The following is a 57671-nucleotide window of genomic DNA, read 5'->3' as shown; positions in this document are numbered from 1 at the left end:
GCTTTGGACAAACGGAACTTCAGCCGGAAATTATTGGCATCAGACCTAATTATCAAACAGCAAGAGAAGGATAAAGAGAATTCCAAAAAAGGGGCTTTCTACTATCGCCTCAATACCGATATTTACAAAGAGAAAATCATGTCTTTCCTGCGTTATCTGCCCAGCTGGTCTATAGAAAACGAATAAAAAGCGTCCAAAACAGCTTATCGGAAAATCATGAAGACGAAGCAATCTTCCATAATATGGGATTGCTTCGTCCATCTCACCTCTTCGTGACGCGTGCTCAGATGTTCTTTTATTTAGGATATCCCGGATTCTGAGTGATGCCCTCTCCTTCTTTGTTATTCAGCTGTATCTCACTAAAAGGGATAGGCAACAGGGCATTAAAATCCTGAAACCCACTGGTAATTTTATTGGCAGGGCCTGCATCCGTATTCAACGGCATACGCTCTTTCAATTTACCGCTACGCACTAACGTCATGCGTCTGTTCTCTTCCGAAATAAGCTCTCTAGCACGTTCATCCAATATAAAGTCAACGGTTAGCTGTGCGGCGTTCACAGCGCCGAGCAAAGCATTTCCCGTACGTGCACGTTCCTCCTTAAAGGCCCTATCGCGTAGGGTATTGATATCGGTCGCAGCGCCCGACGTATTGTTCTGCCGTAGGCGAGCCTCCGCACGCAACAGGTAGGTTTCGCCTAGTCGCATAACGGGCCAATCTTTCACCAAAGCGTAGCCAAAATCATCGATTGGATCATAACCGCCCCACTTGGTCGGATACGGATACCATACCTCTAAACTATCTGTCTGAAACGGGATGACTTTGTCACCAGTACGAATGACCACATTGCGCACCCCTGCGTCTTTGGCAACGCGAAATCCATTGGCATCAATACCGATCTCTGCACTGAAATTTGGACGGTTGTAATTCGTGGTTCTTCGGATATTGTAATTGCTATTGCGTATGTCACCCTCTAGGCCACGCCAAACCGTATATTTCATAAAGTTACTTAAGCGCAGACGGCCATTGCCGCGTCCGCCAAGTGAATCGGCGTTTACCATGCCATCCCATTTGTGGTAGCCGGGTTGCCATACCCGACGATGTTGTGGGTTATCAATGGTACCACCATTTACCTCCCGATTAAATTCTACTTCAAATGTCCAAATGGCCTCTGTATTTCCCTCTGAACGGCGCATATTGCCTTGACGAAACATATCCCGGTAATAATCCCCTCCCTCTGCCAGGTAATCGCCGTAACGGGCATCGATTAACCGATACTTACCGCCATCAATAATAGCCGATGACATCATTTCAGATTTTGAAAAATAGCTGGCATCGCGCATGCCGATCCGCAAAAATGCTTCAGCGGCAAGTTGTCTGGCCATGTCTTTATTGATGCGACTCTCCGTTGTTGCCATTCCTACTTCCGGCAGGTTTGCCACGGCAAAATCAAGATCCTGTTCGATCACGGCATCAATTGATGCGACTGCCGTCCGCGTATAATTAAATGTCGGCACCGTTATTGACTCCGTCAACAGAGGAACAGGGCCCCATAAGGTGACTAAGGTATTGTAGGCATATGCACGGAAAAATCGTGCTTCCGCAGCAGCCTTGGGGCTTACTTCTTCCGCTGCCTTGATAATGGTATTGGCGTTATTGATCAGCTGGTAACATTTGTTCCACATATAGCTGACGCCTGCGTTTTCGGAATTCAGGTCAGCATACTGATAAAACGGATTTTCGACACCCTGCGTGGACCCTGCGCTCGTGATATCCATTCCGATTTGCCAACAGGATAGGAAACCCTGTTGACCACTGTACCCCCACAGTTCAGCATAAATATAGTGTAAGCCAATCACCTGATTTTCGATGGTCGTGGGGTCATTTGCACCAGCATCATAATTGGAGTATGGCTTTTCATCCAAGAAGCTATCGCTACAGGAGCTTGTTCCAACGGCGAGCAACGCCAATACGGAAAATATTTTTGTATGTTTAAAGTTTATCATGACGGAATATTAAAAAGTAAGATTTAAACCAAGGACATAAGTGCGCACCATTGGATAATTCAATGCATCTCCGACGCCATCTACTGAATTTCCGCGTGGCACGTCTCTAGCCTCTGGATCCCAGCCCAGCCAATTGGTCCAAGTGTACAGGTTACGGCCGCTGGCGTATGCCGTTACCCCACCAATGCCGATTCGGCTGGCAACTGCCTTGGGTAGGTTATAGCTAAACGTCACATCCTTCAGACGCGTAAAACTAGCGTTGGACGGAAAGCGATAACCGTAGATATTCGATCGGTTGCTCAGCGAGCGCCATTCGTTACTTTGATTTTCCGGTGTCCAGTAACCTAGGGCTGCTGGCGTGCTGCGTCGGCCCATTTCATCGGAAGCACCGTTAATCTGTGGATTGTCACGCAAGGCTCCCTGTGTGGTCGTGACAAAGATGTTCAGGCCAAAATCTTTGTAGGTAAAGGTGTTTGTTAGACCAGCTGTCCATTTTGGTGCCGTTTGCCCTAAAACTCTACGATCATCGTTATTAATGATACCATCTCCGCTTAAATCCGCTAATTTTACAGCTCCGGCTTCCGCTTGCTCATCCCATCCTTTATTAACGCCAGCAGCAATTTCTGATTCTTGCCAGATACCCACCTTGGTATAATCGTAGATCACACCCACGGGATGGCCAATAAACCACCGATTTGCAATATCATCTTTTCCATCGCCGTATATCTCCACAATCTTGTTCTTGTTATGCGCGAAAACAACGGTGCTGGACCAGCTGAAATTTCCTTTCGCGATATTTTTGCTGGTAAGCGTCACATCAATACCCGTATTTTCGAGTTTACCAAGGTTGCTCCACACCCAATCAAAGCCGGTCAAACGAGGCAGGTTTTGTCGCAACAACATATCTTGCGTATGTGTTCGGTAAAAATCGATCGTACCGGTTAACCGATTATTCCACAGCCCAAAATCAACCCCCGTATTGAATCCGGCAGTTTTTTCCCATCGAAGATCACCGTTCCCCATTTGAGCTCGATAGCGGATTGCTGCGCTAGATTGCCCACCCATCGTAAGTGGATTGGATACTAACAATGCAAGCGCGTCATTCACCGGGACAGCTTCGTTGCCGGAAACGCCGTAGGATATTCGCCATTTCAGATTATTAACCGTATTCTTGATAGGCTCCATGAACGTCTCGTTATGTACATTCCAGGCCACAGCAGCTGATGGAAACGTCCCAAATTTATAATTTTCACCGAACTGGGAAGCTCCGTCGCGCCGAACGGTAAGGGTTAACATGTAGCGACTGTCATAGCCATAATTGACACGTGCCATTTGCGAAAGTGATCGGTAAAGACTTGCTCGGGATGATACCTTTTGGGTAGATGCTCCTCCTAGATTTCCCCACCCCAAAGCATCATTTGGAAATATTTCTCCTGTGGCAATAGCCTCTTGATAATATTGGCTTTTCGCCGCATATAAACCTGTAAAATCGACATGGTGCAAACCGAAGTCCTTGTTGTAGGTCAGAATATTTTCAATGGTGTATGTTTGCGATTCGTTATTTGTTATTCGGCCAAATCCAGCAAAGTTGTAAACCGATTCGCCTTCATATTCATTCGTCCGCTTAGGTACAAAGCTGAATCCACCGTTAAATCTGTATTTTAATCCCGCCAACGGTGACCATATTTGACCGAAATTTAATTCCGCATAACCGTTTAATGTTACATTAAACTCTCTTCTCTCTGGATTTAATGTTGTTGGTAAGAGGGGATTACTCCAAAGCTGCTCCGAATACATTGGAAACTGGGTCAAGCTTCCGTTGTCGTTGTACATTCGTGCATAAGGACTCATGGCGGCCGCCTGCATTAAGTTAGCGCGTCCTCCATCTCTATTGTGGGCAACGACAAACGTCGATGTCCCTGCAGATAGGTATTTGGTTGCGGTGAAATCCGTGTTTGCCCGGAAAGAGTATCGCTTATAGTTATAGCCTTTCAGGATACCTTTTTGATCCAAGTAGTCCGTTGAAATGAAGTAACGGGCATTTTCACTACCACCCGATATGCCTATGTTGTGATTTTGGATAACGCCGGTTTGCATGACGGCGTCAAACCAATCGGTGGTGGTTCCGTTGACGTAGTTATCGTATTCAAACTCATTACGTACGGGACCTCCATTATATAATGCCGAATTATTGATCCGCGCATATTCTTTATAACGATTCAACAACTCCTCTCCCGACACAGGCGTTAATATATGAGCGGCCTCTTCCACTCCGCCATAGCCGCTATAACGGATTGTAGGCTTGCCGGTTGTCCCTCTTTTGGTTGTGATTAAAATGACGCCATTGGATCCATTAACCCCATAAATCGCCACGGCTGATGGGTCCTTTAAAATTTCCACCGATTCAATATCGTTGGGATTGATGTCATTGATCGAGCCTCCAGTACGTGTTAGGGGGATACCATCCACAACAAAGTAGGGGCCCGTATTGGCACTCATGGAATTTTGCCCTCGAATAAGCGTTGACGGCTCATCGCCTGGTACCGATGATGCCTGCGTAATATTGACATTGGACACCGAGCCTTGGATGGCCTGCATCACGTTGGTAACAGGGAGGCGTGAAAGACGTTCCTTGGGAACTGATGCTACAGATCCCGTGATATCGGATCGCTTTTGCGAGCCATAACCTACCACGACTAGTTCTTCGAGCATATTGTCGCTCGGACTTAGCAATACATCTAAGTTATCCGACTGCTCTACTGTAATCTCCCGTTCGGCATAACCTACATACGTGAATAATAGCACAGCCCCGCGGTTGACGCTTAGCGTGAATGTGCCATCTGCAGCCGTCTGTGTACTGGTGGTGCCACCTTTGACAACAACAGTTACGCCACCAAGTCCTTGTGCATTTGTCGCATCTTTGACCTGTCCCTTAATGGTGGTTTGCTGCGAAAAGCCTGGCAGAGCCGAAAGCATTGCGCAAAAAAGCATTAGAAATGCTTTGAAGGTTGTTTTTGTAATGATTTTTAACATAGTTTTTGGGTTGTTGATTCTTGGTTAACATTTCATCGATCTACAGCTGCCTATATAATGAGGCAGCCGATAGACCTTCTCGTTTTTTCTGTTGTTTAAATGGTGCCCATGATGATTCTGTTTTTTCGTTAAAAAAGGTTGTTAGCGAGGTACTGTAAACCGTACCGTAATCTTGTTCGGCGCAACTTGCATGCAGTAAATGTTCTTATCGTAGCTTTTTGGTTTATACTCTAGCTCGACGCCGTTAGCGCGTCATGATCACAACAGCAAATATAGAGAGCACAGTAGATTTTAATGTCTAATTTAGGTTCAAAATAGTCTAAAATGGCTTCAAAACGGCTTTTCAACAGCATCATCCGTACATTTACAACAAGCAATACCCGCCAAAAAAAATGCCTCTTCTCCTACATATTAAAATAGAAAAAGAGGCACGTTAAATACCCGTATTTATGTACGGCCTTACTTGTCCAATTCGAGCAGCCCCATGATGAAAGGCCCAGTGGCCTTACTGTCATTTTCGCGAACCCTTTCGTTGATATAATAGGCATAGCTACCGTCGCGGTATGGATTCCCGCCCAAGCCGGCCACTGCATTACACTGCGTCAAGGTTAGGCGGCCATCGGGTTCTATTTTAAGTAATTTCTTTTTTATTCCGAGCCAAGTCCTTTCTGCAATAGCTCTATATTTTTCAGCAATGTAACCTTCATTTGCAGCTTTGGCATAGGCATACATAAACATTGCATTCACGGACGCTTCTTGGTAATTTCCGGTTTCGCCAGATCTATCCAAAATCTGCCACCACAGGCCTTCCTCGTCTTGATAGCGGGGTAGGGTCTCCGCCAAGTCTTCGAGCAGCGCAATTAATTTTTCGCGATTGGGATACCGTGACGGTATAAAATCGAGCACGTCAACCAAAGCCATGAACCACCACCCCACGCTGCGGCCCCAAAAGTTAGGTGACTGTCCGGTTTCCTTATCCGCCCACCGCTGCTGCTTGCTCTCATCCCAAGCATGGTAATATAATCCCGTCTTTTTGTCGCGCGTATGTTTTGCCGTCACCAATATTTGGTTGATTACATCGTCAAAATACGTCGAATCGCCGACAAACTCTCCATAGGCGGCGACAAAAGGATCACCCATATAGATTCCGTCTAACCAAATCTGATGGGGATAAATCAGCTTATGCCAATACACCCCCTCCAACGTGCGCGGATGATGCTTCAGTTGACCCATCAAATTATCTATTGCCCGTCTATATTTCATCTTGCCCGTCTTTTCGTAAAGGGTGAATAGGATCTTTCCCGGATTGATATAATCGATGTTGTACGTTTCTATTTTGTAGAGATGGATGTCACCATTTTCGTTAATCATCGTGTCTGCCCAGGCTTCCACGTAATCGAAGTATCGCTGCTCCTTGCTTTTCTCCCAAACCTTTAACATGGCTAGACAACCTAGACCTTGTGCATAACCAAAATAAAGGCGCTTACCATGATCCAGTTGCCAGGCTTCTGGAAAGCGCTGTATTTCAGCATCTGCAAATTGTTGGTAAAACTTGACCGGTTGCGCGCGAACGCACAGTGCCGAAAAAATCATCAGCCATAGTATGTATATTGCATTTTTATTTATTCGCATAGGTAAATTTTATTCACTTGTTCGTTATAGCGAGCTAACCGTTGTTGAACTAGTTTTTAATACAGCGGATGTTGCTGCCCACGCAAGCCAGGATTATTATCAATGGTCGCGGTACTTAAAGGGAATAACTCCACTTTATTTTTCTCCAGCCCTCGGTAGATATTTCTGACCCACACCGAGTTAGCGGCAAAAGTATTGGCAAAAAAAGCAGATGTGGAGCTATACATATCCAAAATCGTGTACCCTTCCGCTTCCAAGCTGGCTCTCTCTGCCATGCTGGGTTCTGCTTTAAATCCGATAAAAGGTAGGGCAACTGTAGGGTCATTAAACACCCTAGCATCCGTCTTTTTGTAGGCTCTGAAACGATCCACATTCGCATACTTACCGCTGCGATTCGCAAGATCCAAAATTTCCTGTTTGGTGGCTGTCAATTTTTCAAAAAGAATGCCCCAACGAATTAAGTCTGTCCGACGCCAGCCTTCAAAACCTAATTCCAGTTTACGCTCTTGGATCAAAGCATTTCGAAAGCCGTTATAGTCTCCCGGCGTACTTCCTATTTTCGACCGGTCGCCTTTAAAAGCGCGTAACCTAACTTCTTCTAAAAGCGTCTTCGCTATGGTTGTGGGACCAGCATTCAGTTCATTTTCAGCTTCCGCATACATCAGCAAGATGTCTGCATATCGGAGTTCTATCCAGTTTATATCCCGACGATTCACGGCAGGTCCCAGTTCTGCTTTCCAATTTACCCGAAACTTGCCAATCGTATTGCTGGCATACGTATTCATTTGGTGTTTGCTATCTGCTGTAATGGCATAACTGGCAATCGTTACATCCCTACGGCTATCATCCGGTTGGAATTCGAAATAATAGGTAGGCAGAGCTGCCATTGCAGGTTGGGCTTTCAGATAAAAAGACTGCGTGTGTGAAAAGATGCCATTCGTGTACCCCACCTGGGCATCATTACGATCGATCCCCTTTTGTCCATACTCCAACATAGATTCCTGGTTGTACCGCCCGTTGATCACATCGCGAAAGATTGTTTCATAATCAATGAGGGCATTCTCTCCCCTATCAACGACGGCCTTGCAAGCGTCGCGAGCTATTTGAAAAAGTTCTTGGATTCTTGCTGCGTCGGGTCTTTTTGCTAGCTGCACGCTAGAAGGCGAGTAGGAATTTAAATCCCAGCGCAGGGAATAACCCGCACCATATAATGCCATCCGGGCTAATAAGCCGTAGGCTGCATTTTTCGAGATGCGTTCGGTTGGCAGTCCGGATTCGCTTTTCCAAGGTAAAAGCTGAATGGCCATTTGCAAGTCCTCCACACAACCGTCGATAATGGTATCTCGATTCACGCGTGAAGAAGAAAAACTCGGCATATCAATAACGGGTACGCGCGGATAAGGAACATCGCCAAAAAAACGCATAACGTTCAGCATGTTTTTAGCACGAATAGCATAAGCTTCGCCAAGCAACATATCTAACTTCGCTTGATCTGCCTCTGAAACACCCGTCATCAAGGGGATGTTCTTAATCAGGACATTTGCCTGTTCGACACCGGCGTACATCGCTGTATAGGTTGACGACGGGCTTGTTGCTGGGTTATAGACATAGTTGGAAACTTGATTTTTCGAATTTGTTTCGCCTTCTGTAGAGAAACATTCATCGGTCCCCATACCAAATTGATAGTATAGTTCTGAATTGAACGTGCTGGTATAGGCACCAAGAACCGCCATTTCTACTTTTCCCACCTCTTCGAAAATGGTCGAGCTATCAAAATCTTTTTCTGACGGTAGCTCTAACCAATCTTTACACGATGACACGATCAAAAGTGACAGTGAACACGTGATACATAACATATATTTTTTCATGGGTTCTCAATTAAAAAGTTAAGTTGACACCAGCTACTACGCTTTTTGTGCGTGGGTATGCCGAGTTATCGACGCCCCGAGTCAAAATCGCGTCGGTGGCCGATACTTCGGGGTCGTAGCCTGTATAGTTGGTAAACGTATGTATATTATTTAAGGTGAAGTACACCCGAAAGCGTTGTACAAATAGCTTTTGGGCCAGGTTAGCAGGTAGCGTGTAGCCGATTGTTATATTGTTCACCCGTAAGAATGATGCGTTCTCCAGGTAGTAATCCAAGGGATCAGAAATGGCAATGTTGTTTGTGGCGTTTAAGCTCCAAATTTGTTTTTTATCCTGCTGGTTTGGATTTAACTCGGCAAGGCGACCCAAATCGGTTGTTTCTGCTCCCGTAGCAGGATCTATCAAGGTGAAGCGATCCGCCATCTGCCCTAACGAATTTTGATTAGGGAGATAGGGGCCCATAAATCGTTGTGTATTCATATTGAAGGCTTTGTTTCCGTACGCGAAATTTAAGAACACGCTTAGATCAAATCCCTTGTAGATAAACTCGTTGTTGAACCCCCCAAAGAATTTCGGCTCAGGACTTCCAATTTCTGTTCGGTCGTTGGTCGACCAAACGGGATTGCCATTCGCATCTGTCTCTCCCGCTACAGCAAGATACTTTACATCTCCCGGCTTAATCGTGGCCCTGTTTTTCCCTTTTAACGAAGCTACACCGTCATTGAGCAAATAGCTTCCGTCGGCTTGTTGTGTGAAGTCGTTGGTCGTGTATACCCCGTCATACTTATATCCATAAAAGGTACTGACGGGACCATCCACTTGCGTGTAAAAGTTAATTCGGGATTCATATGAATTGATCATATAATCGTTGCCACCACTCCCATAAAGGCTTTTTACCTTGGAGCGGTTGAATGTTAAATTGAGTGCTGTTTTCCATTGAAAATTGTTAGTACGGACATTTAGCGTATTCACGGAGAACTCGACACCGCGGTTTCGCAGCTCGGCTATATTCTGAAACTGCTTGCTATATCCGGTGGACGTGGGGATGTTGACCTCCAGCAACAAATTCTTAGATTCATTGTTGTAGAAATCGGTCGTAACATTCACCCGACTGTTGAAGAGAGACAAGTCAAAAGCGATATTCGTGGTTTGCGTTTTCTCCCATACCAAAAGCGGGTTTCCCAGTGTAGAGCTTGGTTTTACACCGACAAGAGTCGTATTCCCCATAGCCGCAACGGTAGACCCATAGAGCGTCGCATAACGTGTGTTGCCAATCTTGTCGTTGCCTGTCGTACCATACCCCACTCGCAATTTGAGTTGATTCACGAATTCTGAATCTTTTAAAAAGGACTCGTTGTGGATATTCCAGGCTGCCGAAGCAGAAGGAAAGGCTCCCCATTTATTCCCTTCCTTAAATGTAGACACACCATCAGCCCGCATCGTAGCGGTAAAAAGATAGCGATCGTCATAATTGTAAATTGCTCGAAAGAATCCAGAGACAAGACCATATCGTACAGCTTCCGAGTCTCCCCTTTCCGTTCGGCCGGCCAAACTAACATCTTTCAAACCGAAATTACTGCTGGGAAATTCATAGTATTGATGTGCCAAAGACTGACTTTCTTCATACCTTACTTCGTGACCGCCCAACAAATTGATGTGATGCTTACCGAAATCCTTCAGCCATGATAACGTATTCGTCCACTGCCATTCAAAGCCCTCTGCATTTTTAATAGATCCAAAAGGGCCTTTGTTATTGCGTGCATTTATGGTTCTTCCGTCGTCCCAAAAGTCGGTACGCGTTTGCCCCCATTGGTAGGATCCCGATGTTCGGAAGGTAAAGTCTTCTAAGAAATTGGCCGTTAGGCCCACATTGATGTTTGCTAACCGAGCCGCTTTGGCCCGATTGAGCGCATCGTTCATAATGATTGGATTGTACACATCATATTGCGAATTGATGAGCTGCAATTCTTCAGCAATATCGGTATACAACAACTGCTCATTAGTAAAGCGCGCCCCACCAGTCACCGGTTGCAGAAGCGACATCTTCAACATCCCATTCAGTGAGCCACCGCCTTGGGTGTTTGCATCTTGAAATAGCGAATTAAAGTCTACATTAACCCCTTTTCGCAACTGGTGATTTACCTTTGCCCGCACACTGTTTCGGCGAAAGCCAGATTTTGCCAAAATTCCGTCTTGGCTTGTGTTATTATACGAAAGGAGCAGTTTGGTTTTTTCACTTCCGCCGGAAATGTTGATATTGTGTGCTTGCAGCATAGTTTGCCCACCAAAGACCTCTTCTTGCCAATCGATCCCTGGCTTTGTGCCATAGTCGCGACGAATACGCTCGAAAGCGCCGGTAGCGAAGTCAGGCTCGTTGACATCTCCACCAAACATATTGGCATAGTCCTGCTGCCGTCCCGCCAATGTTTGGTATTCGTACTGGTATTTTACATAATCTTCCACCTGAAGCATGTCCAACTTTCGACTTAAGCCTTCGAAACTAGCGTAGGCATTGTAGTCGACCGTTGTACGTCCAGATTTCCCGGATTTTGTCGTAATCAACACCACACCATTTGCGCCGCGGGCGCCATAAATTGCCGTGGCCGAAGCATCTTTTAGAATGTCGATGTTCTCTACGTCGTTGATATCGATTTTCATCAATGCATCTTCCATGACAAAACCATCTACAACATACAGCGGCTTTGTAGAACCTGTAATGGAAGTTCCGCCGCGCACCAAAATATTAACACCGGCACCTGGGGCACCACTCTGTGTCACTACATTGACGCCCGCAACCCGACCCGTAATCGCTTGGGCGGCCGTCGTGACGGGTAGGTTTCGGATATCATCGGCCTTGATAGAGCCCACAGCTCCTGTTAGATCCCGCTTTCTCGATGTACCGTAACCAATGACCACAACCTCATCTAGGTCATTATTTGTGCTGGCCAATTTCACGGTAAGTGGTTCGCGACTGCTCACCGTGATATCTTTTGTGGCATATCCCAAAAAGCTGAACTGCAATACAGCGTTGTTATCTACAGTTAAGGTGAATACTCCGGTCGCGTCTGTACGAGTGCTGGCGGACCGTCCCTTTACTTGTACGCTGACACCTTCAATAGGCCGATCCTGCTCATCGGTCACCTTTCCCGATAGGGGAAAGCTTTGCGCGCGGATTAGGGGTAGCGTCCCCATAAAAAACAGCAAGATTAAAAAACCTTTAAGCATACTGTTGTGATGCGATTTTCTCATAAAATATAGTTTTGGTATTATAATTAGCGGAACAAACGTTCCGCCTTGTTAGCATACATCCATAGGTCTAGATCGTAGCGATCCAATTTTTCGGTTCGTGGAGGGAAAGTTTATTTTAGCATTTTATACACCTCTGTTCCCGCAAGCAGCACACAACCCAAGCCATAATCCTCGAAGTCGGGCATCTTCTCGGCCGTTACCGGCTGGCCATCTTTGGGTTCTTTCCCAGTGGATTGCACATAACTTAAAAAGCCTGACGGCTGTATAGTCTCGTTGGCTAACGCCGCCCAACCTTTCTCTACGCTTGGTAAAAACGCTTCTTTATCGAGCATCCCGTTATTGACCCCCCAAGCCATTCCATACACGAATAGTGCTGTTCCCGAAGCTTCCTTTCCCGCGTAGTGCTGGGCATCATGCAAGCTGACGTTCCAAAAGCCGTCCTCCCGTTGGAGCGGCCGTACCGCTGTCGCCAAACGCTTAAAATCTTGCAGGTATTCGCTGTGGTGTGGATCCGACGTTGGCAGCTCTTGTAGTACCAGCGCTAATGCGGCCAGTACCCAACCGTTTCCGCGCGACCAGTAGCAATCCTCGCCATTGGGTTCTTTGTAGGGCGGAATAAAATCTTTATCGCGCCACCACAGCCGGTCTTCCGGATTGTATAGGCCATGCCCTCCTTCAACATATTTGATGTGCTGATACATCTTGTACATATGGTCAAAGTAGGTCGTATCCTTAAAGGTTACGCCGAGCTTGACGAATATCGGCATGGCCATCTGGATAGCATCTATCCAAGTCCAATCATGAATATGGCCACTACGGATCAATGAATCGATATTCATTTTTATCGCCGCTATACGTTCGGGTTGCGGATCGATACGGTATAGATCGATATATGTCATCCCGCAGTTCTGATTGTCCGCATGCCGGGTATACACTTCGCCGCGAACGGGTTTCCAAGCATGCTTTTCACCCCATTCTACAGCATAGTCATAATATTTCTTTTGTTTATCAATCGTGTAAAAAGCCAAGAGACCTTCATAATAAACACCCCGTGTCCAGATGTTGGCAGGGCGTTCCTTGTTCGTCACAATGCGTTTGGCCGGATCGGGCCATTTTTTCATAAAGTAGTCATTCGCGGTACGCAATTGATGCAACACCTCGGCTTTCGTTGTAAGGTGTTGCGCTTGCAGCGTATGCAGCATCACAACGGCACAAATAAATACAGCTATTGTTTTCATCGGGTTAAGGCATTTTTTTGAATCCTTCTTTTTTTATTTTCCAACTTCCATCCTTTGGAAATCCGGGAAGTTCCCCTGTCGATGCATCCCATCCTTCCAGCATCATCGCTACAGCGGTGAGGAGTCCGCCATTGCCGGGCAGATAGATGCGTAACCTCCCATCTTGGTAATTATGTCCATTTTTCAGGTATGTATTTGTTTGAATATCCATAAAAAGGGCATCCAAGGCTTTTTCAGGCATGTTTAACCGTGCTGCATTCATGGCCGTCATAGGAAAATCCCATCCCCAGGTATCTTTCCATGACCATTTTGCCCAAACCGTATCCCAAGTATTTTTCATGATGGCTTTGTCTAGCTTTGGCGACTCCGGCACCATACCGAGGGCACCCAAAACCGACGGGTGATCCGTCATCCACTTGGGAAACGTATACGAATCGGTGGCTGTCTCGGTAGCCAAATAGACATCTCCCTGCACCGGCAGGGGCGCCAATTTATCGATCACATCCTTCCATTTCTGGACAGGAGGTTCGCCGAGTCGTTCTTTCCATGTCTGTGCAATCCGCAAGGCCCAATCCCAATAGGCGACCTCATAGGTAGGGTTTCTTGTCTCCGCAGCTTTAAACACCTCTTGCGCTGGGATGACGCCTAGGCCTAGGTTATAGCGATCTTTTTCTTTATCGTAATATGCATAGTCGGCCATAAAATCAGCTGTTGCAAAAACCAAATCCTTATACTTGTGCAACAAAGCAGTATCCGCTTTGTCTCGATAAGCTAATTCGGTCATATAAATAATGTGTGGCTGCTGCCATATCAAAAATGCAGCGACAGAAGAAGGGCTTTCGTTGCCTTCATTATCCGACATCTTGATCCATCGAACGCCTTTGTATCCTTGGCGCTCGGCCAATAGCTTTGCTTTTTCGAAGGTTTTGAAATAATAGCCTAGGGTTTCCTCCATAATTGCTGGACGCCCCCAAAGTGCATAATGTACACCATGCCACCAATGCATTTCGGTGTGGGGCTTTCCATACCAACTGTTGAACGTGAGCCCAGTTTCTTGCGGCGGGCTGCTACCCCCGCACTGCACTTTAGTTAAATATTGCGATAACACCACACGGCGCTCCAGCTCGTGTGCGCGCGGATCCGTACTGCCTGCAAAGTCTACCGCCGCACCGCTTTCCCAATATGCCTTCCAAGCATCGCTACTTTCCTTTTCGGTATGTTCGAAACCGAGCTTACCTTCATCAAATTCGTTCTTTGCCGCAAAGGAAAATGCCACTTCAAACGTATTCGAACGAGGTGAAGGGGTCAACACAAAATGGTGTTTCTTTCGTTCGGCAAATTGCCCGTCAGAAAACTGCAAGCGTGTAAAATAGTTCGTTCCTGGCAGACGATGTTCCAGCACTGCCGTGGTATTATTTTGCACCAACATTGTGGAGGTATGTTGCGCGTCCTCGTCGTAGTTAGTTGCTTCGTCTAAAAACTCGCCGGTGGGGAAAGGATAACGGACAAATACTTGTAAACGCCCCGCAGTGACTAAGGGCGAAGACACCTTTACAGCAACTTGGTCGCTGGTCTGCGCGGCAGCTGTCCATACCTCCACGGGCTCACCTTCCACCTGAAACATACTGTGTATCAAACCCGACCAAAGATCAATGGTTTGCTTGATTTCCTTGATATCCTGTACGCCGGCTGTTGCGCCATTTTCGAGCTGAATCTCCAAGCCAACGTTCCCTAACTGCAGGCGATGTGGATTAATCCGATAATATGCTGTCGCATCCCGACGCCTCCCCGGTTCCTTATGCTGAATGCTATATTTCGCGTCGCGACCCTCCTGATTGAAATCGTAAGACTTTAGTGTTTCTTCAAAGCCAAATTTTCCTGTATTCGGAAAATTATTCCAGCCCCACTCGGATTGCGTACCCAAAGAAACCCCTTTTTTATAGTATGTCGGAAAAGATTGCATGCCCGTAGCATCTACCGTATACGCAAAAGCACCATTGCCTACTGTCAGGGAAGCTAAGGTGTCCATACTATTGTTGACCACATTGTGCCGCTGTACCACGGCTTTCCGATCTATTTTGCCTGACTGCTGCGCCCCACAGGAGGCAAAAAGCAGCCAAACTATTCCAAAGATGATATTCTTTTGCATCATATTTTTTAGACGTTCGTTTTCAATCTATTTGTTTATGGGTTGCTGCCCATTAGCTTTCAGCAGTGTTGCGGCCATAATGCCGATCACCACGTCATTGGCTTCGCTTACCAAGCTTAGTGATTTAAGTTCCTTCGATGGGTCCAGTGGCAAGTCTAAAATAGTAGCTGACCCTCCATCCACCGCACGCGATGTGTAGCCTTTTATGTCATCATACCGACTTAGGCTTCCCCCTCGATACAATTCCCCTGTTTTGAGTTTCACCCGATAGGGGATTTGGTCATCGGGCAAATCAAAGGCATATTGATCATTGAAATAATCCTGCTCGATCGGCCACCAATTGGATGGATTGTGAAGCTCCAGGATCGATTCGTGTCCATCCTTATACTGTACGCGAATTTTCCCATTGACGATTTGCGACTGCATCGGATTCGTAGAACCTGCCATTAGTACGTAAAGCTTCGCTGCCCTGCCCGATAGCGGGATATCCAGCTGTGTCGGGTAATTGTCCCATTGACTTGCAAAAATGATATTGTGCTGTGCTCCCTTAATCAGAAAAGGAATACCTAGATAAGTTGCGACTTCGTCTTTCCGCGCGTCCATCAATCCTTGGTCATCAATTTGGGCCATTGTTAACGGGTAGCACCAGTTACCTATCCCTTGCCAAGGCAGTTGCAAGGTAGGCCCTACAGGACGCGGCGATAGGTAGTGTTGCTGGAAAATTTGGTTTACACGCGCGTTGTAAAACCCAGAAAGATCCTGTTGAATATAATGCTGCTGATGAGGCAGTTCCCAAATAGTAGTGGAGATTTTCCATTTGATCTCCCCCACGCTAAGGGCAAAATCGTTGGTTCCCTTGCTTAGCATATCGGCTGGGATTTCCAAAAGACCTTCCCCGCCGGGAGGCAATGCTATTTCCCGCTGGAAGGTAGGTGCAGTAAGTAAGACGTTGCAGGCCGCCACTCCGTTGTTTTTCAAGTGCAGTTGTTGCTTTTTGTCCGTTGTTAAAAAATGATGCTGTACAGGCGCTACCAGCGAGATATCGACGGCCCGCCAAAAGCTCATCTGCCCGGCCTTGATGTGCACGAAGAAAGTACCTTTCCTACATTCAGGTTGCATTTGAAATCGATTGCCCCTGTGCGCACGCACTAGTTGCTGCGGATCGTGGATCTCGCCCATATGCTCTCCCTCGCCCAATGGCAATATAAAACCCTCATGGTAAGGGTGCTCGAAAACCACTGTTTCTGCAGGATCCAATGTACCTTCTCCATCAATATCGACCTGAAAATTATATGATGCCGCTGTTTCAAAAAGGATGACAGGGCCATTTACAGCAGTAGACTTTAGCTTCCATAGCACATCTTCGCCATTGACCGTCACCGATTTAACATGTTTAAAGCTGATGGGAAGCTCCATCTTAAGTTTCAACTTTTGTTTAAATTGGGTCCGTATATCGAAGTGCATTCCACGATCTGTCTTCCGATACTTATATTGCCATTGTGGCAAATCGATCTCCGCAAAATTCCAAGAACGCGGAAAACCTGGCCTAACATGTATCTCTTGTTGCATTAAACGTGGTACAACACCAAATAGTCCTTCCACCAGCGTTCGGGATGCTACGCCAATCGGATCCGCAAAATCGCGGTATAGTTCTCCTCGAAAAGCGTCGTAATGTGATAATTGCTGGAAATTCCCCGGACTGACTCCATGGTACATACTCTCGATCAGATTACTTTTCCATAGCAGGTAGGCATCTTCTTGGCGTCCCGATTGCCAAAATGCCAGTGCTGCTTGCAAATTTTCAGCCAGGGCCACATTATTTATCGACCAGGTATAAGGTTGCCAACGGCTGGTTGCCAAGGTATATAAATGAGATTCAGTTTGTTCTTTAACCTGTATGGGGATATGCGGCAAATGGTTATGGATGTATTGCGTGTTTTGGTAACTTTCAAAATCGTCTAACAGAAAGGCGTCTGCGATATGGTAAATCGTCCAAAGCCCCGGACTGTCATGTCGCAATCTATTGCCCAACAGATCCTCAAACTCTGCAAAATGACCTTTATCTGCTATCCACAATCTTGTTTTCAATGCTTTTGCAATCTTGTCGGCTTCTGCGGTAAAGGGCTGGGCATCGATGCCTAAGATACCAGCTAATGCAGCCGCCGCGCGATTCGCTCGATAATTGTAAGCGCTGCTGTGCGCGACTCCTCCTCCGGAATACTGTAAACCATCACTGGCCCAAATCGCACAGTATGCATCATAAAGCCCATCATTGTTGGTATCGAAATTTCTTTTTTCCCACGCCAAATGCCTAAGGATACTGGGCCAAGCCTCCTTTAAATAGGCTTTGTCGCCGGTGTGATCAAAATGGGAAAACAACTGATCGAAGAACACCAGATTCATGTCATAGTGGTGGGGCACCCGATTATTATTTGGATTTCGGGATACATATCCGCTGCTAAATACCGAGGTTCCCATTTCCTCTATGTGCCGCGCTAGATGCAATGTGGTATCCATAACCACCGGGCCGGTGGCTGGCTCCAATACTTGCGACCGCAGGTAGGCGGAAAAATGCTCCCTGGCGCGATCGTGCCATCCTAATGCATCCGCGGAGTAAGCTCCTCGCCAAGCATTGAGGCGCATCCGCCATGCCACAGCGCCATGCAAATAACTGGGACTTTCCCAAATAGCGTCTGCTGCAAGTGCAAGGGTTTCTCCGACATTGTTGATATGTGCATCCGGTGTGCGCAGTTTTATACGGTTGGCCAAGGCCCGCCGGGCATGATCAGCCTCCTTAAACAAGACAGCCAATTCGTCGTTCGTCGCGCGGCTTCCTTGGCCTCGCCCCTTTGCCACTTGGATATATACTGGCTCGGAAAACGCTTCGTATTTTGCACAGATTATCGGGCTAGCGGCCGGTTTATGCCGTTCTAGATCATGAAGCTGTTCCAGCACCTCCGCATCCGTTAATACCACATTGACAGCACCACCGAAATCGCCATGCACAAACTGCTCTTCATTTCGCTTGCCGGTATAACGCAAGGAGAACCCCGTCTTCTTTACATCGAAAATATTGCCTGTTGCATATGCTGGCAAAAGATAGAAATTGGATTCCGGGTCGGCACCGATATCACCATTCCGACTAAAAGTTTTACCACTCGCACCACCGTATATACTATACAAAAGCGTTTTAGGATCTACACGATCACCGGACATCTCCAATACCAGACCCTCTGCGGCATATTGGGCCAGCAACGTTAAATTCAGCGATCCCCCGCCAAGAAGTTCGTCGTGAATACGATACGTCATCTTACCTGCTCGATAACGTGTCTCTATACGATCGGCATCGATTAGCTTTTTGTAGCGACCATTTCGAGCAATCACAAACTGTAGATTGCCTCCCATGCCCGGGAGATAAAGCGCAAACTCGGGTAAGTCGCCTGCTTCGACGCGTGATGCGCGATGATCACCATATAATGCCCGATTAAATCGATATCGGCCATCCACCAGCAGGAAATCCCCTTGATCTGCGGTATAATGTAGGTTACGTAGCTGTTTTTCTCCATGCTTGGATTGCGCATGACAGTGTCCCTGTACCAAAGCGCTCCATGCCAGTGCTGCTATCAGTAATTTATATACCATTAATCAAATGATGAAACCGGCTTGCCGTTAATGACCACATTCTTAAGTGTCACCTGCTTCAGGTGATCCACTTTATAGGGTTCTTGAACACCGTCGATCTTACAGTTGATCATGGTGAAATTCGTTACAGGCGATGATTCGTAAGCGCTGGACAGCACGGCATACTTACCGCCGCCTTTCACTTTCAGATTTTCCACCCATATATTGCGGATCGTCGGAATATGCTTACCTGGCTTTTCGTAAAACATATTGAACCTTACTGCCGCCTCTTTATATTGCCCTACTTGGGTATTATAGAAAAATACATTTTCGATGGTGCCTCCTCGGCTAGAGCTTGTTTTTATCCGTAGCGCGCGGTCTAGATTTGGACTGTCCATCACGTTGTTCAACGCATAGATGTTTCTTGCTCCTCCGGCTATCTCACTACCGATTACGACTCCGCCGTGGCCGTCTTTCATCATGCAATTTTCAATAATGTGGTTTTCCGCCGGACGGCCAATATTACGGCCATCCTCGTCTCGCCCTGATTTGATTGCTATGCAATCGTCTCCTGTATCAAAATAACAATCTCTGATCCATACATTTTTGCAAGCTTCTGGGTCACACCCATCATTATTAGGTCCATGGCTAACAATCTTAACACGCTCAATCAGCACATTCTCGCATAACACCGGATTAAGGTTCCACATCGGCGAGTTGACCATTTTCACATCGGCAATCCACACATTTTTGCATTGATAAGGCTGTACAAAGTTCGGGCGCAGGAAATGTCCGTCACCGTAGATTCTTTTCCGGGGGTTTATCTCTTCGGCCATCTGTTGGTGCAAGATCGCCCGAGCAGGCTTTTGCTCGCCCGGTCTATTTTCATTCCAACCATACTTGCGTGCACCACACCAATACCACCAATGGTCGTTATCAGCATTGCCATCCAAAAGGCCCTTTCCCGTAATAGCAATATTTTCTTCTCCATAGGCATAGATGAAAGGAGAGAAATTCATACATTCCATACCCTCCCAACGCGTGAAGACCATGGGATAGTCTGAACTATCGCGACTAAACAAAATGGTGGCACCTTCCTGAACGTATAAATTCACGTTACTTTTTAAATAGATTGCTCCTGTCAAAAAGATGCCTTTTGGTACGACTACGCGTCCGCCGCCTTCTTTATTACATTGCTCGATAGCCTTCCGGAAGGCTTCCGTATTCTTCGTTATTCCGTCTCCCTTTGCGCCAAAGTTGGTTACAGCATAGTCTTTTTTGCGGAATTTCGGTGCAACGACCTGTTTCTTAAGGTCTTTTACCGCTGCAAGTGGCTGCTCTGCGGTGGTCCATTTGGTCTCCTGCGCCATGGAATAAGTTATGGTCAAACATAGGAGGATGCTTCCAATCAGTTTCTTCATCATTGGTGTTTATAAAAAAATCAAAGTTTATACGATACAATCTCAAAAACAAATGTTGTGGCGCTATCATCATCCCCACCTTGTGTGGCGCCAAACAAAAACTTGGGCTTCTCCGTTACAGGATCCAACAGCAACATGGGGCGTTCTAAGCGACCAAAACGCTTCAAGTGAGCGGCCGGCGTTCGTTCCTTCACATAAGCCGTCATCGCTCGGTACGCAACCCGAGGAGACGACCAGTTAAGACCATCCTTTGACGATAGTAGCAAACCAAATTCGTGATTAAAAAAGCCCATATCGCGCGCGATTAGGTGATAAGCTCCTCGCTCTTGCCAAACGTAGGCATCTTCCAGTTGCGCGTTGTTGGGGCTATCAGAAAAGTCGAGGATAGGATGTCGCGACACGCGTTCGTAGGGTCCAGCGGGATGATCGGCTTTTGCCAGCCCATATTTTCGATTGCCACGAATGGCTCCTTTCGCATGCTGGTATTCAGCGGTGTTCCATGATTTGTAGAACAACCAATACTTCCCATCACCGCCTTTTACAAAAGCAGGGTTGGTGGTGCAATGATCGTCCCAAGCACCGGGTTCTCCCGGCAACAGGCAGGGTTCATCCATACGCTCCCAAGGTCCGTCGATATGCTTAGCCGTAGCGATGCCGATGCGTTTCGTATCAGTTTTACCATTTGAATTACCCATATAGAATAGGTAGTAGGTGTCATCCACCTTTTTGATCAGTGGATTGTGGCAGGTAGTGCTGTCCCAATATCCTTCACGGGGCGTTAACACCACCGATTGGTGTTGAAAGGTGCCGTAGGGGCTATCGGCTACCGCATGGGCGATTTCCGATCCGTGGATCCAACCACTCATCCCACGTGTCTTTTTCCAACGCGAGTAAAACAAATGCACTTTGCCATCCTCGCCCCAAATCGGTGAAGAGCACCAGATATAGTAATCCTTCAGCGCCAATGATCGGCCAATAGGCTTTAATGTAAAGGCCGGCACCGGTGGATTTCCAGCCTCTTTACCTAACAACGGCTGCATAAAAAGCACGCTCGACAGCAGCATCCCCGACTGGATAAAGCGTCTTCTCGAAAAAGGACATATATCGTTCCCTGTTTTACGATTCATGGTTTACTATTTTACAGTCAGCATTATAGGTTTACGGCAACAAGATATCAAAAACAGGCACCAAAGGTATCCTGCGCTGTCCTGAAACGCACATAATTTGTGGAGAAAAGCAGCTTATTCAACGTGTTGGCGACCAACCTAACAGCTTTTTTACAATTTGCTGGCTGTGGCTCTTTGGGTTCCAAACGATTTGGTACGCAAGAAAAATATCGGGACTTGAAAAGTTTTAGGAAGAATTAAATAGAAGGCCGAATATTGATGTAAAAGGGTACTTCAAGCTGCTTCGTTTCTTTTGCTTTGATGATTTGAGCGGCATATCTGCCCATGAGCTCAAAATCTGTAGAAATAGTGGTAATACCTTTCAAAATAAATTTCTTCAACGGTGTTTCATTGTAGGAGATAATGCCTACATCGCGGCCCACCTGGAAATTTTTGGCGATGCATTTCTCGAGAAGCAGGACTAAATCATGCTCCGCGAGGTTGATGTAACATTCCCCCTTTTTTAGCGACTCCTTCACCAGATTTCCCACCAATATATGATCAAATGCATATTGCTGGCAAAATTTATAAAAACCCTTAATAATCGCTTTGGGATAATCGCTGTTGTCAGGGAATACTAACTTCAGCGTCCGGTATTTTGACAAAGGGTCTAAGGCTTTTTCCAGCGCCTCATAGATGTCCTTTTCGTAATTTTCATACACCGCATCAAAATCGCCTTCTACGCCCTCCACCATCTTGCCGAGCAGCATCAACTTATCATTGGGAATCAGCGACAGCACCTCTGGTGCTTGATCACGTCCTTCTTTAAAATGTGGAAAAATAACGTATCGATCGTATTGTTTTGTTAAATTCAACAACAGCGTGCGCAGATGGGAGATATCGCTATTGTAAACAAAGAGATCCACGGAAGCTTCCAGACCGAGTTCGCGGGCAAAAGCGTCGTACACGATTTTTTTATGGGCACTCAACTTATTGAGGAAAAGGGCTATCTTTTGTTTGTTAACCACGTCAGACTTTGCTACAAAATAACCTTTACCCGGCGTGGAAGAGATGATATCCAAACTTTTTAAATGCTTATAGCCCTTCTCGACCGTATCACGCGAAATATCCAAATGCACACTGAGCTCATTTATCGACGGTAAAATATCTCCCTGCCTCAAATGGCTGTTCTTCACGCCATCAATCACAGCATCGGCCAACTGCAGATATTTCGGTGTCGAAGAAAAGTCACTGATCTGGATACTCTTAATGAATTCTTGGTTGTTCATGGCTGCGTCATCTACGTGATGTGTTAAAGAAACGGTTTTTTGAATAGAAATACAATTTTTGTCGTTCTGTAATTTCTTCGGGACGCCGCTTAATTTAGAAACAACACCGTACAAAGATAGGTGGCCATGCCCGTACGGTGTTGTCGATCAAACCGCTTACTAATATCCTTTATTTTGTTCGTAGAGCCCGGGGCTTTTGTTCAATTCCGACTGCGGAACAGGATAAAGAACATAATCTACCACAAAGTCTTCCATCTGTCCACCAGTATCCTCTTTCTGTATCCAGTTTTTCAGGGTGTTTTCCACTATACCTGACCGGATCAGATCAAACCATCGCGTTCCCTCGCCAATAAACTCGCGGCGACGTTCTTCCAGCAATTGCATTTTTGTAACGCCGGACAATGGTTCGGTATAGCCCGCACGGCTACGAACGGCATTGACCACCGCATCCACTTCCGTTGCCGCATCGCCTGGCGCCCCATTTAGTATACACTCCGCTTTCAACAGTAGGAGATCCGTATACCGAAATACAATAAAGTTAATCGGCCAATCCAGTCGGCTTGTGGTTGGTACCTTGGTGATATCCACGAACTTCCTGATGAATGGGCGATTCTCTACGACCGGACCGTTGGCGTAGCTGCTTTGAATGGCAAACGACTTACGCACATCAGCGCTGGCATACTTATGTACCAAGTCCTCGGAAACCGGGCGAATAGTGAGCCCGCCTTGAGCGGAGAATCCGAGCGATTGAAAATACGTATCTGGAACGAGCACCCACGGAAACGTAGCGCCTACAATCGGGTTCCCTCCACTTGCATACTCAATATTAAAGATCACTTCACTATTTCGCTCGTTAGCATAATCAAAGATAGCCGCGTAGCTTGTTAAGCTACCAAACTCATTGCTGGCTATAATATCATTGAATTGACTTACCGCTTTTGACCATTCGTTGCTATTTTGGCCGATCCCATCTACATTTAAGGTAGGTCCTGACTTACTCATATACAGTAAACCTAACAGCATTTTTGCTGCATAGGTATTCACACGACCGCGCTCTGCCGGAAGATAGGCACTTGGCTTTGGCAGATTGTCGATGGCAAATTGGAGATCCTGTTCGATAAAATTACAAATTTCTGCCACGGGACTGCGCCCGATGGTTTTGGCTTCCGCATCGGACACCACCCGATCAATAAGTGGTACCTGTCCAAAATAACGGACGAGGTCAAAATAGAAGAATGCCCTTAGGAAGCGCGCCTCCGCCTCCATCCTGCGTCGAAGCACGGCATCCGTCACCACATTTTCCCCTTTTGTCGCGAGCTGCTCTAGATAATTGTTGGCACGAAAGACGCCGATATAATTGCCCTGCCACGCTTCCACCACATATGGGTTGGCGTCGATGTTTCTGTGGAAGCTGTTGATGCCTTCCCAATCGCGAACCCCTCCATCGGAAACCGCGTATAGATTGTCTGAACGTGTTTCTGACAGGTTAAGCAGGCGGTCTGGATAAGTACGTGCCGCACTGTAAATGGCTGTAAGACCTTGGTTAAAATCGTTTACCGTCTGAAAATAGGTTTCTGAAGTTCCTTGGGATAGAGGTTGCTGTCCCAAATCCATGTCACAGGAAGTCAGCAATACGCAACAAAATGCTGTATAAAGTATCTTTCTCATTGTCTTAGAATGTCAAGTTAATACCAAAAGTGATTGTTTTCGGAAGAGCGAGTCCACCATAATCTCCTGCCTCGGGATAGCTACTGCTTCCGCTAAGGTTTGTGTTCGCCGCCTCAGGGTTAACGCCGCCATCATATTTGTCCTGTCCGAAAAAGTTTTCCAAGGTCACATAGAGCCGTCCATTATGCAGTTTTGCGTTACCTCCAAGTCGCAAATTTTGGAAATTATAGCCGAAAGTCACATTACGCAAGCGCCAATAATCGGAAGCATATAACCAATCGGTATTTTTTATACGGCCGAATGTGGAATAAGCCTTACCGATTCGGCCATCCCCGGGATCTTCCTCGGAACGCCAACGATCCCGGTAAAAACCGAGTGCATTGTCGGTAGACCCTTGCCCCGTTCTTCCCAATGCGCGCCCTAGCAAGGAATAGATATGCCCACCCTGTTGCCCTTGGAACAATATACTTAGGTCAAAATTCTTATAACGGAAATCATTCGTGATACCCCACACATAATCCGGATTGGGATGCCCAACAATCACCCGGTCATTCGCATCAATTACTCCGTCACCGTTTGCGTCCACATAACGTGGATCTCCCGCGACTTGGTTACCGAACAGAGCCGCACCGCTATTGATGTCCTGCTGGCTTAGTATTCCATCCTGTTGCACGACATAAATCGAATACATTGGTTCGCCTACGCGAAGGATACTGTGCTCGACATCAAAGGAAGACGGAATCAGAATCTGTTGTTGGTTTCCAATCAATTTTGTGATTTTGTTGCTGTTATTACTGAGGTTGAACGAGGTCGACCAAGTGAAATTGGATCCCACAAGATTGCGGGAGGTCAACTCCAAATCCCAGCCGCGGCTCTTGACCTCACCCGCGTTATCCAAATAATTAGAAAATCCAGTGGCAAACATCGCCGGGACATTCAGCAATAGACTGCTGCTGGTGCGTTTATACCAATCAAACGATCCGGAAAGACGTGAATGGAAGATCGCAAAATCTACTCCCAGGTCAAACGTACGAGATTTCTCCCAAGTGAGGTTTGGGTTAATGATGTTGGCGGGGGCTTGGCCGGGCACGACCGCCCCATTAAACGTATAATTGTAAAAATCCAACACCGATATGCCGCTGTAATCACCGATGCTGTTGTTCCCCGACTCCCCGTAGCTTCCCCGAATCTTTAAATCATTCAAGAGGGTGAGCGAATGCAAAAAAGCCTCATCGGATAGGCGCCACCCAGCAGACACCGACGGAAACCAGCCCCATTTGGTATTAGCTCCGAAGCGGGATGAACCATCGCGCCGTAAACTCGCAGAAAACAGGTACTTGTTATCATACGCATATTGCAGACGGCCAAAATAGGAAAGCATCAGGTTTTTACTTGCGTTGGTAGAAGCGACTGTATTGACGGCAGCATTAAGGGTGCGTATAGAACTGTTTGTGTATCCGCCACGAGAACTGATCGACGAGTTATCCAAGCGATCATAATTGTATGCATGTCCCAATAAGGTGCTGATATTGTGCTTTTCTATATTCGCATCATAATGTAAAGTATTCTCGTTAACGATGGTTTGACGACGATAACTATTAGCCGATCCAGAGGTTGCAAGATTCGGGTTATTGATACGGCTTGCCAAGGTCCCGGATACGGTATAAGGCACAAAACTTGCTGCCTGTCGGTCCGTATGGTCGATATTCAAGGTCGTCTTAAACGTCAATCCATCCAAAACTTGGTATTGGCCATACATACTCGCCAGCACCCGCGCGATCTTACTTTCACCGACATAGTTATTCAGCTTCGCAATAGGATCATTGGTAGAGACGCTCCACGGGTATTTTTCGTTTTCAAAGACGTTAACCATACCCACCGGATGATCTTGTACCGGCGACATCGAGTAGATTTGATGCATGATGTTATCCTTACCTTCCACTCCGGGGTCGTTGGCCAAGGAATAGGTAGGTGCCAAATTTAGCCCGAAAGCCAATTTTTTAGTGGGCTTGACATCAACGTTTGCACGCAGCGCATAGTTTTTATAGTCTAAGCCCTGTACAATCCCCTTTTGATCCATGTAGTTCCCGGAAATATAATAGTTTACAAAATCGGTTCCTCCTGATGCGGCCAACTGATAATTTTGCACCAAGCCTTTTCTATAGGCCTCGTCTTGCCAATTCATCAAATAAAGACCGGGATAGCCGGCTTGCAACCAGCGATCATCGTACATAAACGACGGATTGACCGTTCCGGGAGACAAGCCCAAAATAGCCCGTCGCTGTTCGGTTGTTTGGCTTGCCGTACGGTCGCTACCGGACGCTGCCCATTGTGCATTAATCATCTCTATGGCACGGTCGATCCATTCTTCACCGTTTAACATATCCAATTTTTTGTACGCTTCCGACGCACCCAAATAGGTATTGAAGGTCAATTTCGACTGTCCGGTTTTCCCTCGCTTTGTAGTGACAAGTACGACCCCGTTAGCCGCTCTTGATCCATAGATAGCTGCAGAGGAGGCATCTTTCAAGACTTCAATAGATTCGATATCATTAGGGTTAATATTATCAAGTGGATTTCCGGCCGCGTAGTTCCCGGAACCATTGGGCGAGGAAACCGTTAATGGGAATCCATCGATAACGTACAGTGGTTCGCTACCGGCGGTGATTGAACCCGATCCCCGAACCTGCACACTAAGTCCTTTTCCTGGAATACCCGTTGTCTGCTTGACACGCACTCCCGACATCTGTCCCACCAAAGCCTGATCGACACGGATCACCGGCCGTTCCTGTAGCCCCTCAGCGTTAAATTTGGAAATTGGTGCAATGACATTGGAACGCCTTTGCGTGCCATATCCAATTACCACCACTTCTTCCATCAGCTCCTCCTTGCTTTTCAGCGTGATCGTAAGCGGCTTGACGTCGCCGAGTTGGACTTCCTGGCTTTCATATTCGACAGAGGAGAACTGCAATATCTCACCTTTCTGTGCGGATATTTCGAAAGCTCCACGCACATCGGAGGAAACAGACCTATTCGCATCTCCTTTGACGGTTACCGAGACGCCCGCGATAGGTTTCTGCATAGCATCCATTACGTTTCCTTTCCATAATTCTTGTGCAAAAGCTTCGTAGCCAAAGCCGAGTAGAACTGTTAATAGAAAACGAAACAGCATCGTTGTTTTCATAGTCTTAACGTTTTGTATGATGTATAGATTTATCTGGTTATCAGCCACAATGTAGGTAGTTCATCTGTAACAACTGTCCTGCGCCTACATGGATTCCATTAGAAAAGTTACGTATACAGCTACCTTTTTTTCACCGTTTGAACAAAGTCAGGAAAATGGAAAAGCAAAAAATGGCTGTCCTCTGCATGAACAGCCGCGTTTCTTTTTATGGGTGGCAATTAATAAAGGAAGAGCTTCACGGGGCCTTCCAGACCGCTATCCATCATTTGCCAAGAGCTAGCATCGAAGGTTTTGTAGTCGATGTTAACGAAATTTATTTCATGGTAATTGCGCCAAGAAATCTTTCGCTTGTCTAAATCACGAACGCGATTAGCCATTAGGTTGGCGACTTCGATCCGGATCGTATTTCTCCCCTGCTGTAGGACATCTCCAATTTCCAATTGAAATGGATGGGCCCACAGTACACCGACTTCTTTATCGTTCACAAAAACGCGCGCACTTTCACCGACGGTGCCTAAAGTCAGTAGATAAGATTTGTTAAGCTGTTTATCCAATTGGATCGTAGTTTCGTAGTTAGCGATGCCTGAAAACCGACTTGCATCGTCGTCATTCCAAGCCGTCCAAAAAGATAGTTGTTTTAATGTCCGGGGTTTCGGCAATATCGGTCCTCCGTCGACAAACGTTACTTTCCAAGGCTGATTAAAAACGGGAAGCTCCGTCTGTTTATTGATGTACCGGTAAGTAGTTGCAGCGACAGGCTTGTCAGATAGGGCGACGAGCCAAGCATAGCCCGCCGGGATCTGTAGCCGAACGTGGCCTTTTTGGGTGGGCAGCTCAAATATTTTTCCCGTCTGTGGATCTAACAGGGTATAACTTGCAGCCGATGTATTTAAACGAAACAGATCATCAATCATTTTATCACTATGATTTACAAAATAGTAGTATATTTTTTCTTGTCCCACACGCCGACTGAATTGCAGGCCGGAACGCACGATGCGCTCTGCGAAAATCTGTTCCGTTTCCAGCGCGGAGTGCATATCTTTGGTCAAATAGATTTTGCCTTTACCATATGTCGTGTATTGGTTCTCTTCATCTGCCGAGAATTTTAAGGTGGCACGAAGATCACTTAATTGCCGACGACGTTCGACTACCTGATGAAAGCCTGGAACGTCTTGGGGCAGGCCTTGAAATATGACCGTTGCCCCTTCTTTGGCCAGATCGAGCAGCTTCGCGAAAGTTTTTTCCGAAAAATAGTTGCTTTCCGGAACGATCACCGCTTTGTAAGGCCGTGCATTTGCTGCTGTGACCACGCCTTCGTGATGGACGGTCGATTGTTCCAGAATAGCATCCGTCACAAAATCAAAACTATATCCCGCCCGCTGTAGGGCAACACTTTGTTTATAGAATGCTGTGGGATGCAACCATCGGTCGACGTGGTGTACACTAAGTGTTTTAAACGGTCCATCCGTTTCGTGCCATATATCATAGATTGGCCAATAAACCAGCAGCTCATTATCAGCTTGCGTGGATTGCAAGATAGATTGTACACGCGTAATGTATCGGTTCAACCCATCCATATGTGCCCACAAGGGATTATGGCTCGTAAAATTTACGGATGCATAAAATAACCAACCGGGAAAAGCTATATCTTTTGGGGAATAGGTTGTGCCATGATAGAAAACATGGTTCACTCCAGCCAGAAAGAGCTGCTCAACTTCAGGCTTTGTTTGCGACAAGGATGTTCTAAAGTGCTCGGTAAGCCACGTAAATGTTTCCGATGAGGTATATTTTTTCCCATGCGTATGGGTTGCAGAAGAAGCAAATTTAAACATCATCGGATCAGGATCCACATTGCGGATATCTGCGGAGTCTCTCCGTAAATGGGGAATATTGAAAAAGCTGGAACCAAATGTTTCACATTCTGCAATATCTGTACTCGCATACAGGTCGATTAAGTTTCCTGGTGAACCATGCGCCTGATTTCGGGACAGTGCCCCTTGCTGATGCGCGAAATTGGTAAAGGGTAAGAGAAAATTATCGCGCAGTACTGCACTCACAACTTCACGATAATCAGCCTTCACACGTCCCTCCCGATCTTTATCGTTTCCCTTACCAGCAAAATCCAAAAGGCGATCTTCCAATTTATAATTTTTCCGCTTCCTGAATTCCTCCAAAAAACTATCGGTCCAATTTGCGCCATACACTTCATAGCTATCGTTAAAGAAAGAGTGTATAGGGATTTGCCTGCCTTTGAAAGCTTGCGCAAACGAGCCTAGATAGTGATTCACCGATGTTGCGCCTAGATGATCGAGCGTGTAACCTTCTCCGCCTGGAGCGGCGCGCTTCACCTTTTGTTTAGTACGACCGGAAAAAAGCGCAATCACGCATACATCTTCACCAGCAGACCATTGCGCCTTTTTTTTTCCAATGTATCGATCTAAATTCATCTCTTCACCGTTTGATGTAAATGCACGAATTGCTTGCAGTTGAGCAAAAGTCTGCTTGCCGTCCTTTGGTATCAGCGGAAAGTGTAGCTCATCACCGCTTTTCAAACTGATTGTATCCAAGAAGAACTTGGTCGCCGCATCTTTTTCGCTCACCTGCGGTCCTCCGAATGGCCAGCCAGTACCTAGGTTCATATCCACTCCAAGTCCCAACCTGTTCGCTTCACCCACAGTAAATGCCAGCATATCCATCCAATTGCTGGATAGAAAAGGAATATTACGCGATTCGTAACCCTTTGCGCCATAAATGGGCGTCACTTCGACGCCACCGATTCCGACATCATCAAAGCTTTGCAGCTCGCGCGCCAAGTTGGGCTTGTCCACGGCTGATCCCATCCACCACCATCGGGTCCAAGGTTTCATTTCTTTTGTCACGGTGGGCCACCCCTCCTGCGCGAAAGCAGCATGTAGTATGAGGCTGAAATATAGTATGATCAAACATATCTTTGCCATGCGTCGTTAATCTAAATGAAACACGGTGGAGAGCGGTACAGATACAGGCGAGTAATCGTCATTTGTTTCCATAATATCGGCCATATATTTCCACCAGCGTTGTACCACTTCTGTTTGCCCCAGCTCTTGCGATGAATTCCCGTTCAGGCGCTGGACGGCAAACAAGGAATCGGATTCTTCGTCAAAAAAAATCGTGTAATCGGCGATGCCATTTTCTTTTAAAAGCGCGACCAACTCTGGCCAAATTGCCGCATGCCGAATTTCGTATTCCGCTCGCTTTCCCGGCTTTAGTTTCATTTTAAACGCAATCTTTTCCATCATTATATTTCTATAAATATGTCTTATTTCAAGTTTCCTATGTATTCTACAGCAAGCTATTAGCCTGTATGTTCGTCTTTTAGCGATCGTCTTCCAATAACTTATACAGCTCAGAACCCGCAAGGAGAAAACATCCCAATCCGTAGTCTTCAAAATCAGGCACGGTAGAAAATCCAACCGGTTGACCGTCTTTCGGTTGTTTTCCGGTTCCTTGCACATAACCTAAAAAGCCGGATGGATGCACGGACTCATCAACCAGCGCTTGCCAGCCTTTCTCTAAAGCTGGTCGATAGACCTCTGCATCTAGCATGCCCTGGTTAATCCCCCAAGCCATACCATAAAGGAAAAGCGCGGTGCCCGTAGTTTCGCGGCCAGCAAAATTGGTCGGATCGTGCAGACTGACATTCCAAAAGCCATCCTTCCGTTGTGCTTTCAGCACCCCATCCATCAGGTCTTTAAAATCTTGTACATAAACAGAACGGTTCTTTTCATCTGCCGGAATCAGGGTCAGGACACGCACCAAGGCAGCAACGACCCAGCCATTACCACGAGACCAGTAGCAGTCCTCACCATTGGGTTCTTGGTAAGGCGGGACGAAATCGCGGTCGCGCCACCATAACTTATCTTTTGGATTGTACAAGCCACCACCTTCTTCGTTCTTGGAGTAGCTATACATCTGGTACATGTAATCAAAGTAACGTGGGTCACCGAACATCACGCCAAGTTTCGCGAAAACGGGCATCGCCATTTGAATGGCGTCGATCCATGTCCAATCATCCACCTTGCCCGAATGCATAACGAAATCTATATTCTTCTTGATTGCAAGGATCCTTTCTTCCTGCTTATCCAGTTCGTATAGCTCTAAGTATACCTGTCCGCAAGCTTGGTCATCCGCATTGCGTGTTTCTACGCCATTTCGCAGGCCCCATTGGTGCTTTGTTCCCCAATCTACCGCGTAGTCATAGTAACGACGGTCGGGATCGATCGCATACAGTGCCATCAAGCCTTCGTAATACACCGCTCTCGTCCATATATTACTGGGCCGCCAGCGCGTGGTGTAAATTGGCTTTCCCGTATCGGGCCACTTCTCCATAAAATAAGTATTTGTAGACCGCAAAACTTCCAACACCTGTTGCTTACTTGCAAAGGGCATGCGCACTCTTTGGGGCGCCCGGGTGGCGCATCCAATGGCAAGCAGTGCAGTTAAAAACAGCATCCCCAATGACAATATTCTTCTTTTCTTCATATAATTTCAGATCATTATCGCTTGTCAGCTTATCTTTTCAGGAATTTATGTAGCCCGAGACGTGGACTATCTGCTAAATAGCCTACCAACAGCGTAGCGTTCAATTGGGCCCCTGCCTGCGTGGTATGCGTTCCATCTTTCGGCCCAAAATACTTCGCTGCCACGACCACTTTTCCCACCTGCTCATAATGATCGATCACCAAATCTTGTAACGGCACGAAACATGCTGCAGCCTGTTGAGCAGCTTCTTCTGCCCAAGTTGCATAATCCGAACGCTTAACCTTCTCGCCATCCCAAGCGTGACGCGGAATGGGCGAACAAACGATCGCCGTTGCGCCTTTATCTTGTACATTCTTCACAAATCTTCGCAAGTAAAAGCCATAGCTATAGACCATTTCCTTTTGCTTGAGCAACGGATTGTAGACTTCTTTGTATCCTTCGCCATTGCCCTTGATTGTACCTCGTGCTCGCAGCGTATCGACTATAGGACTGGCGTCGTTATGCCCAAACTGCATGATCACATAATCGCCAGGTTTAACATGGTCCAACACCTGTTGCCATAGTTTTGGATTATTATAAAAAGTTCGGCTACTTGTCCCGCCTAAGGCACAATTTTCCATACGTATAGCCGATGTATCCAAGTGGTCGCCAATAAAGCTACCCCAGCCCCACTGTCCGTCACTACCGTCACCTCTTCCACTTTTCACCGTAGAATCGCCAATCACAAATAGGGTTGGTCGATCCTGCTCCGCAATAAATCCACAAGTCATGATGAAGCACAAAACGACAAAAGCCTTGATCATTCTATTTCTTGTCATAATCATTATCTTAGATACCGTTTCAATGGTTGATTCGAACCGGACGAGCCCTCCAAACCGGATGTCAAATTTTTTATCCCCGCTAAATTTTGTTTGGGTATGGTCGTCGGAAAGCTATATCCGTCTTTATGGGATAAGATCTCGGTCGCCCAACCTGTACCGGTGCTATGGGAAGCATTAAAATTTGCACTATGCTCGTAGATCCAATTCACAGCATCAGCCGAAACCGCCACGCCAATAGATGCCGCGCGTAGCCATATTACGCCAAACATTGCCAGCGGCCTTGCGGCCCAGTTGGTGTTGAGCATATTCCATTTCTTTTTTTTCGCGTGCCAAATCACTGCGGGGTCGGCAGCACCATCTTCAACCGGATCGCGAAACAGTTTCCTGCCCGCTGTAGCCTGGATAGCCCGCTTTGGACGGACAACTTGCACGTGAGGCTTAGCAGGCATATCCATTCCGGTACCGAGATAATAGCTGGTGTGCGGGGGTTGGTTGTAGGCAACGTTTTGCCATGCGATACTCAATCGGTATTGCGGGTCATGCATCAAGGTGTAGAGCCGGTGTTCTGTAGGAATAGTGGTGCTGTAGATGTGTAAGGATTGGTTGTCGTCGGCCCTTAGAATAAGTTCTTCCCGCCAATCTCCCAAAATATCAGCACTTAAATTGGGTGTACTTTTTGTTCCATTGATAGATGAGGCGCCATCCGCCCTAAAAATAACGCCTTCGTTGTACTTCTCGATATAATTGCTATTAAGTAACTCTCGGCTGAGGTCGCCATCCCACCAGATCAAGAAATTCGTCGACCTTGGAGCCACGCCCACCTCGTTGCCCTTCATGTCATAAAGAGATTTTGACCCCAACCACCACATGTAGGCGCCTTTGTGCGCTGGATCTATATTGGCGGCTACGCCGCGCGGCACATCTTGGTCGATAGCTCCTTGAAATAGTACCTCGCCTGTACGGGCATCTCGCAAGGCTGCACCAATACCTTTGCGACCACCTTTAAGCTCATGGATGCCAAAAACCTCCAGTCCTGGCCGATCAGGATCCAGATCTGCGACATGTAGCGCATCGCCATGGCCTAGCCCCGTGCTGTATAGGCCCGCACCGTCGTCGTCAATGGCCATTGCGCCAAAAATTATTTCGTCCTTCCCGTCCTGATCAACATCGGCCACAGATAGACTGTGGTAGCCTTGGCCAGCATACGGATGCTCCCGCGTTTGGGTGTCAAAGACCCATCGACTCTGTAGTTTTTTATCCTTAAAGTCCCAAGCAGCCAAGGCCGTACGTTCATAATATCCCCTCGTCATGATGACAGATGGATTTTTTCCATCTAAATAGGCAACCGCAGCTAAAAATCGATCCGAGCGGTTCGCATTGGTGTCGCCCCAGCTGCGCAAATTGCCCCGCGCAGGCAAGTAATCTACTGTACTAATTGCTTCGCCCGTCAAGCCATCAAAAACAGTCAAAAACTCTGGTCCTTCCAAAATGCGTCCAAATGTCCGCGATTGGGCTGCTGTATCTCGCCAATCAGCATGCGCATCACCTATGATATTACCCAATCCATCCCTTGTGCCATCTGCTGTTTTACAAACCAACTCCGCTCGACCATCTCCATCCAGATCATACAGCATGAACTGGGTATAGTGCGCACCCTCCCTGATATTCTTGCCTAAATTTATCTCCCATAAGAAGGTTCCATCCAATTTATATGCCTGCAAGATGGGCTCGTCCGTTATTCCGTTGTGGGCATTGTCGTGTGCCTTGCCGGTTTGGTGAATTACAATTTCGTAGATACCGTCACCGTCCAAATCAGCAACAGAGGCATCGCCAGGGCTGTAGCCTACAGGAGTTCGTAACGGGATTTCCAAATACGGCCGAATGGAATCCGTTGCTCTCATAGTGATCGTAGCCGAGACAATTTCCTTTCCTTTCTGCCACTCCATCAGCGTGTAGGTTACATCTTTGCTGTGATCTACTGTGTTATCCAAAAAGTTTGTTCCTTTACGCAAGGGTTTGTCATTTAGCCGTACTTGCTGCTCACCGGGATACTGCCTATACACCGTAAATGGTGTTTCAAAATCATCTGTCGCCAAGAGGCGCCAACTTAAGAAAGTCGATTCATCCGAAGTTTTTAGCGCCACCAAACCGCGATCAAGAAATTCAACCAAACGCTGGGCATTCACGGTGGACGCTAGGCCGAAAAGAAGAAGCGCTAGTAACCACAACGATAATCTATTGCGCACGAATGGGAATGATTGCATAGGTTTACATTATTTTTTAGCAACTGGTTTTCCGTTTACCCGTACATTCTTCAGCTGAAAATCCGTGACATACTCTTGCTGGATATTGGCACGCTTTGAAGCATTTACCGTTAGGTTATCAAACGTAAAATTCGAGAGTTGATATTGATCGGATTTATTGACGTCGAATAAGATATCGCAATCCAAGGTGACATTCCGTAGGGTAATATTTCGTGCATAAGACAGTTTAATGTCCTGTTCTCCTTTTAGATCGAAAAACTGTGTCCAAGGCTTTACAAACAGCAGGCTATTGGCATTGCCGGTCACGTTCTCGATTAAGATGTGTTCGTACTCTTGTGGTGTGTCCGGCCGCATTTTAAGTTGCAGGAGTTTCTTCGCCTTATCCAAGGTATTATTCCGAAAGATAACGTTATAACTGAGAATAGATTCACTTCCGCAAGTAAGCGCACTGTGGCAGAAACCGAAGGCACAATCTTCAATAATGATATTCGCATTTCCGCCGTTATTAGGATCTTTATCCGCTCGCGGTCCTTTGCCTCCCTTTAAAGCTATGGCATCATCGTTTACCGATAGGTAACAGTTTTTAATGAGTACATTTTTACAGACATCAAGGTCTATGGCATCGGAACTGGGTGCCTTAACGGGTTTTTCCGGAGCCGTGATGCGCAAATCCAGTAGTTTTAAGTTTTCCACGTTATAATAGTGTGACGTCCAGAATGGCGAGTTTTTCATATGCACGCCCGATATCTGTACGTTTTTGCTATTCGATACATATAGCACACGCGGGCGCATTTCATCCATATTGGTGCAATTTGGATTAAACGCTCTGCGTAGCCAAAAAGCTTTCCAATAACGTAGTCCGTTACCGTCCAAGGTTCCTTTTCCAGACAAGGTAAATCCATCCACGTTATCCGCATTCACGAGGGCTGAAAAATATTTTAATGTTTGCCCCTCCATACGTGTCAAGCGTAGCGCGAAATCAGCAATGTCGTCACTCCCTTTTAAAACCGCCCCTTCTTCGAGATGCAAATGGGTGTTGGCTTTAAAAAAAAGAGAACCACTGAGGAAAGTTCCGCGCGGCACAACAATAACGCCGCCCCCCGCCTCATACGCCTGATCAATAACTGCTTGGATTTTTTCCGTTTGTACGAGCATACTATCCTGTTCCACGGCGAAATCTGTGATACGATAGGCCTTGCCCAATATCGCTACCCGTGTTGGCTCGATCTGCTTGAACCAAGGAGTAATTATACTGCCATCGGGGAATTGATCCTGCGCCTTAACCATTCCATGCAAACAGATACACAGCAATGTCCAACTTAGTATTATGATTTTTTTACTTCTCATCATTCCTTTAATTGATAGCGTACAACAGCATAGTGGTTGATTCCAACACTTGGGTTAGCACAAGAGCTGCATAGATATTATTACTAAGCTATCAAGTAAGTTGTGCAAGGGCAACCTGTAGTGTCCTGTTTTAACGGGTACATCCAGCTTTTTGCGTGTTAAGAGTCGCTCACAATGTTCATTCCGCCTATTTTTGCTTTTGTAAAAACTTCGTGATAGTCACTAAAAACTTAAAAAAGACCTCTTCAATGGTTCTAAATTCTTGAATCACCGATGGGTGTTCGGATTGGGTGGGACGCCGAATTTGGCATGAGATAGCCATGTTCGATGGATCGATTTGTTAGCATGGATTCCGCTCACCATGCTACAGGTTAGTCAGTTTATGTCTGAGGATGGTTGCCGCCAGACACACCATGGTTCCTTTTCTGATAACGACAGGACGGCCTGGGTAGCCGCGCAACAGACAAAGCCCACTACTTCAAAAGCTCTGCTAGGAAGAGCAACGTATGCTGCCAAGCCCGATCGGCCATCAACTTATTGTAATCTGGGGATGCAGGGTCTGTAAAGGTATGCCCTGCATGCGCGTAGGTAATTAGTTGCCAATCTGCATCACCGTCGTTCAACTCTTTCGTTAGGGCATCCAAGATCTGAGGCGTGACGCCTTTATCCTCTGCGGGGTTTTCGATTAAAATTTTGGTTGACAAAGGCGTATTTGGCCGCGCACTGTCTTTGGCGAGCCCCCCATGTATAGAGACCACACCCTGCACCGGGAGACCTCCTCTGGCAGCTTCCAAGGCACCTGTTCCACCAAAGCAATATCCGATTACAGCAATTTTATCAGTATGCGCCCCTGCCTTTTTCAGCTCCTCCAGTGCCAAGTGTATACGGTGCTGATAGGCTTTGTAATCACTTTTGTATTTTCCCGCAATCTTCCCAGCGGCCGCATTATCTTGCGGAATGTTTCCTTCCCCGTAAATATCGGCGATAAAAGCGATGTATCCTTCTTTTTCCAAAGCCAGAGCAGCGTCTTTGGCTTCCTTGTCGATGCCTTTCCATGCTGGCAGGATCAATACTCCCGGTTTGTTTTGCGCTCCTTCAGCTGCCAAGAGTCCATTCAATTTCTGTGTACCGTCGGTATACGATACCGTTTTTAATTCTTGCGCATGCAGGCCATCGACCAGAGCAAAAAAGCACGCTATTATTAAAAGCTTATACATATCTAACCTATTAACTAAAGGTAGTAACGACTATTTGGCTCGATTGTTTTTGTTTTATACGATTCATTCGAAAAACAGCGCTTGCCCATTGCAAAGCAAGCCCCTTATTTAAAAATAAGTCCGTGTATACTTGCGGCAAACTGTGCGCTCCAATTATGCTTCCGAGCGAATATCCCACTATTTTCCTACGCCTGCAATACGGTAAAGAACAACGGATTTACTAACTTTGTAAAAAATTATCGAATACAATGGCAACAAACAGAACTTTTACGATGATAAAGCCAGATGCCGTAGCAAATGGTCACATCGGAGCAATTTTAAATGATATTATCGCTGGCGGGTTTAAGATCGTCGCTATGAAATACATCCAGCTTACTGCTGAATCGGCAGGAAACTTTTACGCCGTTCATAAAGAAAGACCATTCTACGGTGACTTGGTAGCGTTCATGACCTCGGGACCCATCGTTGCAGCGATTTTAGAAAAAGAAAATGCGGTTGAAGATTTCCGTGCCTTGATTGGCGCAACTGATCCTAAAAAAGCAGATGAAGGAACAATCCGCAACAAGTATGCAGAATCTATCGAGGCTAATGCGGTGCATGGTTCTGACTCGAACGAGAACGCCGAAATCGAGGGAAACTTCTACTTCTCTCAATTTGAGCGTTTCTAGTATTTTAAAAGACAGCAAGAAAATTAGCGAGGTCGGACGAAATTCCGGCCTTTCTTTTTCTTACACAGATTAGATCGCTGGCCTTTGGTAACTCAAAGTTTGAGCTGATGGTGGATGGATAACATCAAGTGAATTGCAAGCTGGTATCAGAAGATGCGCTTCCCGAGATACTCATTTTCTTTATCGGTCATCAGTGCCTTATCTTCCTTTTTCTTGTCGTGGAAGCCGCACAAATGAAGAACACCATGGATAATAACACGATGCAATTCATCGCGCTCAGAAACCGCAAACTTTGCTGCATTTTCCTTTGTACGCTCTACCGAAATAAATATATCTCCCGCAATGGTATCGTCCATTTCCGACGAATCGAACGTGACGATATCCGTATACGTGTCATGATCAAGATATTCTTTGTTTATTTCAAGCAAATAGGCATCCGAACAGAGTATAAAATTAAGTTCGCCTATTCGCTTGTAACCTTCAGCCTTGATCGTGTCTCCAATCCACTGCCGAATTTTTTGTTTATCTTTCAGTTGGTATGTAATGTCTTCGTTGAAGAACAATATGTCTTTCAATGCCATAAGTTAAGATCTAGTTTCCATAAAAGTCTGTAAAATAATAGCCGCCGATACGGTATCTACCAATCCCTTTTCTTGGCGCTTACTTTTCTTTTTCCCGCTTTGCGCGATAACGCTAGAAGCCATCTTGGATGTAAAACGTTCGTCAACCTCTACGACCTGTATGCCCGGAAATGTTTTACGCAATTTACGAACAAAGCCGGTGACATGTGGTGCAGATTCTGATGCTGAGCCATCCATTTGCACAGGCTTTCCAACGACGAATGTCTCGACTTGTTCTGCAGACAAATAGTTTGTTAGAAAATCCCATATCTTTTCCGGGTGCACGGTCGTCAGTGCAGTAGCAATAATCTGCAAAGGATCCGTAACCGCAATACCGATCCTTTTTGTTCCATAATCAAATGCCATTATACGCATACGAGCAGTTCTTTTAACAAAAATACGATTCCGCTCGCAGCATCCACTTAGGTGATGCAAATAAAAAATCTATATATTTGATAGATTAAAGACAACAGCGATGCGATATACGTATTTTTTGGTTTTACTTTTTTTGGGCACGAAATTGGGCTTTGGACAAACGTATCCACAGCAAATTAAAAACTTTAGAAAGCAGCAGTTAACGAGTTTGTCGCAACAAGCGAAAGGTCCTATTGCCGAGCAGAATTTACGATACCTAGACTATTACCTGCCGGACGAGACGTTCAAAGTGCAGGCTACAGTGGAAATGCTCTTCGATGAGCCGACTTTTCGTATGCCTACTTCCGACGGCACGAGTAAGGAGTTCAGGCGCTTTGCCCACGTACACTTTAAGCTGAAAGGCCAGCAATTCAGCGTACCTATTTATGAAAATGTCAGTTTGTTTCCGTCGAAGATGCAATCATCCTATCTATTTTTTCCTATCTTAGATAAAACGACCGGCGAGACAACGTATGAAAGTGGGCGGTATATCGATGTGAAGAAACAAGATATCAGTCAGGGGAAGTTGACGATCGATTTTAACAAGGCATATAACCCGTACTGCGCTTATAGCACGGGATATCGATGTCCGCAACCACCACGAGATAATTACCTGGATATAGCGATCGAAGCAGGCGAAAAAAAATACACGGGTCCAAAGAACCAACGCGAACAGGACAGTACCATGGCGAAGAATTTCACAGAGAAAGAAAAGAGACTGATTCAAGCAGGAAAGGCTAACGAGAAAATGTATGTGCTGCAGACCACGGTGAAACGTGACTCGGTGATATTGCGCTCGCAATGTGACGATGTAAAGCACGATGATCCAACGCTACCCTTATTGATATCGCGGATGCTTGCCACGGTCCAAGATCCGGCGCATCCCGGGGTAGGTATCGCCGCGCCGCAAGTCGGTGTGAACAAAAGCTTAATATGGGTTCAGCGATTTGACAAGGAATCGCAGCCATTTGAAGTTTATATTAATCCCAAAATCATATGGCGTTCGAAGCTTTTGCGAAAAGGTGCTGAAGGATGCCTCTCCATCCCCGATCGGAAAGAGGATGTTATTCGAAACTACAGTATCAAATTACAGTACTTGGACAAGAAAACCGGAAAAACGGTGGAAGAGCTGGTCGAGGGATTCACATCCGTCATTTTTCAGCATGAAGTCGACCATCTTTATGGAATCCTTTATCCCGACCGATTGGAAGAACAAGGGGCGATGGAGAATATCCTGCTTAATGAGCATGTCGAGTTCTATACAAAGAAAGGTAGCATCGTACCCTGAGATAGGCGAAAATGCAGAAAAAAGAGCCTTCCAGCTCCTTTTTATGTTATCGCGCAACAACGTTTATCTCGTATAATTTATCCCATTGCTTTCCTGTAACAAACAGTCTTTTGCTCGCCTTATCATAGGCAATACCGTTTAGCTCCTTATCACTTTGTGATGCATGTGTGTGTAGCCCCATCAGATTGAGCTGCCCTTCAACGGCACCCGTTTCTGGATCTATGATGACGATAATATCTTTTCCATATACATTCGCATAAATTTTCCCATCAATAAACTCTAGCTCGTTCAACAAATCCTGTGGCCCTTCGCTTCCATAGACAGCGACCATGCCAATCTCTTGGTAACTCTTCGGATCTAGAAAATACAGCTTATTGGAACCATCCGATTTAATCAGTCGGGTTCCATCGTAACAAAGCCCCCAGCCTTCTTTACTGTTTTGGTAAGCAAAAGAAGAAACTTGTTCAAAAGAGGTTTTATCCAGCACGAGCCCCTCGTTATTCAACCAAGTCAACATAATGATGTTGCTGCCGACGATAGCCATCCCCTCGCCAAAATAATCTTGCCCATTTGCACTTTTGCCCACAAACTCCTTTTTCTGCAATACTTCACCCGTCTTCAGGTTTACACGCCGGATGGAAGAGATAAGCTCGCTACCAGCCCCTGTCGATTCATACAAGGTTCCATTAGTGTATTCTAAGCCTTGGGTAAAGGCTTTTGTATCGTGCGGATATTCATTGACCTTTTCGAACGTATACTGCCGCGGCGACTCGGGAACGATGGTGACATTGCTGTATGCCACATCTTCCTTTCCGGCTTTGTATACCTTCGCCACTAAATTACGGGCTCCCAAGCCAATCGATTCGGTGTCTAGGGTAACGACGGAAGTATCTTGCTTCTTTTCTATAACTTCACCGTCTATTGCGTATACAACAGAATCGATCGTGGTATCGGGAAAATGCATGCGCACGGCAACTTTTTGTCCGAGCACAATCGTTTCTCCAGTTTTAGGCGATAAAAACTCGAACTTCCCTTGTTGCGATTTACATCCTGCGAACAACAACGTACCTATTGCGAATACACTTGCCAGTTGATTTATTTTCATGGTATATCTAATTACTCCAAAAAGCATCTTTAATTAATTCAATATGGTTCTTTTGCCCTAAATATACGGAAACGATATCAAAACGAATCTCTCCTTCATGTCCAGAAACGTGGAGGTAAGCATCCGCCGCGCGGATGATCAATTGTTGCTTTCTGATGTCCACGAAAGAGTCAGGCTCTCCAAAAAGGGTAGATGTCCGCGACTTGACTTCCACAAAAACCAGCGTATCTCCATCTTTTGCGATAATATCGATCTCACAATACCTGTCCCGCCAGTTGGTCGTTACCGTCACATACCCCTGGCTCCGCAGATAATCTGCCGCTAATAATTCACCCCTTTTGCCATCTTCTAAATGTTTTGCCATACCTTATCTGACTACAATATTTCCCAAAAATGTCCCGAGCAGCTTTTCGGCTTCTTTTAGCTTTTGGTATCTAGAAAGCAAAATCTCTAAATCTTCGGCGGTGCCCCCCGTTTTAAGTTCATCTCTGATCTTGACCATTTCGCGCTCCACTTTGCGCTTTTTAATCCGGTAAACGGCTTGGATAGTTAGCTCTTTTAAGTGTTCCCGTTCTTGGGTGACGTAGATCTTCCGCTTGTCATCATTCCAATTGGGACTAAGCTCATAGGGTGTGGAGACGCAGGTTATAGCTAGATCCTGCACATCCTTATCGGGATGGGAAAAGAAAAATTTAGCTTCAGGAATCTCGAAATCTTCGGCCTTTTTTTTAAACACATCAACAATAAATGCACTGGGCTTATCTTCAAAACTGATATCGTCGAGCGCGTTCAGCAATAGCGGGGCTACAGGCACGTCTCCGTCGCCCTCCCAAGTGGCGAGTTCAGCGCCATAGTTCAACAGTATCCGTACAATTTCTCGTTCTTGCAAAGTTTCCGCCGTAATGACTTTGGGGCTTTCTACCGGTGGAAGGCCTATTTCAGATCGCTCCTGTTCTGTCAAAAAGAAATCCGCAGGCGGCATATCAAGGGCCGGAATATCCCTTCCGGATGACGGCTTTGGTTGCGCATGTTCCTTCCGCTCTTGCGTCTTCGCCTTTTGCAGCCGCATTTTATTCAGTTCTGTCAAAAGAACGCGCTCTTCAATTTCCAAAAGACGCGAGCATTGCTGGATAAATACGGACACCTTTATCTCATCAGGTATAAGGGCAATGCTTTGCACGACCTCCCTGATGACTTCAGCTCGCTTGATGGGATCGCCACCTGTATCCTTTAATAGGATATTCGTCTTATAAAAGATAAAATCCTCTTGATGCTTATCGATGTATTCTTTGAAGGCTGAAGATCCAAAATTCTGGACATAGGAGTCAGGATCATTGCCGTCCGGAAAAAGAAGTACTTTAACGTTGAGGCCTTCTTCCAACAGCATATCGGTACCGCGAAGCGATGCTTTTATCCCCGCCGCATCGCCGTCGTAAAGAATAACAACATTTTTGGTAAAACGAGAAATTAAACGAATCTGTCCTGTCGTCAAGGACGTGCCCGACGAGGATACGACATGCTCTACGCCTGCTTGGTGCATAGAAATCACATCTGCATAACCTTCCACGAGATAGCAGGTATCGTTGTCCATAATGGCTTTCTTCGCGAAATTTAAGCCATACAACACATCAGATTTATGGTATATCTCACTTTCGGGAGAGTTCACGTACTTTGGAACGGATTTTTCGGTTTTTAGTGTTCGGCCACCAAAACCAATAATTCGGCCTGTCAGGTTATGAATAGGGAAAATGACTCTCCCCCGAAAACGGTCATAGACTCGACCATCGTCACGCTCGATGGAAAGGCCGATCTCCTTCAAATAATCTTGATGAAATCCCGCAGCAACAGCCGCGTCGGAAAGGACAGTCCACTGATCAGGCGAATAGCCCAAATCGAATTTTTTAATGATTTCTTCGCGGTATCCACGTTCCTTAAAATAGGATAGTCCAATCGATTGCCCTACTTCCGTATTCCACAATTGCTCTTTGAAAAATTTGCCGGCCCAGCTACTTAGTACATAGAGGCTTTCCCGCTTATCTTGCGCGGCAAGCTGCGCGGGCGACCGTTGTACCTCTTCGATTGGGATACTGTATTTGTCTGCGAGGTAGCGAATCGCTTCCGGATAGGAATACTTTTCCAGTTCCATCACAAATTTGAGCGAATCACCACCAACACCACAGCCAAAACATTTGTATATACCTTTGGCGACGGAAACGTGAAAAGACGGCGTTTTCTCATTATGGAAAGGACAATTACCGATGAGTGATGTTCCGCGCTTTCTTAAGTCCACAAAATCGCCCACGACCTCTTCAATACGAGCCGCATCCAATACCTTCTCAATGGTCTCTTTTGCAATCATAAACTACTCTTTATCGCCTCCCGATATATAATTCCTTTGAAATGCCACGACTAATTTAGCAGCAAGTTACACAGATCGGCAATAAAATGCAAAAGCAAAAACCTTTATCGAAGATGAGATTGTACATGCTGCGACGACCATGCTGTGCCCCGCATGTGGGATCTTCCCTGGAAGACAGAAAGCCGCATTTATTACCGAACGAAAATTTTTTAAAAAAATACCGAAGCATCGTACCCTTTTTGATGATCCGCTCGTACTATACATAAAATGATCATTCATCATTTTGTAGAAGTTACAATAACTAACTGACTAACCAACTTAAAAGGTAATGAAAGAAAAAAGAACGAAGCTACTGCTACTCCTTGGCTTTTTATTTTACGTATACGGAAGTTTGGCACAAGGGCAACAAGTTTCCATGGACTACAAGAATGAACCGCTCTCCAATGTCTTCAAACGGATAGAGAAAGCTTCGGGCGTAAAAATCCAATTTGCTTATTCAACTATCGCCAACTACAAAGTGAGCGGCCATATACACAAAAAAAGTGCGTTAGAAGCTGTACAGCAAGTTATCGAGGGCTTTCCGCTCACGTTCAGCGTCAAGGGAGATGGAAAATACATCGTCATTACCCCCACCAGGGAAAAAGCCAAAACGCAGTCCGATAGCGACCAAAAGCAATCTAAAGAGCAAGTGATGCTGTATGGCATCGTAATGGATGAGACCAACATGCCCTTACAGGGCGTGACGGTAGCTATTGCGAATAATGGCCCTACCGCGCTGACCAATGCAAGAGGCGAATTTTCCATTCCGGTAGAAAAGGGCGTCAACCTGATCTTTTCATCTGTGGGTTTTGATAAAAAAGAAGTGGTATACCTGGAGAAGAACAACATCAAAGTGTTTATGTCTCCCAGCGCAAACAAGATCGAGGATGTCATTGTCACTGGTATTTTTGATCGTCCAAAAGAAAGTTTTACCGGCGCAGTAACCACAGTTTCTGCAGAAGAGCTAAAGCGCTTTGCCCCCCAAAATCCTTTAATGGCTTTGCAACTATTGGATCCATCTTTCCAAATGCCGCCCAACTTGGAGGCTGGCGGAAATCCAAATGTCTTGCCGGAAATCAGATTAAGGGGACAGAACAATTTTCCGATACAACAAGGCCGTACCAATGCAACCTTAACAGCGCTGTACGGAGACAATCCCAATGCTCCGTTATTTATTATGGATGGGTTCGAGATTCCACTACAAACGTTGATCGATATGGATATGAACCGCATAGCACGTATTTCCATCCTTAAAGACGCTTCGGCAACCGCGATATATGGCTCCAGAGGCTCCAATGGTGTGGTGGTTATCGAGACGATCCGGCCAAAACCAGGAACGATACAGATTGGCTATACAGGAAATATCGGATTCGCCATCCCTGACCTGAGCTCGTATAACTTGATGACTGCAAGGGAAAAGTATGAATTAGAGAGGATTGCTGGGCTTTACAACGTGCGGAATACAGGAGCTTCCGTTCCGTATCAATTAACCAATCAAGCGATTATCGACAACATCTATAGCGAAGTTGTGCGAGGTGTGGATACGTATTGGCTTTCCCAGCCTTTACAGACCGCTATCTCGCAGTCTCATACCTTAAATATTATGGGTGGAGACCAAGCTTTTCGTTATTCCTTGATAGGCGGTTATAAAACCACCCCTGGTGTGATGATAGGCAACAGTAGACGCTCGTTAAACGGCGCGATAAATCTGCAGTATGTAACGAAAAAATTGACCGTTGGTAATAATTTGGAACATTACTCCACGAGAGGAACAGAGTCTCCATACGGCAGTTTTTCACGGTTCACGAGACTAAACCCATTTTTGACGCCTTACGATGCTAATGGCAACCTCGTTCGTTTTCTTGGCGATTTTAAAAATACTTGGGGTAGTGAACAGTTCCGTTTGGATGCGCTCACACCATTCCATTATCGACAGGAAAATCCGCTATATGCTGCCAGTTTAGATCCGGTCAAATATGACACGGATAGCCGATGGATCAACAACACCCAAATTCGATGGAACGTGACCAGCAATTTTTTTCTCTCAGGCCGATTTTCCTATACCATTAGCAATCGCGAATCCCATGACTTTAGTCCCAGCAGCTTGCCGCGTTTTGATGGGTTGCCCTTTGGACAACGTGGACAATATAGCTTAAACCTTCTCAAAAGTGATCTATGGGACGCCGATGTTCAAGGAAATTTTACGCAACAATTTGGCAAGCATCTTTTTTTCCTCTCCGCGAGCGGCTATCTGCGAAGCAATAATGACATTGGATATTTTCAGCAGGCGACAGGTTTCTCCAACGAGAATATGCGCAACTTCATATTTGCCAGTCAGTATGCACCTGGTTTTCGTCCCCAGGGCTCTCAGGCCACCGTCAGACAGGCCACCTTGCGAGGCAATGCGAATTATAGCTACGACAACCGCTATCTCGTAGATTTCTCTTATTCCACAGATGGCTCTTCTCAATTTGGGGCCAATCGGCGTTACAATACCTTTTGGTCATTGGGTGCACGGTGGAATTTACACCAAGAACATTTTCTGAAAGATAATCCGGCTATCAATAGACTTCAAATTCGAGGAAGTATAGGGCCTACTGGCGGACAAAATTTCCCTCCTTATCAGGGGATCACGACGTTTGTTTATGATATTGGCAATCCTTATCATGGTCTTCTTTCATCCAATGTTGCCAACTACGGCGATCCGAATCTCCAATGGCAAAGTACTTTTAAACAAAATCTGGGGTTGGATATGACGTTCTTCCGGGATCGCGTCAATATAACCGTGGATGTCTTCAAAGACAAAGTCACCAATATGCTGATGGAAATCAGCAGACCCCCTTCGGTGGGATTTGATCGGTACAGCACGAATTTAGGAGGCATGGAAAATTCGGGTTGGGAACTCAGTACGAATGTCGCGATTGTACGAAACCTGCAACGCAATATTACTTGGAACATCGGCTTTAACACGATGCAGTTGCGCAATAAGATCACGAGCCTAACGCAGATCCCCGGTGTCACGGTCCCCATAGACAATCGTGGCATTCCGAATCCTCAAAACAGGGTGCAAGAGCTACAGGTTCGTAATAATTCTCGCTATGTCGTCGGTGGTTCCATGGATGATATCTGGGCAATCCCCAGTGGCGGCATCGACCCTGTCACAGGTTATGAGCTTTTCATCATGCCGAACGGAGAATACACCTATTCGGCATCGAACGCCTTTGAGCAGCCGCTCGGAACAGCGCAACCTAAATTTTTAGGAAGCTTTATGACAAATTTCCAGTACAAGGACTGGACATTTTCCGCTGCGGCATCTTACCGTACCGGCGCACGCGTCTTTAATGTAAACCTACGAGACCGTATTGAGTTTACCGATGTGCTTCCGTTATATCAGAATCTTGATAGACGTGTAGCAACGGACCGGTGGATTAACCCCGGCGACGTGAAGCCGTTTTTAGACCTTCGGAGTCGTCCTGTGTATCGCGCTTCTTCCCGGTTCCTACAAACCGAACGTATGCTACAAATGCAGTCCATCTCGCTGGCGTACCGGATACCAAATGCAGTGACATGGCTCAAACGACTTAGGATGTCGAATACGATGCTCTCCCTATACTGGAACACACCGTTCGTAATAACTTCTTTAGAAAGCGAGCAACGGGGGCTGAACACCCCTTTTCAACGAAGTTTCAGCTTACAGCTTTCTACCACCCTCTTTTAAGACAATGCATTTCAAAATGGACCCAAACGATAATAATCAAGCAACCATGGCAAAAATAAACACAACATCACCCCTCCTTCACCGGAGACAGAAAAATCCACAGCAGCTTTTCGGGATGGCTGTCGTCTGCATACTTTTTTTGACGCTGTGCGCTGCGTGCAGTAAATGGTTGGATGTTCGTCCCGTTACCGAAGTTCCGGAAGAAACCATGTATGCAAGTGAGCAAGGATTTTTTGAAGTATTATCGGGCACTTACGTACAAATGGGAAGGCCGCAGCTCTATGGTAAAGAATTGACATTTGGACTGCTGGATGCCCTTGCACAACGCTACACAGCGGGTAGTGCTCGACAAATGTACACCGTGATTATGGGTACGCCGACAGGGGCTTATGATTATGAAGCCCAAGGTAGCCGGGCAACCTATATCGATCCGGTATGGCAGGGGCTGTACCGGATCATCGGTAATACCAATAATTTGCTGGCAAATATCGACCAAAGAAAGGGTATTTTCAGTGAAAACCACTATAACAACGTGAAAGGACAAGCCTTAGGTCTGCGTGCATTTTTACATTTCGATTTATTGCGGCTTTTTGCCCCTAGTCCGCAGACAGCCGGTGAGCAGACATTCATTCCCTATGTACGCACCTATGATCCAGTAAGCAGCCCAAAATTAACGGTAACATCAACGATAGCAAACTGCTTGCAGGATCTTGACGAAGCACAGCGCTTATTGGCTGTGGACAAAGATATGCGTGAAAATGCTGCGGATCGCTTTTTGACTTTCACCCGAAACAGGTTCAACTATTATGCTGTGTTGGGACTAAAGGCACGCATATACATGTACAATGGTCAATTGGATAGTGCCTATTCGTATGCGCGTAAGGTGATAGAGGCAGTTCCTGCACAGTTTAGATTCACCACGAAAGAGCGCGTAGTGAACGGCGATCGTACGTTTGTCAGTGAGCATCTGTTTTCCCTTCGGATACAAAATATGCGGAATATTTACAACGATGTGTTTGCGAACGCCGGATTCATCCGACTGACCGTAACGGAATCTGCTCTGCAAAGAATATATGAGGAAAAGACAGCGGATTTTCGCTATATAGATCATTGGCGATCAAGCGGTGCAGGGATATCCTTTATGAAACTTTCCCAAGACGGTTTGGCAGACACCTCTCGTTTTGCGGCACAGATGCCCTTGTTACGCCTTTCCGAAATGTACTACATCGCTGCAGAGAGCTCCACAAATATAGATTCCGCAACCTATTTCTTGAACCAAGTACGTGCACATCGCGGTATGGTCACAGGTCCGCAAGATGAGTTGCGCGGATTGAACCAACAGCAGCTTGCCCAAGAGGTTCAAAAAGAATATTTGAAAGAGTTTTATGGAGAGGGGCAATTATTTTACTTCTATAAGCGCTTGGGATACCCTTTTATTCCAGGATTAACGCCAGATGACGCTTCTATTCCGGCAACGTCCTCTGTCTATACTTGGCCTATACCGTTTGCCGAGTTGCAAGGAAGGTAGGGCGGAATAATTCGTTCAGCAACGAAAATATCAAGGACATGAAAACATACATACACTCAATTTTTCACCTTTCTTTTGCCATATTATTGCAAGGATGTGGAAAGGAAACGGTACAAACATTTGACCACGAAAGTGGCATTTATATGCGGTCAAGCGCACTTTATCCAAGAATCCTGCCAGAGCAGGTGAAGCAAGAAACGCAACAGGACATTCGGTACAATTTTGCCTTTGGACAGGATTCCACCCGTACACACAACATTCATATTCCCGTCAAGACGGTGGGCTTCTTATCCAACGAGATAAGGCCAGTCGCTGTCCGAATTGTGGATGAGGATGCCGCAACCACAGCTATTGAAGGGACGGATTTCCGCTTGCTACCGACAGTTATTGGTGCCAATCAGTTCGAAGGAAACATTCAGGTCGTACTGCTTCGCAACCCTCGGATTGCTCAAGAAGAGAAGCAGGTTACTGTCGAATTGATGACCAATGCTTTCTTCCCACGATATCTGTATTTAGATTCCGTTAACGTGTACAAAAGGGCTAAGATTACGTTTGTCGATATTTTTAGAAAGCCCGATGAATGGGACGGCATATTTTCTGGAAGCACCTTCTTCGCCGGCTATGGTTTGGGCCGTCAATTTGGCCCATACAGCGAGGCCAAATTCAGGTTGGTGATCGACGTCTTTGGCACCGCGATAATCATACCCTTTACACGAGCCCGCACCCTCATCAATAATCCCGTAAAGCCTCCTGGCTATTTTTCCGAAGACCAATGGAGGAACCTCATCATCGTCCTGCAGCAGCGCTTGATCGATTTTGAGGCTGCAAATGGCGAACCGATGCGTGACGAAAACGGAGATGTCATCCGCATTCCAGACTTCAATGTCATCTTCTAAAATCAGTGGAAATTGACAACTAAAAGCAAATCAAACGATGAAAAATATAACATTAGTTTACTGGCTCTGTATGATAAGTAGTTGCTTAACAATTACTGGGTGCTACAAAGATCTAGGCAATTATGACTACGAGGTATTAAATAAGTTTGCATTATCCAATCTATCGCAACAGATCGTGGTACAGGGCGACACCTTGAGACTGAACCCAACGCTTGAGGAAGATATTCCAGATTCCACCCGATTCGATTACAAATGGACATTTGAGTTGAATCGTGAGCAGATTGCTAAAATGTCCTTGGATTCCAACGCGATCATCATCGGCAGAAAAAAGGAACTGCTTTACGTTATTCCGATTAACATCCCTGCAGATACCTACATCCTAAAAGCCGAGGCCGTAGACCGAAACACCGGTATCCGAAAATTCACGACGACCTCGGTGCAAATCACGGTGCGCTATCAAAGGGGCTATATGCTTTTAGAAGAAACTGACCAAGGGGGTGATATTTCGCTCGTGGTCAATAAGGGTCTGGTATATCGTCATGTTTTTAGTGAAAATAATGAAGGGAAATACCTTCCCACACCGTTAAATCGGCTACTCACAGCCAATGCACTGATGGACAGAAGAAATAAAAAAATTCTATTTGTATCTGCAGCAGGTTTTAATAAGGAATTGGATGAGCAAAGTTTCCGCGTTATCCGGGATATAAACGACATATTTATTGCTCCCTACGGAAAGCCCTTAGTACCCATGTATCTGGAAGCGTTAAGCAACCGAACTTTGTACTCGGCTTTTGTTTGGGACAATGGTCTAATTTCAAATGTAGTAACAGGAAGCACCAATGTGTTGGCGGCAACATACGACTATCCTTTAGCCGGCGACTATAAGCTAGCGCCTTTTTTGGCACATTTTGGTGGAAGGGGTTTTATCGGGTTTGATGAAAAAAACGGACGCTTCCTAAGCTTCGACAATTGGCGGTCTACCTCCGGAATTACCATGTCTACTTTTTTAAATGTACCCACAACGGTGTTTGATATCAATAACATCAAGAAAAAAATGATCTATGGATCCAACATATTTCAGGACCGCTATTTTGTGGGCTTATTTAAAGATGTGTCGGGGAGATTGTCGATGTACGAACTCGATTTCACAGATATTCGAAACAAGGGTGCGCAACCCATCAGAACATATACCATCGATTTGACAAAAGTACCGCACATTGACAAGGCAAGCTGCTTTACTGCATCATACCTTTTACCTTTCTTGTATTATGCAGTAGATAACACCCTTTACCTTTTTGATGTACATAACCATAAAGCCGACCCAATTTACAGTTTCCAACCAGGCGAACGTATTACAACACTGGAATGGGCGAATAAAGAGGGTACGCGACAAATTGCTATCTCCACGTACAACGGCTCGGAAGGGAAGTTTTACGTCTTTTTACCGAGTGGTTCCGGTAGTCTGGAATTGCCTGCCCAAATCCAAGAAGGTGGATTCGGAAAAATTATACATACACATATCAAATTCAGTTCAGCCTCTCCTAATCCTAGGGGATAATAGTTTTAGAACAGCATGTATAGAACAAAAAGAAAATGGAATACGGGACACTTAACGGTTGTACTTTTGCTCGTTGCATTGAATGTCCACAGCCAAGATGTTATTTTCAAAGGAAATACTGGATCGAATAAGTATGACGGTTATTCGGTTATACTATACCACTACGACCGATCAGAAAAAGCAGTACAGGCGGAAGGAAAAATCCACGATGGAAAATTCGAAATCAGCGCTCCATATTACGGGCCCGGGGAATACCTGTTTCAAAATGGGTATGAATTGGCACTGAAAAGACGTCCTCCCGCTTTTGCAATTTTGGTCGATAAACCTGGGGAAGTAATAATTGATGCTAATATGGAAGCGTTAAACAAATCGATAACATCGGGAAGTGCGCCACAATTGGTAAAAGCAGAATTCGAACAGGCTTTAGAAAAGAAAAAGGGAACTTTCTGGAAACAGATGCGCAGAAAATATGGATCGGCTATGGTCGATGATCCCGAGACTTATGAACAGGATGCCAAATTTCCAGAATTTGTCCAGGAGTGGCAAAATTTCGAAAAGCAGGAAGCGCCAAAAATTAAAGGTGCCATCTTGCTGAGCTTTGCCAAACGCTACCCCAATTCCATGGCCATACCTAGATTGGCCAACGATCACACGTTGGGTGCAGATATGCAGCAACAGATCTATTCACTTTTGGGTACCGAAAACCAGTTGAGCCGCTATGGGAAAAAGCTTCTTGCTGCCGTACGCACAACCCGCATGTCGGCCGAAGGCACAAAACTTCCAAACTTCTCCCTTCCCCGTGCAGATGGAACGTCTGTTAGCCTAGACGAAATGTTGCAAGGGAAACGATATTTGCTTATCGACTTTTGGGCAAGTTGGTGCGCGCCCTGTCGTGCAGAATTTCCGGGAATGAAAGCCCTTTATAGCCGATATAAAGATAGGGGATTTGAAATATGGGGTATTTCAACAGATAATTCCAAAGAGAAATGGCTTGCGGCGCTCGAGCAGGAACGGCCAGACTGGCCACAAACATGGGAAGGAGGCATACCTCCGGATAAGAAAGCGTCCGGCAATTTCTTTTATGTCCCTTATCTACCAAGTACATACCTTTTAGATGCCCAAGGAAAGATCGTAGCGCGCGATTTAAGAGGGCAAGAACTGGAAAAGAAACTCAGTAATCTTTTTAACAAATAAAACCTTTTATGAAAATGAATAGTATACACGTAAAAAAATGGATCAGCCTGTCTCTTGTTTTGATCCTGATCGGTCTTGCCTGGCGGCAAGACAACACACAATTGATCTACGAGGGCAAGTTGGACGGACTCCAAGATGGCGATAAGCTGTACTTGGAAACCTACCTCCCGATTCCGGGAAACGTTTACAAGAAGAAAGACTCTATTTCTGTAAAAAACGGTTACTTCCGATTCGTCATCGAAAAGGCCGAACCGGCATACTACACCCTACAACATGGCACTAAAAAAATTATGAGGAATGTGTTGGGACCTGGCTTGTTCAAGATCTCTGGTGATATAGCTCTGTCAGAAAATATAACTATTGACGACAGCAAAAATGTTGTATCCGCTGATTATGGAAGATACCTGACAGAGATCAATGAGCCGATTTCACAAAAACAAGCAGCATTGCAAAAAGCCTTAAATGCTACTAAAGAGGCGTACGCTATGCCGTCTGAACAAAACAGGGAAGCCGCCATAAAAAAGGTAGAGGCAAATTTATTACATAGCAGACAGGAATATATCGACGCGAACCTTCAATACCATAGGCAGTGGTTTGAGCGATACCCGAACAGCCACGTAAATGCACTGATTATAAAAAATTTGGTGGCCGATGAAACTTTTCCGGTCGAGGTTGCCGCACCATGGCTTGAAGCCCTATCCCAACAGGATCAGGAAACAAAAGCAGGACAGTATGCTTCCCAGCGGATAAAATTGTTATCTGCACTCGCCGACGGTAAGGTAGCGCCTAATTTTACATTACCCGACAGCAATGGTAAACCCATTGCATTAGTAGATCTTCGTGGCCAATATGTACTCTTGGATTTCTGGGCTAGCTGGTGTGGACCGTGCCGCGCCGAAAACCCAAATGTCCTGGCAGCCTATAATCACTACAAAGCTAAAAATGTAGGATTTACGGTGTTAGGGGTGTCTTTGGATAACAATCGGGACAAATGGCTGAAAGCCGTAAAAGAAGATAATATGCCTTGGATACACGTTTCGGATTTGAAAGGGTCTGCTACGCCAACTGCCGCCTTGTATAACATCAGAGGGATCCCAGATAATTACCTGATTGATCCAAGTGGGGTCATTATAGCACGCAACCTTCGGGGAGAAGCGCTTCATAGAAAATTAGCCGAGGTGATTGGAAATTAAATGACTTAACATAATTAAATAGAATGAAAGCTTATTTTTCCCACAAGCTGCGATTATATGGCCTGGTCTTTATCGCGGCGACGTTCTTTGGCAAGCGGGATGCATTGTCGCAGACCAATCTAGGGTTCACCCTTCACGGAAAGATCACTGGTATTCCGGATGAACAGCAAGTGTATTTGACCCATCATCTTGATGTTAGAGATCCTAGCAAAGCGGTGGACAGTAGCCGAATAAAGGACGGGGCATTTACGTTGTCTGGAAATCTGCACTACCCAGAATTGTACACCGTAGTCATAAAAAAACCAGGTGCGAGCCTAGAAAATCGACAGGCAAAAGATCGCTTCGATTACGTATTACCGGTTTTTCTAACCGAAGGTACTATCAAGATCGAAGCAGACGCCAAGCCAAACATGACGTATCTTGAATATTCAAATTCAAAGAAATACCCTTACGATGAAGTAAAAGTAGAAGGCTCTGCTCCACATATAGCATACATGGATTTTTTAAGCGGCTATAAGCCGCTTATCGAACGCCGGTCTTCAGCCGTAGATAGGTATATCAAATTCCTGAATTCAAAAGAAAAAACTGCACCGGGCCATATCGCAAATGGTATCAGTTTCGTGAATCGGATTGATGAAGCAGATAGTATCTCGAAGATGTATCTACAGGCGTTCACTGAAAGCCGCCGATCGGATCCCGTAGGTGTACATGTGGCTCAAACATATTACCTCAAACGTGCCAATAATTTGGAAATAGCAGATTTTATCATGCAAATACCAGTAGACTTTGCTAAAACCGACGTTGGTAAAGCTTTAGTTTCGTATTGTAAGAAAGTAAAAGAAAGCGCTATCGGGTCGACTTTTATCGACTTTGCATTTAAAGACCACGAAGGTAGGCCTATTAAGCTTTCTGATAAGGTCGGCAAAGGAAAGTATGTCTTGTTGGAATTTTGGGCGAGCTGGTGTGGCCCCTGCCGATCAGATATTCCGCATCTCAAAGAAGTCTACGACCTTTATCATCCCGTTGGGTTCGAAATTATAAGTATTTCCATGGATAGCAAGAAAGACCTTTGGCTGAAAGCACTCGAACAGGAAGAAATGCCGTGGCTTCAGGTTTCTGATTTGCAGGCTTTCGACGGTCCGTTGTCGGATAGCTACCGCTTTAATGCTATCCCATTTTGTATGTTGATAGACCCTCAAGGAAAAATCGTGTCCCGCAATATGCGCGGATCATGGATGGACCGTAGGTTAATTTCGCTCTACGGTAACCGATTCAACGATGAAAGCTAGATGCCCTAAAAAGATCCGGCAATTCTAGCACGACCAAATTATCGGGAGACAACCTTATCACCCAAAGAGCATAGCGCTTTTTGGGTGTTTATTCTTGTGCAGACCAGGTGTAAGTGACTTGCAAAACACGGAAGACCTGCTGTGTGCTCCAACTTTTTACCATACGTTTTCAGAAATGTACGGAAGCAGGGCTAACGATTCACTTCCGCAAAAAGGTATGGCATCGCCACTCGTGAAACCGTTAAAAGTCTATTTGATAATTGAAAAAATATTTTGATATTGAAGTATATTTAATAATAAATACCACCACTGCGATCACTTAAATTAACATTGTGTTGATATGTTTAAAAAGCTTGTTAAGCGAAAGACATTTGACTCCATATTTCGTGAAAATTACACATACCTTTATAGATATGCTCTACATATCATAGGAGACGAGGAAGAAAGCCGAGATATCGTATCGGCTGTTTTCGAAGGATTGTGGAAGAATTTTGATCAAGTGGACGAACAACGTGTGAAACCCTATTTGATGGTGAGTATCCGCAATCGCTGCGTCGACTTCATGCGTAAGAACACGCTACAACATCAATACACGTCGGAATATTTACATACGCTTTCCGACTACTACGATGAACTAGGCGAACAGACAGCACAAGAAGATTTGGTTGATGCTATGTTGAATCAGCTACCCGAGCCCGGTAGACAGATTTTAGAAATGTGCTATCTTCAAAGGATGAAGTACGCGGAGGTTGCCGCAGCACTGGGAATAAGTCGGGACACGGTAAAAAAACATATGGTTAGAGCTTTAAAAATACTTAGAGCAGTGTATAGCAAAAAAAAGTATGATATTTAGCAATACCCTTTTTAACCGCGAGAACGTACTATAACTATAAGGAACTGTATAATGAAAGATTGGCAAAACGATGAAAACCCTCATTCTGAAGAGTTCAGCAAGGAAAAGATTATTATTCGTGAGCATTTCACGAGGAAATTCGGCCATCCTGAGGTCGAAAATGAGCTAGATAAATTCCACAACAAGAGACGTTTATCAGCTCATAAAATGCCAAAAGTATGGATAGGTGCCGCAGCTACCTTACTTTTAGCTATTTCCACCTACCTCTTCACGCTGCCTACTGAACGGACTGCTTCCGAACACAGGAAATTAGTATATAGCGAACGATCGGTTAATTCAGATGTATTGCTTCAATCTGGGGATCGAGATGCTGTGGTTGTAGGGAATAAAAACAATTATCCGCAAGTAGACAAGGAAACGTATCCGCAATTGTTGACCGGTGGTTTATCCTACTTGCATGTGAAAGACCGCGTCATATCGAAGGAAATTATAACCGTCCCTAGCGGGAAGATCTTCAAAATAGTTTTGCAAGATGGCACCGAGGTCTGGCTGAATGCCCAAACAAAATTTACCTTTCCCAATCGCTTTGACGAAGGAGCTCGTCGCGTAGAGCTAGAGGGGGAAGCATATTTTCGGGTAAGTAAAGATCCGCAAAGACCGTTTATAGTGAAAGCCAATAATTTGGAAACCAGTGTCATCGGAACAGAGTTTAACATTAAAAATGGATACGATAAACAATCGTCGGTAACATTATTGAAAGGAAAAGTGCAGGTGACAAATACCTTAAACGCAGAAAGCGAATTACTGGCTCCTGGCGATGAATTGATCAGTAGACCAGGTGTACCCCTGAAAATTCATAAAATAGATACAGACGATTATTACTCGTGGCATGAAGGCTATTTTCACTTTGATGACGTAGCCTTTTCAGAGGTGCTACGAGAAATAGGACGTTGGTATAATCTGGACGTTATTTTTGAAAATCCGAAAGCCAAGGGGGTGAAATTAAGGTTTACTGCTGACAGGGACGAAGACAAGAATGTTATTATTGAGCTTCTAAATGATCTGAATATGGCGAAAATAGCTATAGAGGGAACCAGCATTGTAGTCCGGTAACGTATTGATTGATCTTTCCGTATGTTCATACGATTCCATGCTGATGTTATGCGGTATCTATCTGCTGTTTAAATAGTGTCAAATAACAGCCTGCAAAGCGTAAAGTCAATGCGAGCTTTAAGAAAGCACCTTGCGGATAAAAAAGAAAAGCCCCTCCAGTTTCCTGAAGGGGCTTCGTTTAAAATTAGGCACCGACCTACTCTCC

37 protein-coding genes (1 of these 37 running past the window's edge) are annotated in these 57671 nt (G+C 45.7%); 12 read left to right on the top strand and 25 right to left on the bottom strand.

Annotation, left to right across the window (positions count from 1 at the left end; genetic code table 11):
• Nucleotides 1–186 carry the 3' end of an NUDIX hydrolase gene (locus tag IE165_RS17485; protein ID WP_189627943.1) on the top strand. Its footprint begins 522 nt before the window's first position, so the window shows 186 of its 708 coding nt (coding positions 523–708); its start codon lies beyond the left edge, outside the window; its stop codon occupies nucleotides 184–186.
• Between the two features lie 109 nt (nucleotides 187–295).
• On the opposite strand, the gene IE165_RS17480 is transcribed toward IE165_RS17485, so the two are convergent.
• From IE165_RS17480 to IE165_RS17385, 20 genes are all read right to left on the bottom strand, one after another.
• A complete protein-coding gene (locus tag IE165_RS17480; protein WP_189627942.1) occupies nucleotides 296–2005 on the bottom strand; it encodes a RagB/SusD family nutrient uptake outer membrane protein in 1710 nt (569 codons plus the stop codon).
• Nucleotides 2006–2014: 9 nt separating this feature from the next.
• The gene (locus IE165_RS17475) at nucleotides 2015–5038 is read right to left on the bottom strand and encodes a SusC/RagA family TonB-linked outer membrane protein (protein WP_189627941.1); all 3024 of its coding nucleotides are present in this window, start codon (nucleotides 5036–5038) and stop codon (nucleotides 2015–2017) included.
• 459 nt (nucleotides 5039–5497) lie between these two features.
• Entirely contained in the window at nucleotides 5498–6670 is a 1173-nt protein-coding gene (locus IE165_RS17470; protein ID WP_189627940.1) for a glycoside hydrolase family 88/105 protein, read from the bottom strand.
• A gap of 56 nt (nucleotides 6671–6726) precedes the next feature.
• Nucleotides 6727–8538 carry a RagB/SusD family nutrient uptake outer membrane protein gene (locus tag IE165_RS17465; protein ID WP_189627939.1) on the bottom strand — a complete coding sequence of 604 codons (1812 nt, stop codon included), beginning with the start codon at nucleotides 8536–8538 and terminating at the stop codon, nucleotides 6727–6729.
• Between the two features lie 10 nt (nucleotides 8539–8548).
• Nucleotides 8549–11785: a SusC/RagA family TonB-linked outer membrane protein gene (locus tag IE165_RS17460; RefSeq protein ID WP_229826632.1), complete on the bottom strand. Its 3237-nt coding sequence runs from the start codon at nucleotides 11783–11785 to the stop codon at nucleotides 8549–8551.
• Nucleotides 11786–11895: 110 nt separating this feature from the next.
• Entirely contained in the window at nucleotides 11896–13023 is a 1128-nt protein-coding gene (locus IE165_RS17455; protein ID WP_189627938.1) for a glycoside hydrolase family 88/105 protein, read from the bottom strand.
• A gap of 4 nt (nucleotides 13024–13027) precedes the next feature.
• Nucleotides 13028–15175: a hypothetical protein gene (locus tag IE165_RS17450; protein WP_189627937.1), complete on the bottom strand. Its 2148-nt coding sequence runs from the start codon at nucleotides 15173–15175 to the stop codon at nucleotides 13028–13030.
• A gap of 24 nt (nucleotides 15176–15199) precedes the next feature.
• A complete protein-coding gene (locus tag IE165_RS17445; protein WP_189627936.1) occupies nucleotides 15200–18814 on the bottom strand; it encodes a DUF4450 domain-containing protein in 3615 nt (1204 codons plus the stop codon).
• Entirely contained in the window at nucleotides 18814–20217 is a 1404-nt protein-coding gene (locus tag IE165_RS17440; protein ID WP_229826631.1) for a glycoside hydrolase family 28 protein, read from the bottom strand. Before IE165_RS17440 ends, IE165_RS17445 begins: the two co-directional genes overlap by 1 nt.
• A gap of 17 nt (nucleotides 20218–20234) precedes the next feature.
• Complete coding sequence (locus IE165_RS17435) at nucleotides 20235–21341, bottom strand: glycoside hydrolase family protein (protein ID WP_189627935.1); 1107 nt, start codon at nucleotides 21339–21341, stop codon at nucleotides 20235–20237.
• A 236-nt stretch (nucleotides 21342–21577) separates the two neighbouring features.
• The gene (locus IE165_RS17430) at nucleotides 21578–22609 is read right to left on the bottom strand and encodes a GntR family transcriptional regulator (protein WP_189627934.1); all 1032 of its coding nucleotides are present in this window, start codon (nucleotides 22607–22609) and stop codon (nucleotides 21578–21580) included.
• Between the two features lie 159 nt (nucleotides 22610–22768).
• Nucleotides 22769–24277 carry a RagB/SusD family nutrient uptake outer membrane protein gene (locus IE165_RS17425; protein ID WP_189627933.1) on the bottom strand — a complete coding sequence of 503 codons (1509 nt, stop codon included), beginning with the start codon at nucleotides 24275–24277 and terminating at the stop codon, nucleotides 22769–22771.
• A 4-nt stretch (nucleotides 24278–24281) separates the two neighbouring features.
• Nucleotides 24282–27461 (bottom strand): SusC/RagA family TonB-linked outer membrane protein, encoded by a 3180-nt coding sequence (locus IE165_RS17420; protein ID WP_189627932.1) that lies wholly within the window; start codon nucleotides 27459–27461, stop codon nucleotides 24282–24284.
• A gap of 218 nt (nucleotides 27462–27679) precedes the next feature.
• Nucleotides 27680–30418, bottom strand: a complete 2739-nt coding sequence (locus tag IE165_RS17415; RefSeq protein WP_189627931.1) for a glycosyl hydrolase — start codon at nucleotides 30416–30418, stop codon at nucleotides 27680–27682.
• 6 nt (nucleotides 30419–30424) lie between these two features.
• Nucleotides 30425–30739, bottom strand: coding sequence for an L-rhamnose mutarotase (gene rhaM / locus IE165_RS17410; RefSeq protein WP_229826630.1), 315 nt, complete (start codon nucleotides 30737–30739; stop codon nucleotides 30425–30427).
• 76 nt (nucleotides 30740–30815) lie between these two features.
• Nucleotides 30816–31982, bottom strand: coding sequence for a glycoside hydrolase family 88/105 protein (locus IE165_RS17405; protein WP_189627930.1), 1167 nt, complete (start codon nucleotides 31980–31982; stop codon nucleotides 30816–30818).
• A 29-nt stretch (nucleotides 31983–32011) separates the two neighbouring features.
• Complete coding sequence (locus tag IE165_RS17400) at nucleotides 32012–32800, bottom strand: SGNH/GDSL hydrolase family protein (protein ID WP_189627929.1); 789 nt, start codon at nucleotides 32798–32800, stop codon at nucleotides 32012–32014.
• Nucleotides 32801–32805: 5 nt separating this feature from the next.
• Nucleotides 32806–35067: a rhamnogalacturonan lyase family protein gene (locus IE165_RS17395; RefSeq protein ID WP_189627928.1), complete on the bottom strand. Its 2262-nt coding sequence runs from the start codon at nucleotides 35065–35067 to the stop codon at nucleotides 32806–32808.
• 9 nt (nucleotides 35068–35076) lie between these two features.
• Nucleotides 35077–36417 (bottom strand): rhamnogalacturonidase, encoded by a 1341-nt coding sequence (locus IE165_RS17390; protein ID WP_189627927.1) that lies wholly within the window; start codon nucleotides 36415–36417, stop codon nucleotides 35077–35079.
• A gap of 470 nt (nucleotides 36418–36887) precedes the next feature.
• On the bottom strand, nucleotides 36888–37631 hold the full coding sequence (locus tag IE165_RS17385; RefSeq protein ID WP_189627926.1) for a dienelactone hydrolase family protein: 744 nt from the start codon (nucleotides 37629–37631) through the stop codon (nucleotides 36888–36890).
• Between the two features lie 248 nt (nucleotides 37632–37879).
• On the opposite strand from IE165_RS17385, the gene IE165_RS17380 reads away from it, so the two are divergent.
• Nucleotides 37880–38299, top strand: coding sequence for a nucleoside-diphosphate kinase (locus IE165_RS17380; RefSeq protein WP_189627925.1), 420 nt, complete (start codon nucleotides 37880–37882; stop codon nucleotides 38297–38299).
• Between the two features lie 146 nt (nucleotides 38300–38445).
• Here the strand turns inward: IE165_RS17380 and ybeY are convergent, their stop codons facing one another.
• Both ybeY and ruvX read right to left on the bottom strand, forming a co-directional pair.
• Nucleotides 38446–38880, bottom strand: a complete 435-nt coding sequence (gene ybeY, locus IE165_RS17375) for an rRNA maturation RNase YbeY (RefSeq protein WP_189627924.1) — start codon at nucleotides 38878–38880, stop codon at nucleotides 38446–38448.
• A 3-nt stretch (nucleotides 38881–38883) separates the two neighbouring features.
• Nucleotides 38884–39294 carry a Holliday junction resolvase RuvX gene (ruvX, locus tag IE165_RS17370; protein ID WP_189627923.1) on the bottom strand — a complete coding sequence of 137 codons (411 nt, stop codon included), beginning with the start codon at nucleotides 39292–39294 and terminating at the stop codon, nucleotides 38884–38886.
• A 100-nt stretch (nucleotides 39295–39394) separates the two neighbouring features.
• Between ruvX and def the strand changes: the two genes are divergently transcribed.
• Nucleotides 39395–40621 carry a peptide deformylase gene (gene def / locus IE165_RS17365; RefSeq protein WP_189627922.1) on the top strand — a complete coding sequence of 409 codons (1227 nt, stop codon included), beginning with the start codon at nucleotides 39395–39397 and terminating at the stop codon, nucleotides 40619–40621.
• 46 nt (nucleotides 40622–40667) lie between these two features.
• On the opposite strand, the gene IE165_RS17360 is transcribed toward def, so the two are convergent.
• The 3 genes from IE165_RS17360 to dnaG are packed head-to-tail and all read right to left on the bottom strand — an operon-like array spanning nucleotide 40668 to nucleotide 44085.
• The gene (locus IE165_RS17360; protein WP_229826629.1) at nucleotides 40668–41726 is read right to left on the bottom strand and encodes a glutaminyl-peptide cyclotransferase; all 1059 of its coding nucleotides are present in this window, start codon (nucleotides 41724–41726) and stop codon (nucleotides 40668–40670) included.
• A 7-nt stretch (nucleotides 41727–41733) separates the two neighbouring features.
• Entirely contained in the window at nucleotides 41734–42090 is a 357-nt protein-coding gene (locus tag IE165_RS17355) for a YraN family protein (protein ID WP_189627921.1), read from the bottom strand.
• A 3-nt stretch (nucleotides 42091–42093) separates the two neighbouring features.
• Nucleotides 42094–44085: a DNA primase gene (gene dnaG, locus IE165_RS17350; protein ID WP_189627920.1), complete on the bottom strand. Its 1992-nt coding sequence runs from the start codon at nucleotides 44083–44085 to the stop codon at nucleotides 42094–42096.
• A gap of 328 nt (nucleotides 44086–44413) precedes the next feature.
• Between dnaG and IE165_RS17345 the strand changes: the two genes are divergently transcribed.
• The 9 genes from IE165_RS17345 to IE165_RS17305 all read left to right on the top strand — a co-directional run bounded on the left by IE165_RS17345 (nucleotide 44414) and on the right by IE165_RS17305 (nucleotide 57466).
• Complete coding sequence (locus IE165_RS17345) at nucleotides 44414–47842, top strand: SusC/RagA family TonB-linked outer membrane protein (RefSeq protein WP_189627919.1); 3429 nt, start codon at nucleotides 44414–44416, stop codon at nucleotides 47840–47842.
• Between the two features lie 46 nt (nucleotides 47843–47888).
• Nucleotides 47889–49370, top strand: coding sequence for a RagB/SusD family nutrient uptake outer membrane protein (locus IE165_RS17340; RefSeq protein WP_189627918.1), 1482 nt, complete (start codon nucleotides 47889–47891; stop codon nucleotides 49368–49370).
• A gap of 38 nt (nucleotides 49371–49408) precedes the next feature.
• Nucleotides 49409–50266 carry a DUF4843 domain-containing protein gene (locus IE165_RS17335; protein ID WP_189627917.1) on the top strand — a complete coding sequence of 286 codons (858 nt, stop codon included), beginning with the start codon at nucleotides 49409–49411 and terminating at the stop codon, nucleotides 50264–50266.
• Nucleotides 50267–50336: 70 nt separating this feature from the next.
• Nucleotides 50337–51824: a PKD-like family lipoprotein gene (locus tag IE165_RS17330; RefSeq protein WP_189627916.1), complete on the top strand. Its 1488-nt coding sequence runs from the start codon at nucleotides 50337–50339 to the stop codon at nucleotides 51822–51824.
• Between the two features lie 15 nt (nucleotides 51825–51839).
• Nucleotides 51840–53018: a TlpA family protein disulfide reductase gene (locus tag IE165_RS17325; RefSeq protein WP_189627915.1), complete on the top strand. Its 1179-nt coding sequence runs from the start codon at nucleotides 51840–51842 to the stop codon at nucleotides 53016–53018.
• Nucleotides 53019–53032: 14 nt separating this feature from the next.
• A complete protein-coding gene (locus tag IE165_RS17320; protein ID WP_189627914.1) occupies nucleotides 53033–54211 on the top strand; it encodes a TlpA disulfide reductase family protein in 1179 nt (392 codons plus the stop codon).
• A 23-nt stretch (nucleotides 54212–54234) separates the two neighbouring features.
• Nucleotides 54235–55500, top strand: a complete 1266-nt coding sequence (locus IE165_RS17315; RefSeq protein WP_189627913.1) for a TlpA disulfide reductase family protein — start codon at nucleotides 54235–54237, stop codon at nucleotides 55498–55500.
• Between the two features lie 340 nt (nucleotides 55501–55840).
• Complete coding sequence (locus IE165_RS17310; protein ID WP_189627912.1) at nucleotides 55841–56353, top strand: RNA polymerase sigma factor; 513 nt, start codon at nucleotides 55841–55843, stop codon at nucleotides 56351–56353.
• 51 nt (nucleotides 56354–56404) lie between these two features.
• Nucleotides 56405–57466 (top strand): FecR family protein, encoded by a 1062-nt coding sequence (locus IE165_RS17305; RefSeq protein WP_189627911.1) that lies wholly within the window; start codon nucleotides 56405–56407, stop codon nucleotides 57464–57466.
• Nucleotides 57467–57671 lie beyond the last annotated feature (205 nt).

The organism is Sphingobacterium griseoflavum (assembly GCF_014653155.1).
Classification (GTDB): domain Bacteria; phylum Bacteroidota; class Bacteroidia; order Sphingobacteriales; family Sphingobacteriaceae; genus Sphingobacterium; species Sphingobacterium griseoflavum.
Note: the sequence above shows the minus strand (reverse complement) of the source record. Positions and strands in the feature narration are given on the sequence as shown.

Coding starts and splice junctions, on each gene's coding strand:
- IE165_RS17480 (WP_189627942.1), bottom strand. CDS start 2,005: ATGATAAACTTTAAACATACAAAAATATTTTCCGTATTGGCGTTGCTC.
- IE165_RS17475 (WP_189627941.1), bottom strand. CDS start 5,038: ATGTTAAAAATCATTACAAAAACAACCTTCAAAGCATTTCTAATGCTT.
- IE165_RS17470 (WP_189627940.1), bottom strand. CDS start 6,670: ATGCGAATAAATAAAAATGCAATATACATACTATGGCTGATGATTTTT.
- IE165_RS17465 (WP_189627939.1), bottom strand. CDS start 8,538: ATGAAAAAATATATGTTATGTATCACGTGTTCACTGTCACTTTTGATC.
- IE165_RS17460 (WP_229826632.1), bottom strand. CDS start 11,785: ATGAGAAAATCGCATCACAACAGTATGCTTAAAGGTTTTTTAATCTTG.
- IE165_RS17455 (WP_189627938.1), bottom strand. CDS start 13,023: ATGAAAACAATAGCTGTATTTATTTGTGCCGTTGTGATGCTGCATACG.
- IE165_RS17450 (WP_189627937.1), bottom strand. CDS start 15,175: ATGATGCAAAAGAATATCATCTTTGGAATAGTTTGGCTGCTTTTTGCC.
- IE165_RS17445 (WP_189627936.1), bottom strand. CDS start 18,814: ATGGTATATAAATTACTGATAGCAGCACTGGCATGGAGCGCTTTGGTA.
- IE165_RS17440 (WP_229826631.1), bottom strand. CDS start 20,217: ATGATGAAGAAACTGATTGGAAGCATCCTCCTATGTTTGACCATAACT.
- IE165_RS17435 (WP_189627935.1), bottom strand. CDS start 21,341: ATGAATCGTAAAACAGGGAACGATATATGTCCTTTTTCGAGAAGACGC.
- IE165_RS17430 (WP_189627934.1), bottom strand. CDS start 22,609: ATGAACAACCAAGAATTCATTAAGAGTATCCAGATCAGTGACTTTTCT.
- IE165_RS17425 (WP_189627933.1), bottom strand. CDS start 24,277: ATGAGAAAGATACTTTATACAGCATTTTGTTGCGTATTGCTGACTTCC.
- IE165_RS17420 (WP_189627932.1), bottom strand. CDS start 27,461: ATGAAAACAACGATGCTGTTTCGTTTTCTATTAACAGTTCTACTCGGC.
- IE165_RS17415 (WP_189627931.1), bottom strand. CDS start 30,418: ATGGCAAAGATATGTTTGATCATACTATATTTCAGCCTCATACTACAT.
- rhaM (WP_229826630.1), bottom strand. CDS start 30,739: ATGATGGAAAAGATTGCGTTTAAAATGAAACTAAAGCCGGGAAAGCGA.
- IE165_RS17405 (WP_189627930.1), bottom strand. CDS start 31,982: ATGAAGAAAAGAAGAATATTGTCATTGGGGATGCTGTTTTTAACTGCA.
- IE165_RS17400 (WP_189627929.1), bottom strand. CDS start 32,800: ATGACAAGAAATAGAATGATCAAGGCTTTTGTCGTTTTGTGCTTCATC.
- IE165_RS17395 (WP_189627928.1), bottom strand. CDS start 35,067: ATGCAATCATTCCCATTCGTGCGCAATAGATTATCGTTGTGGTTACTA.
- IE165_RS17390 (WP_189627927.1), bottom strand. CDS start 36,417: ATGATGAGAAGTAAAAAAATCATAATACTAAGTTGGACATTGCTGTGT.
- IE165_RS17385 (WP_189627926.1), bottom strand. CDS start 37,631: ATGTATAAGCTTTTAATAATAGCGTGCTTTTTTGCTCTGGTCGATGGC.
- IE165_RS17380 (WP_189627925.1), top strand. CDS start 37,880: ATGGCAACAAACAGAACTTTTACGATGATAAAGCCAGATGCCGTAGCA.
- ybeY (WP_189627924.1), bottom strand. CDS start 38,880: ATGGCATTGAAAGACATATTGTTCTTCAACGAAGACATTACATACCAA.
- ruvX (WP_189627923.1), bottom strand. CDS start 39,294: ATGCGTATAATGGCATTTGATTATGGAACAAAAAGGATCGGTATTGCG.
- def (WP_189627922.1), top strand. CDS start 39,395: ATGCGATATACGTATTTTTTGGTTTTACTTTTTTTGGGCACGAAATTG.
- IE165_RS17360 (WP_229826629.1), bottom strand. CDS start 41,726: ATGAAAATAAATCAACTGGCAAGTGTATTCGCAATAGGTACGTTGTTG.
- IE165_RS17355 (WP_189627921.1), bottom strand. CDS start 42,090: ATGGCAAAACATTTAGAAGATGGCAAAAGGGGTGAATTATTAGCGGCA.
- dnaG (WP_189627920.1), bottom strand. CDS start 44,085: ATGATTGCAAAAGAGACCATTGAGAAGGTATTGGATGCGGCTCGTATT.
- IE165_RS17345 (WP_189627919.1), top strand. CDS start 44,414: ATGAAAGAAAAAAGAACGAAGCTACTGCTACTCCTTGGCTTTTTATTT.
- IE165_RS17340 (WP_189627918.1), top strand. CDS start 47,889: ATGGCAAAAATAAACACAACATCACCCCTCCTTCACCGGAGACAGAAA.
- IE165_RS17335 (WP_189627917.1), top strand. CDS start 49,409: ATGAAAACATACATACACTCAATTTTTCACCTTTCTTTTGCCATATTA.
- IE165_RS17330 (WP_189627916.1), top strand. CDS start 50,337: ATGATAAGTAGTTGCTTAACAATTACTGGGTGCTACAAAGATCTAGGC.
- IE165_RS17325 (WP_189627915.1), top strand. CDS start 51,840: ATGTATAGAACAAAAAGAAAATGGAATACGGGACACTTAACGGTTGTA.
- IE165_RS17320 (WP_189627914.1), top strand. CDS start 53,033: ATGAATAGTATACACGTAAAAAAATGGATCAGCCTGTCTCTTGTTTTG.
- IE165_RS17315 (WP_189627913.1), top strand. CDS start 54,235: ATGAAAGCTTATTTTTCCCACAAGCTGCGATTATATGGCCTGGTCTTT.
- IE165_RS17310 (WP_189627912.1), top strand. CDS start 55,841: ATGTTTAAAAAGCTTGTTAAGCGAAAGACATTTGACTCCATATTTCGT.
- IE165_RS17305 (WP_189627911.1), top strand. CDS start 56,405: ATGAAAGATTGGCAAAACGATGAAAACCCTCATTCTGAAGAGTTCAGC.